Genomic DNA, 57,671 nt, shown 5'->3' with positions numbered 1-57,671 from the left:
GCCAGCACGTAATAGGGAGCGGCAAATTCCTCCACCCAGAAACCGGTTTTATGACCGGTGTTCCCCAGTTCACTGTGCGATGTCAGTACGATTAATACTTTCATAAAATGAAGTTTAGATCAGTGTTAATGTTACTTCTATATTACCCCGGGTAGCATTGGAGTAAGGACATACCTGGTGTGCTTTTTCCAGCAGTTCCTGTGCCAGTTCCCTTTCCACACCCGGAATAGAAACCTGTAACTCTACTGATAACCCATAACCGCCGTTATTGTTCTTGCCGATGCTAACTTCCGCATTTACCTGTGTAGTGCCGGTGGTCACTTTCTGGGTTCTGATCACCAGGTTGAGGGCGCCATCAAAGCAGGCAGCATAACCCGCCGCAAACAATTGTTCCGGGTTGGTGTAGGCGCCGCCGCTGCCACCGAGTTCTTTTGGCATTCTTACTTCGAGATCCAGTACGCCGTCTGACGATACAATATGTCCGTTTCTGCCGCCGGTAACGCTGGCGTGCGCTGTGTACAACTTTTCGATCTTTTCCATGAGTGTTTTTATTTATTGTGTAAAATTAGATTGTGTACAATTGAATTCCAAATTTATTTTCTGAAAGAAGGGATTTACCAGGATATTCTTTGAGGTGTTTTTTAATAATATAGTTTCCTCAATTCATGATAAGAAGTATCAAATGCTATTCATCTCCGGAAAAAAAATATCTGCATTAGAAAAATATTTCTTTACTTTGCGTCAAAATGACGTAAACAAATTATAACCCAGCACGGGTGTAATGGAACTGTTAACCCCGGCAACATTCCTGCACCAGTGAAAAACTAAAGCAACATGAACAAAAACAAAAGAATGGCTATTGCCTATGAAACACTGGACATACTGGAAGCAGGCCATTACATGAACCAACACAACAAGCAGGTAGATATCAGCAAAGATTTACAAACTGCTGTTGATAATACAATATTATACAAGCCGGATGATTTTGATACGGTATTTAAACAACGTGATCAGCTGTTGAAGTCGGTGCGGCATGCACCCGTTAGCATCAGCGTTACCGGTGAAACTACTTTCGCGGCTGCACGCAGACTGGTAGCAGCGGAGGGCATTAAAGAAGTATGCTGCCTCAACTTTGCTTCGGCAAAAAATCCGGGTGGCGGCTTTCTTGGCGGAGCACAGGCACAGGAAGAAGCGTTGGCAAGAGCCAGTGGATTGTACGCCAGCCTGAAAACAAAACAGGAAATGTATGATTTCAACCGGCATCATAGTACCCTGCTGTATACGGATCAAATGATCTATACTCCACAGGTACCCGTTTTCCGGGACGACAATGATGAACTACTGGACCAGCATTATTGTGTGGCCATATTAACCTCACCCGCAGTAAACGCAGGTGCGCTCCGGGCCAATGACCCGGAACGCCTGAAAGAGATGGAACCGGTAATGCTGTCAAGGATTGAGAAATTGTTATCCTTGGCAGTGGTGCATGGGCAAACCACCCTGGTTCTGGGCGCCTGGGGCTGCGGCGTATTCAGGAACGACCCAAACGATATTGCCCGATGGTTTGCACACCATCTGCTGCATAACGATACGTTCAAACATGCGTTCCGCCAGATCGTGTTCGCTGTGTATGATACATCGGATAAGCAGGTAAACAGGCAGGCATTCAATCATAAATTTGCTTACAATGAAGTACGATAATAACTGGCTGATCGCGAAGTATCAGGCCAAAGAAAGAATAAAATTCATCTTCTTCTGGGGCCACCGTCCCTCTGCGGATGGTAGCATTACCCAGAGCTGTTTCAGCCAGTGGTGGCCCTCGCCTTTCACTGTAAACAGTGTCATCTATAAAACAGCAGAACACTGGATGATGGCAGGGAAGGCCCGGCTGTTCAATGACAACGCCACGCTGCAGAAGATCCTGCTTGCCAACACGCCGGATGAAGCCAAGAAGCTGGGAAGACAAGTGAAAAACTTTGACGCGGCTACCTGGGATGCGCATAAATTCGACCTGGTTGTGGAGGGGAACCATCACAAATTTTCGCAGTACCCGGCATTGAAAACTTTTTTAATTAACACACACGGGCGCATACTGGTGGAAGCCAGCCCTATGGACCGCATATGGGGCATTGGCATGGCCGCTACCAGCGAAAACGTGGAAAATCCGCTGCTATGGCGCGGGCATAACCTGCTCGGTTACGCGCTCATGGTAGTCAGGGATCAACTTAAATAACATGAACAACAGATCTATCAGTAAACTACTGAGCTTTATTCTCCGGCATAGCCCGGACACTATACAACTCACGCTCGATGCCCATGGCTGGGCGAACGTGAGCACGCTCCTGCAGCAATGCAAAGCGCACGGACATCATTTTACCATGCAGGAACTGGAAAAAACGGTAGCGGAAAATGATAAACAACGCTTTTCTTTTAATGAAGATAAAACAATGATCCGCGCTAACCAGGGCCACTCCCTGGATATATCGCTGGACCTGCCCACGGCCATCCCGCCGGAATTTCTTTACCATGGCACCGTGGCAAGGTTTATGAGCCAGATACGCCAAACCGGTTTGCAGAAAATGAGCCGGCAGCATGTGCATCTTACCGCTGATCTGTTTACCGCCGAAAAAGTAGGCAGCAGGAGAGGAGCACCGCATATCCTCACCATACGGAGCGGGGATATGCATAGAGACAGGATTATATTTTATCTCTCAGACAACGGCGTATGGCTTACAGACCAGGTGCCGGTGAAGTATATTCAATAATTCTTACCTTGTGCAGCGGTAAATGTGAAGGTGGGACAGCGGGCAAAGATTACCCCGGAGCCGGAAGAAAAAATGGGGCATCCTCATGTAATTGTTAAAACAAACGGATAAAGCCTGTATTACAAACAGGCTTTATTTTTTTATCAGTATTTTTAAAGAAAAAAAGATGTCTATAACTACAGAAGCGGAACTCGACGGCATGAAAAAGGTGAGTGAGGCAGTAGCTGTTACGCTCAGGGAAATGAGAAGCTATGCCAAACCGGGTATGACAGCAAAGGAAATAGATGAGTATGGCGGGGAAATATTAAACGCACTGGGCGCTAAATCGGCCCCAAAGCTTACCTATGGCTTTCCCGGCTGGACCTGTATCAGCGTGAACAATGAAATTGCGCATGGTATTCCTTCTGCCCAAAAAATACTGCGGGAAGGCGACCTGGTAAACATCGATGTATCTGCAGAGCTGAATGGTTATTGGTCAGACAATGGGGGGTCATTTGTACTAGGTGAAGACATTCACCGGCATCAGGCGCTGGTAGATGCTTCAAAGGCAATACTCCAAAAGGCCATCCGGCATATCAAAGGAGGTACGCGTGTAGCCGATGTGGGTAAGCTGATCGAAACGGAAGCCCGGAAATCAGGCTATACCGTTATCCGTAACCTCGCAGGACATGGCGTTGGAAGAAGCCTGCACGAAGCGCCGGATGATATCCTTAACTGTTATGTACGTTTTAACCGCACCCGCTTTAAGAAGAATTCCGTAGTGGCCATAGAAACTTTTATTTCCACCGTTTCTTCTTTTGCCAATCAAAGTAATGATGGCTGGACACTGGTAGGCAACAAAGGCGGCTTTGTTGCGCAGCATGAGCATACTATTGTGGTAACAGACCGGGAGCCGGTGATCCTGACCGCTGCCAACGAAATCTGGAACTGATCTTATTTAAGCTGTAATGTTACCGCGCGGATATTTTTACGGTCGCTGGTATACGTGATATGCACCAAACCATCTGCGGTGGCGATTATGGCAGGATAGCTGTATTCGCCGCCTGCACGTTTTTCCAGTTGATATACATCCTTCCAATTAACGCCGTCGTTTGAAACGGCCAGCCGCAGTTCGTTACGGCCATCAGACCATTTGCTTCCTCCTTTTGTTGGATTATAAACCAATGCCATGGCGCCATTGGGCAATGTTACCGCATCTATGCCTGAATTGGGATTGGGTAGTTGCAGTGCGCTTACCCGCGTCCATGTAGCGCCCATATCTTCTGACCAGCTGGTGGCTACTACTTTTTGCCGGCTGCGGAACAGCAGCTGGAGGCGGCCATCCCGGTGAGTAAGTACAGTGGGTTGTATTATGCCGAAGCTGTCGCAATCAATGGCCACCTTTTGCCATTGGTGCCCGGTACTGTCGCTGATCTCCATATGCGATACCCAGTGATTTCCCTTCACACTTTCTGTGCTGGAAGGGTGCAGCAGCCGTCCGTCCGGAAGCTGTATACATTTATTTTTTATGGGACCAAGCATACCTTCCGGTAGTTTTTCGGGAGATGACCAACTGCTGCCGTCATCACTGCTGTAGCGGGCCATGCCCCACCACTCCCGGGGATTGGGGCCCACTTTATAGAACAGGCAAAGCAAACCGGCCCGGGTGCGGAACAATACCGGGTTCCAGCAGGGATAACGAAGGGTATCGTTAATAATACCATCCGCCAGTTTTACGGGCGCCTGCCATTTGCCGGCGGTAAAGCGCGACGACCAGATCTCTACATCTTTATTCCCTTCTTCCTTTCCGCCAAACCATGCGCTGAGCAGGTCGCCGGAACCTAACGCCGTAATAGTGGACGCATGACTGGAAGGCGTAACCGGCACCGGCATAATAAGCTCATTACGTACCAGTGCAGCCTTTGTTTGTGCCCCGGCCGGGAAATACAGGACTGCCGGTAGTAACAGTGAAAGATAAAAACGCATAGATGAATCAGGATGATTGAGTTGGTAAAATAAGGAATACAAGGGGATTATCATAAAGATTGGTAAATTTGCGGCCTTATGTCATTATACACAACAAAGGGAACGGTTACCATCACTTGTAACAAACGTCTCACGCCTTACCTGGAACAGGAAGTAAAGGAGCTTGGATTTACTGTAGAAGAAACATTCGTTACCGGTGTGCGGTTGAACGCCTCTCTGAATGAGTGTATCCGTCTTAACCTGAACCTGCGTTGCGGCAGCCAGGTATTATACAGCCTGAAACAATTTGAAGCCATTGATGGCGATGAAATATACGATCAGCTGAAATCCTATCCCTGGGAAACCATCCTGCCGGAGAATGGTTACTTCTCCATCACCAGCAATGTGCAGAATGAAACCATCAACAACAGTATGTTTGCCAACCTGCGGGTAAAGGATGCAGTGGTAGACCGCATGCGCGATAAAACAGGAAAGCGCCCTTCCACAGGAGCTGAACTTACCGGTGCAGTGATCCACCTCTTCTGGAAAAATGAGCATGCAGAAATATTTATAGATACTACCGGTGATTCCCTCGCAAGACATGGCTACCGCAAAATACCGGGCCGTGCGCCTATGCTGGAAGCCCTGGCTGCATCTACTATCCTGGCTACCCGCTGGGACAGGAAAGCGCCTTTCGTTAATCCCATGTGCGGTTCAGGCACCGTTGCCATTGAAGCGGCACTGATAGCCACCAACAGCCGTCCCGGTCTTTTCCGCGAAAACTACGCCTTTATGCACCTCCAGGGCTTCAATGAAAAGGTATACCAGGAAGAAAGAGGGCTGCTTGAAAAACAGATCGTGGAAGTACCAGGCCTGCGCATCATTGCTACCGACCTCAGTGAAGCCGCCATCGTAAATGCGCGTAAAAATGCAAAGGCTGCCGGTGTGGCAGACATGATTGAATTTCGCGTATGTGATTTCGCGGCTACAGAAGTGCCCGAAGGTGAAGCCGGTGTGGTGTATATGAACCCCGAATACGGATTGAGGCTCGGCGAAATCGAAGCGCTGGAAGAAACCTATGGCCGTATCGGCGATTTTATGAAGCAGCAATGCCGCGGTTATTACGGGTATGTATTCACTGGGAACCTCGAACTGGCAAAGAAGATAGGGCTCAAAGCCAAACGCAGGATTGAGTTCTACAACAGTACCATCGATTGCCGCCTGCTGGAATTTGAACTGTATGCAGGTACCCGCGATACACGCAAACTGGAAAGTCTTTCATGACGCTCAAAAAAAACGCTGCTCAAACTGAGCAGCGTCAATAAGCGGGGAGTTAACATCTTACACTACTTCACTCACATTAATAGGCCTGGAAAAACTTTCTTCCAGTGAAATAATTGTTTCGGTCCTTTCTATGCCTTTAATATGCTGCAGGTCATCCTGGAGTATTTTACGCAGTTCGCCGCTGTCTTTACAGATGATCTCCGCAAACATGCTGTAAGAACCGGTAGTATAGTTCAATCGTACGATCTGCGGGATTTTCAATAACTGCTTGGCTACGTTTTCATACAGGGAACTTTTCTCCAGGTAAATACCAATAAAAGCAAGTACATCATAACCAATGGCCCGCAGGTTTACCTGTAAGCGCGTGCCTTTGATCACGCCCATTTCATGCAGCTTTTTAATGCGCACATGGATAGTACCGCCGGATACAAAAAGTTTCTTACCCAGCTCTGCATAAGATATGCTGGCATCGGTGGACATCTCTGAAATGATCTGTAAATCTAATTTGTCAATATTTAATGGCTGACTCATTTTGGTGATGCGATTTAGAATATTTTTTAAAAATAGGTATTTTTTTGAAACAATCGCAAAAATTATCCCTTCTGCATCTCCTCCAATATCATGATGGCAGGGGAGTGGGCAGCAATGATTGACATTTTTTTATTAAATTAAAGGGGCAGTTTATAAAATAACATCCATGAAAGAGGACGTCACGAGTAGAACCGCCCAATATATGGCCTTATTCCGTGCGCTGGAAACAACCCGCCCCAGGGACCGCCGTTTGTTCACCGATAAATTTGCATCATGGTTCCTTGACAACAGGCTGAAACTGGGCGTATGGCTTTGCCGGATACCCGGATGGCGGCCATTCGCAGAATGGATCATCCGGAAAAAGATCCCGGGCGCATTGTCGTCCGGCATTGCACGCACAAAATATATCGACGACCTTTTATTGCAGGCGGTTGACCAGGGAGCCCAACAGGTGTATATTCTCGGCGCCGGTTTTGATACACGCGGCCTGCGGCTCCCGTTTCTCCGGCAGTTGAAAGTGGTGGAAATAGATCATCCTAATACGGCTGCTTACAAACTGTCTAAACTGCGCTCACATAAATTGCCTGCCAAAGTATATTATTACCAGATAGATTTTAACCGTCAAAGCCTTGACCAGCTGAGCGCGCTGAACAACTTTGATTTTACAGTGCCTACCGCCATTATCTGGGAGGGCGTTACCAACTACCTTAACAAAGAGGCCATCGACAGCACCTTTGCGTTCCTGCAACGCTTTGAGCCCGGTTCCCGGGTCATTTTTACCTATGTGCACCAGGCAGTGTTGGATAATCCTTCCGCATTTTATGGCGGTGAGAAACTGCTCCGGGATGTGGCGGACCTGGAAGAACGGTGGACGTTCGGCTTTGATCCCTCTGCATTGCCGGCATACCTTCGCCGGTATGGCTTTCAGCTGCTGGAAGACCTTGGCGCCAGCGAATACCGGAAACACTACTTACCCGGCCGGTCTGAAAAAGGGTATGAATTTTACAGGGTGGCCTGCGCGGAACGTATCGCCCGCTAACGGCTGTTACAGCTAAACATTACTGTATGTCTTGTTGTTTTATTGCTGCCGGTAGGCGCATTAAAATAACTTTTTATGAAAGCAATCATCAGATCCATGTTGGTGGGCATGTTGATATTAGCAGGTGCATGCGGTACCACCGTTCATATGACCGGGACCTGGAAAGCGCCCGACGCTCCTGCAGAAGGCTATCACAACATACTTGTTGCCTCTCTTACCTCAAATACAGGGGCACAGCAGGTGGTAGAAACCCAGATGGCCGCAGCGTTGCAGAAGCGTGGCGTTACGGCTGGGAAAGGGCTCGACCTGTTTCCTCCTAAATTTAATCCCGTCAGCGACCAGGATAAAAGCGCCGCTACACAAAAGATCCTGGACGCAGGTTATACAGCGGTGTTAACTACTTCCCTGGTAAATAAAGAATCCCAGACCAGGTATGTGCCAGGCACCGTATCTTACGCCCCATACCCGGTATATGGCTGGTATGGCCGCTTCTGGGGATATTATGGGTATATGTACGGATCGGTGTATTCGCCGGGGTATTACACCACCGACAAAAGGTATTTCCTGGAAAGCAACCTGTACGACCTGAAGCAGGATGGGAAACTGGTATGGTCCGGTCAGTCGGAGACCTACAATCCCAACAGCCTGGAATCATTTGCCAAAGCCTTTGCCACGCAGGTATCTGACGCGCTGCAAAACGGAGGATTATTGAAAAGATGATCAGTGGCTGTTATCATAGTAGGTATTATCCCGCTCAATTTTACCCTCTTCAATGGTGAACACCGTGCAGATGGGCAGACGCCATTTTTTGCCGTCGGGCCCGGTGGCAGAGGATATGAACTCCACGGTAACATGATTTCTATCCGCGTAAACGCTCACCACTTCATCCTGGATATCGGGGAATTGCTGTTGCAGCTCCTGGTATTTTTTGGCTGTCTGTTCCCGCGTACGTAATACCGGCTCAGGCCCAAAGGAGGGATCCAGGAACATGGCCGTATCTTTATAGCATGCGGCCAGCTTTTTCCAGTTATGCTGATTAAAAGCATCAAAGAGGTCTTTCACAACAAGGGTATTGGAATTTGCCAGGCTGATTTTACTACCAGGTTGCACGCATCCTGTAAAAGGAAGCGCCAGTAAGAGTATAAGGGAAATTTTCATGCATCAGGATTTGGAATATTACAAATTACAAAGAAGTGTGGAAAAATGAATTTATAATTTAGATTTGCTGATTAAATTATAAACCAGGTTTTATGGAGATGTCACAGCCCGATCCGGAATTATTACAACAACTGGTGGTGATGAAAATGCCTTTTGGAAAGTATAAAGACGTAGTGCTTTGCGACCTGCCGGTAAGCTACCTGGAATGGTTCCAGCGCAAAGGATTCCCGAAAGGGAAGCTGGGAATGCTGCTGGAAACGATGCTGGTAATAAAAATGAATGGTCTTGCCCAATTGCTCGATCCATTGAAAAAGAGGTAATAAAAAAAGCGGCTGTTCCCATGGAAACAGCCGCCTGAATAAGTTATCCTGTTGTTATCAGAACCAGGTGGTGTTCTTTTCTTCTTCTTCCACATTATTCTTTGCCGCTTCAGCCTCTACTGCAGCAGACACCCTGATCTCATCCGCCACCGGCGTATGACTCAGTTCCGCTTTTACAACCGGCTGCACGTTTTTCCGGATAGCGCCTTCCACAACCGCGCCTTCCTCAATTTCCAGCACCATTGCGTTTACATCGCCTTTTACCATCGCCTTATTGCTGATATGGGCTTTGTTGGTGATATATACATCGCCATACACTTTCCCGTGTACTACCAGGTCGGCAGCATATATATGCCCGCGGATGCTTGCTGTTTCACTAACTACCAGCTTGCCGCTGGTCTTTACATCGCCCCTTACATTTCCGTCGATCCGACCGGACACAGAGGCATCTATACTACCGTTCACGGAAACTGTTTCAGGAATACGGAAAGCTCCGGGAACAATTATATTTCGGAAAATATGTCTGACATTGATCACAAGTACAAATTATAGGGTGACGGGATTAGGTGTAGCATTGGGACTGTGTTGTGCCTGGTCTTCAAAAGTAGACACAATAGAACTGGAGTTACCCAGGTCAAGCCCTACGCTTCTTTGAGGTTTATTATCTGAAATTCTCAATGAATTATAAAGATAACCGATACTCATGAGTTTTTCAGGTTCGGGAGCAACTTCCACCGGGATAAAATCACGGAATTCTTCTACAAAGGCATCTGTCAGTTCACGGTAATGAGCGCCGCCGCCCATCAGGTATATCTTTTCGCAGGTTTCAAAGTCGAGGTCCGTAAAGTAGCTGCGCATCAGGGGCGAAACCACTTCCTTGTAGTATTGGGTAAGCACGCCCTTGCGCATATCCCGCAGATCAATACGTTTGCGGTTGGTGAAAATAGAGCCTTTCATGAAAGCATCATCCACCTGGTGCTCATTCTTCATTTCCAGGTAATGTTTCTGGTTCAGCTCACGGGTCAGGTTATTAATGGCGTAACGGATGCCGTGGGAGCTGAAGCAGGTACGGTGTACCAGTCCGTCGCCGGTGGCCATACCGCCTTCTATGGTACCAAATCCGAAACTAACAGCAATGAAATTGTCCAGCTGCGGTTCGTTGATACTTTTCTTCAGTCCTATAATTCCTCCCACAATTTCAGGGATCACTTCATATTTCTCAATATCAAACATGGCTTTCTTAAAAGAGCCTTTGGTATTGTAGGTTTGTGTATCGTAGTCGATCAGGAAATGACGTTTACTCAAAAACTGCTCTGCAGCATTTTTGTAGATATTATACGTGGAGAAGGGAAAACCAACAGTAAGGGCAATGGGTTGTTGTACTTTATCAATCGTGTTCAGCAAAGCAGCTTTAAACAGTATTTCGTAATCCTCTTCTGTGGGCGACGCATTGGTAACCCTGCCCGGATTGATGCCGCCTCTTTTGGCCAGGTTGCCTACCAGGTACCAGGCATCGTCCTTTTTAATTTTTAATCCGTTGAGAAGATCCTTACTTGAGTTTTCTGTGTTTCCGAATGCGGTTTCAAAGACGCTTGGGAAGCTGGTTGTTGATACTTTCATAGTGCTTTGTTATAATAACGAATGTAGCCGTGACTCTCCGCGTGGGAGGGTTTTCATCGGGATTGAAATAGTGGTTAAAGATATAAAATATTAGAATAAGGGGATGACAACCAGTGAATTTATACTAAATTTAATACAGCCGGGTTACATTTCAAAATGTATAACCATCGCAAGCGTACCGGTGGGCTGATAATAAACAACCCCGCTTTGCCGTTTAGAGGGTGTCCCGCCCTTTGCCTGTATTCATCCTTATTTCATTCGTATGAAGTACATTGTACTGGCGGCCGGTATTTTTTTATGGGCCTGTCATTCTTCACAGAAGGTATACCAGGCGCCCGCGGTGGGAGCAGAGGCCCAGTTTGACCGCGGCCTCCGGCCGGAGAAGCACCCCAAATATCTCTTTGATAAAAAAACAATGAAAGACATCCAAAAACAGGGTACTGTAACCACGTACTCCTCCAAACGCCATAATACCGCGCCTACTATTCCCCTGCCCGGAAAGGGAGCCAATGGAAAAGACAGTACGAATACGGCGGCCGACAGCCTGCATATCCCCGTATCTGATAGTTTGCGGGTCCCGGCAGATTCCCTTAAAGCGCCGGCAGATACCACGCATATCCCTTAACCCTTTGCTGCTGTGATGCCGTTTCCGGGTAATTCCCTACTTTTGAGCCACTGCTTTTATTCAGCTTATGAGGAAATATTTTATTTTATGCTTGCTGCTGGCAGCGCTCCGGCAAGCCAGCGCTCAAGTCTCTTTATATATGCCGCTGACCATTAAAAAGGCATATGATAATCAAACCCGCAGCTACAGCGGCGCCCCGGGCGCAAAATACTGGCAGAACAAGGCCGGGTACAACATCAGGGTAGCCTTTGATCCGTCTGTCAACCGGGTATCCGGCTCGGAACAGATCCATTATACCAATAACAGTCCCGATACCCTGAAGGCTGTTAACTTTAAACTGTTCCCCAACCTTTTCCAGAAAGGGGCCATCAGGAGTATGGCGGTTTCCCCGGAAGACCTTACCAATGGCGTGGTAATAAAGAACCTGAAAGTGAATGGCGAAGCCAGGCCTTTGCAAGGCACCATTAGGGGCACTAACATGCCGCTGTACATCCCTGACCTTTACCCGGGACAGTCCGTACAGTTTGAGCTCGACTTTTCCTACACCCTCAATGAAAATACGCATATCAGAACGGGCTCGGTGGATTCTGGTGCTTATTTCATCGCTTACTTCTTTCCCCGCATTGCCGTATACGACGATATCAACGGATGGGACCAGATCCCTTACACAGGCACCCAGGAGTTTTATAATGACTTCAGCGATTTTCGTGTAGCCATTACAGTGCCGGGCAACTACCAGGTATGGGCTACCGGCGATCTGAAAAATACAGCTGCCGTATACAACGATAAATATGTACAACGCATCGCCGCTGCTGAAAAGAGCAACGATGTAATAGCTGTAATAGACAGCAACGATATAAGGGAAGGTAACATCAACCGCAGCCGCAGTGCCAACACCTGGCAATATGAAGCAGTTAATGTCACCGATTTTGCATTTGCCATCAGTAACCACTACTGCTGGAATGCCACCAGCGTTGAGGTAGACGCCTCCACGAAAAGGCGTACCCGCGTAGACGTAGCCTTTAACCCTGCCCATGCCGATTTCTTTGACGTCATACATTATGCAAGGGCTACTGTTGATAAGATAAGCCATCACTTCCCCAAATGGCCTTTCCCATACCCGCATGAAACGGTATTCGACGGGCTCGACCAGATGGAATATCCTATGATGGTAAACGATAACCCGCTGGCAGATAAAGCGCAAACCATAGAGCTTACCGACCACGAAATATTCCATACGCTGTTTCCCTTTTACATGGGCACCAACGAAACGCAATACGCCTGGATGGATGAAGGATGGGCTACCATAGGAGAGTGGATCATATCGCCGCTTATCGATAGCTCCATCGTGGATGATTACGGGATGTCGCCTTACAACTATATTGCGGGGAAACAGGCAGATCTGCCTATCATGACGCCCTCCAATCAGATTACGGATGCCTATGTCACCAATTCTTATCCCAAGCCTGCACTGGGCTATCTTTACATAAAAGACATGCTGGGCGATAGCCTTTTCCTGAAGGCGTTGCATTATTACATGTCGCAATGGAATGGTAAACATCCGCAGCCATACGATTTCTTTTACTGCATGAACACCGGCGCCGGCAAGAATATGGACTGGTTCTGGAAAAGCTGGTTCTTCGATAACGGGTTCCCCGACCTGGGCATTACCCGTGTAACACAGAAAGATAAACAAGGCGCCGTTGAAATTACCTCCCTTGGCAATAAGCCCGTGCCTATAGATATTACCGTATCTTTTGACGACAACAGCACCATCAGATTACACCGCAGCATTGCCGTATGGGAAAAGGGCAACAAAACAGTATCACTCCGGTTTCCATCTCCCCAAAAAATAAAAAAAGTAACCCTGGGCAGTACCTGGGTGGCAGACATCAACAAACGGGACAACGTGTACGAGGTAAAATAACCACTTACAGTTTATCGTAATATAGGCAGTATATTTTCTGGAAACTGCCACCTACAATACCAAGGCCGCCCTGTGTATTGCTTTTAAGCTGTATGGCCTGGATAAGGCTGTTCAGCCCCGGATTACGCTTTACCTTTTCGTAGGTGAGCAGGAAATCATAATATTCTTTTGAGACAGATTTTACATATACCAGCACCCTTCCTACAGGAGCAATGGCTTCAGCGGGATTGGAACTGAGCGCGATGGCATTGATGTAAAAATAAGTAGTGAGCGGTTTACCGGATTGTGTGAACAGGATGCTGTTATAGTTTTCATTCAACCCGCCGATCTGGTTATTATCTGCATTTTCATCCTGCGTATAACAGGGAATGCGGAGGTAATCGTTGAGAAAACTGCTGTCTTTTTTTGGATTGCAGCCTGGCAGATGTTTCACTTTCTGGTAGAGGGAATCATTCTCGCTTTTCCTGTAACGGACACCTCTATACGAAAAAGTAGTATCGGTTATAACGCTTTGCTTCAGCGCTTCCATGACCACGTATTGCTTCATGCCTGGAATGGGGTTCACTGTAAGATGAAAGCGCAGTACTGGCCGTCCGTTAAGCAGCGTGCGCACCGTATCCAGCAGGTCCACTTTAAAGGGCGGAGGGATAGAAGCCATGGCAGTAACGGTTTTCAGGCCAGGCACCATTACCTGTACTTTATAGTTCCTGCCGGCATCCAGTTTTGTTTTTCCTCGGTACACGCTCATGGCATTGCTGGAATCCTTATCGTAGGTGAGTGTTTCCAGTAATTGCCCGCTTTTATCCATCAGCTGCACATCTGCATTCTCCACCAGCTCAAAACCGGTATTAATACCGGGGCCTACAGGTTTACTTTTGCCTACCCTTACCTCAGGAAAACTGTTAGCCACCAGTTCACTGTATACTACTTCCCTGGGAACAGCATTGTTGGGAGGGAGCGGCAATTCCTGCTCACAGCCTGACAGGAGCAGGATAGCTAAAACGGGGATGAATATAAAAAGGTGCTTCATTGATTAAAATTTAAACGTGTAGCTCAGGTATGGCAATGCCCTGAACAAACTATACTGGTATAACTGCAACGGGTATACGTCGGAATAATCAAGATACGAGAACTGGTCGAAGCTCACGATAAAAGGATTAGAGCGGTTATAGATATTATATACGCCTGCTGTGATTACATGATGAAAGCGTTTTTCATTGCCCAGGTTCAACGTTGCGCCAAGGTCCAGGTGGTGCACAGGATGCAGGCGGTAGTTGTTTAACCGGGCAATGTAAGGCAGGTAATTCACCCGGAAGGTGGAGAACGGCGAGTAGCGCTCATCCAGGTATCCTTTGATGTTGCGGCTCCAGTCGAAATCCGGGAATATTTGTACCGGCAGCGTGAAAGGCGCGCCGGAGGCAAACTTCCATGAGGCGGACAGGCTCCACCTGGGGTTAAACCGGTATTTAAGCGCCAGGGAAAGATTATGACGGCGGTCTTCTTTATATGGGAACATTTTACCGGCATTGAGGCGGTCAAACTGCCGCCATGCCCACGACAAGGTATAGGAAAAGATCCCGGTAAATTTACCCTGTGTTTTTTCCAGCAGCAGTTCGCTGCCGTAGTTATACCCATTGCCTGCGATCACTTTTTTCTCCCAGAGGTCAGAGTTATCAAAGATATTCAGCACCGTGTTGGTGGTCACTATATTCTTCAGCTGCTTGTAATAAAGGTTCACATTAAAGCGCCAGTGATTGTTCCATTGCCGCTGGTAGGCAAGACTGTAGGAATAAGCATGTTCCGGTTTTATATTTTCCGTGCTGGGCACCCACAGGTCGGTAGGAAGATTGATCACCGGCGTGGTAAGCTGGTGCACGAACTGGGTCATCTCAGCAAAGGAGGCCTGCAGGTACTGGGAATGGGGGAGTTTCCAGCGTAGCATCAACCGTGGCTGCAGGCTGGCATAAAAGGAAGTTTTTTGTGCAAGTGCCCCGAAATGCAGTCCAGGCCTTACCACTAGCCGGTCGTTCAGCAGGCTGAGCTCATCTTCTGCATAAGCGGAGATCTCGGACATATAATAGATAGGGGCTTTCCTTTGTGTGGCTTCTCCCGCGGAAATGTTGTTATGATAAGCCGTGGGAGCGAAATTATGATAGGTGTACCCGCCCCCGAAGGAGATGTGGTGCGTGTTGCTCACCGCGTATTCCGTTTCATTCCTGATGGCAATGTCCCTGATCCGGGAAACGCCTTTTCCTTTTACAAACAGGGAGTCGTAAAAGGAGAGGGGAATAATGGAGTTTTGTGTAAAGAGATTATAAAAACGGCTGTAGGTAGCGGTAGTATTGGAAAATATTTTAGGGCTCACTACCCGTGTCCACTTCACGGCAGCGGTAATATTGCTCCAGTCGAAATTGTAATCATCAAACAGCTGGATCAACTGGTTCTCGCTCCTGATAAACATTTTATCCTGTCCTTTGTAAAAGCTCACATAAATCCTGTTCTTTTTGTCGATTACCTGGTTGAGTTTAAAGTTTACATCGTAGAGATAATATTTGCCATAGTCTTTTAGCAGGGCCTTTTCATCAAGCGCATCCACCAGCGACCTTCTTACTGATAAAGACATGGAGCTGCGGTCTTTTACAATAGGGCCTTCCAGCAGGAAGCTGCCCGATACGGGGCTGAGGGTAGCGCTGCCATGCCATTCCTTCATGTTCCCGTCTTTTGTACGGATATCCACTACCGATGAAAGGCGGCCGCCATAGCGGGCAGGAAAGGCATCTTTATAAAGCGATACGTCTTTAACGGCATCCCCGTTAAAGATGGAGAAAAGGCCGAACAGGTGACCGGTATGGTAAAGCGGAACCCCATCGAGAAGATAGAGGTTCTGGTCGGCTCCGCCTCCTCTTACCAGCAGGTTGCTGCTGCTTTCCAGTGAGCTGCCTGTTCCGGGGTACAGCTGCAGTGATTTCAATACATCTTTTTCACCCAGCAGGGCAGGGAAGTTGGATACATACCCAACGGGCATATTAACATAACCCGGTTGTGTGGTAACCGTTTCTTTTTCACCGTTCACTATCACGGTTTGCAGCATGCTCCGGGGATCCATATGGATGTCCATCTGCCCGTCGTCCGGTGGGGGCAGGTGCTGGAATACAGGTTTGTAACTGATATGGGAAAACACTATGCCCTGGCAGGTATCCGGTACTTGCAGGCTATAGAAGCCATAGGCATTGGTTTCGGTTCCTTTGCGGGTCGCAGGGTCATAAACGGATGCGCCGATGATCAGCTCATTGCTGTTTGCTTCCTTTACAAACCCGCTGATGGTATAATACTGCACCTGTGAAGTTTCCCTGAGCAGGAATATTTTCCCGTTAAGGGCGGCGGCCTGGATGCCGGTTCCCTGGAGAATGGAATTCAGGACGGCGCCGGTGGTTTTTTCCGTTCCGTTAAGTTGCACTTTTTTATTCAGATGCAAAAAGCTGGAGCTATAGGAAACGCTGATACCAGTTACCTTTTGCAGGTCCTGTATGTAGTGGAGGATGGTTCCCTGCCGTGTGGCCGGCGTATAGCCGACATGCAGGAGGTCATTGCCGTTTTCCTGTGCCCACAGGAATTGGAAGGAGAACAGCAACAACAGCAGGATACTGCAAATACGGAAATAAGGTTTTATTGGTCTACTGACTGATGACGATGGTATCGCCTTCCTGTTGATAGTGGAAACCAAGCAATAGTTGTAATTCATGCAAAACATCATCGCAGGACTGATTCCGGAATGTGATCGTAGCTTTTTGCTGCGATGCGGTTTCCTTATATTTTTCATCAACCCTGATATCTTTTGCGTAAAAGTCGGCTAATTGCGGCAATATTTCAAGGAGTGTCTGGTCATTAAATTGCAAAATACCTGTTTTCCAGGCGATAAAGTTGAGGTTATGGTTGTTATTGGCCGACAGGAGGCCATTGCCCCATATGCCCCGCTGGCCGCTATTCAGGATCACGGCGGCGGTATCGCCTTCCACGCCCAGTTTTACGCTGCCGGAAGCAACAGTAACAGCGGTGCTGTCTTTTCCCGTTTGCACGGTAAAGGAAGTGCCCAGTACTTCAACTATGGATTGGTTGGGTGTTTTCACAAGGAAAGGATGCCCCGGATCACTGGCTATTTCGAAGAAGGCTTCTCCTTCCAGTTCCACTATACGCTGGTTATGATGATAGCCGTTGATATACCTGATAGTAGCGCCCTGGCGGAGGGTAACCATTGATTTATCGGGTAATTGCAGGCTTTTTATTTTGCCGTCGTTCGCGGCCAGTTCATGTTTTTTAAGGGAGGAACGTGTTTCCAGCCACCATGCGCCGGCAGTGAGCAATGCCACTATAGCGGCAGCAGCAGCGTACCTCGTGTAAAGTGTTTTTACGCGTGATGCGGGTGGTTGGATGGCCTGGCTGGCTTTTTCCCAGGCGGCTGCGGCATCGTATTGTCTTTGAGGCACAGCGGCAGCAGAGGGGCTGTCGTGCCACAACTTTGCCAGTATCTCGTATTCCGCCCTGTTTCCGGGAGAGGCTTCCAGCCATTCCTGCAAGGCGGCGGATTCCGCTTCCGTACATTGACCAGAAAGATTTTTGGCAATCAGTTCATACAGGTGAGTATCAAATTGCTCCATAATACAGTGTGCTCTACTTAAATAACGCTCATAAATATAAGAACCCTCTACAAGGGCATGAATAATTTTAGTAAAAACAGGATACTAACGGGCAGTCCGTATTGCTGTAAATACTTCCTCAATAGCTTCAGGGCCCGTCCCATATAGTTTTCCACCGTTTTGGCGGAAAGTCCCAGTTTCGCCGCTGCCTGCTGATGCGTCATACCCTGCAGCCTGCAGCAGGTAAATACTTCCTTGCACTGTGGGGGCAGGTTGGCAATGGCCTCATACACCAATTGCTCATAGTGGGGCTTTGCATTTTCAATTTCTTTTTCCCCCGGATCTTCCGAAACTTCTGCCAGCCATTCAAAGCCCTTGTTGCCTGCTTCCTCCGTGCTTTGCTTGCGTAATACGGAAATAGAGTTATTCCGGACGGCACGGAAAAGGTATGCTTTTATATTGGGTATGCCTATCAGCTGCCGGTGTTTCTCCCAAAGCTTTATAAAGGTCTCCTGCACCACATCTTCCGCTGCTGCATCATCTTTCAGGAAACTATAGGCATAGTTGCATAAGTCGTTGTACTGCGAGTGAAATAACTCTTTATATGCCTGGTAAGAAGGTGATGTAATCATTTAACCTTCAGGAAGTTTTAGTATATGAAATGATCGTCGCGAAAGTAACCATCTTTTTGAAACAAATGACGGTTTACACATTACAGATAATAATTTTATTTGCAGGGAATGAGGAACTAAAAAAAGTTTTAGAAAAGATAGAGGGGAACGGGATTTTCTGCGTTAGCAATATAATGGCCATGACCATGTTTGTTAGAAGTTAGTTTTTTTTAGTTGTGTTAAACCGGGGTTGCATAGAACCATATGCAACCCTATTTTAAACTGCTCTCCATTTTTCCTGTATTCTGTATTTTTTGTTGACCCCAAATTATCCAGAGCGGATTTTGTCTGACTCAGGATTATAATGATTTCTTTGATTTTATTTTTTTGAGTTTATAAATAATAGTTAAGGGAGATAGAGGCGGATATATCCGCTTTATCTCCCTTAACTATTTTACATAGCCTCTAAAACAAAAAACTAAAAGTAAAAATCAAAGAAATCATCATAATCCTGAGTCAGACAAAATCCGCGCTCGCCGAAGGCGATAATTGCGTATTTTTAAATAAAACCATGTAAGATGACCGGACCGCTCACTAAACTGAAGAACGCCTACCACCTGCTGAAGAGCATTGATTTTGCCATGCTGGCCAAACTCTCTGAAAAAGTAGACTTGCCCAAGGTAATGGAATCAGTAGGAAAGATGGACGACACACAACTGAACGGCCTTATGAAAATGCTCAGCAGCAGCGGCGGGAAGAAAAAAGAACTGCCTCCCATTGAAGGCGACTTCTACGACCTGGGAGCAAGGCTCAATGCAGAAGACCGGGCGTTGCAACTGAAAGTACGCGCATTCATGGAAAAGGAAATACAGCCTATCGTGAATGAATACTGGCTGAAAGCAGAATTCCCTTTTGAGATCATTCCCAAATTCAGGGAGCTGAATATCTGTGGCGTTACCTATGATGGATATGGCTGCCCTAACCGGTCGTTCCTCATGGAAGGGATCATTGCCATGGAAATGGCCCGCGTTGATGCTTCCGTAGCCACTTTCTTTGGTGTGCAAAGCGGGCTGGCCATGGGTTCTATCTATATGCTGGGCTCCGAAGCGCAGAAACAGGAGTGGCTGCCCGGTATGCAACAGCTGAATATTATCGGCGCATTCGGGCTTACAGAACCGGAAGTGGGCTCCGGTACCGCAGGCGGACTAACTACCACGGCTAAACGGGAAGGCGATACCTGGATACTGAACGGGCAGAAAAAATGGATAGGCAATGCCACTTTTGCAGATGTAATTGTTATATGGGCCAGGGATGTAGACGATAACCAGGTGAAAGGCTTCCTGCTCAGGAAAGATACGCCCGGCTTCAGCGTGGAAAAGATCCACGATAAAATGGCGCTGCGCATTGTTCAGAACGGGCTCATCACCATGAAAGGCTGCCGCATTGCGGAATCCGACCGCTTACCAAACGCTTCCTCCTTTAAAGATACTGCCCGCGTACTCCGTATGACCCGCGCCAGTGTGGCCTGGGAAGCAGTGGGCTGCGCCCGGGGCGCCTATGAGAACGCATTAGCGTATACCCGTAACCGTAAGCAGTTCGGTAAACCTATTGCCGCCTTCCAGCTGATCCAGGGACACCTGGTGGAGATGCTGTCCAACCTCACCGCAATGCAAACCATGGTGTTCCGGCTGTCTGAAATACAGGATGCCGGCGGACTGAAGGATGAACATGCATCCCTGGCTAAAGTATTTTGTACCCTGCGTACACGCGACGTGGTAAGCCGCGCCCGTGAAGTAATGGGAGGCAATGGCATCCTGCTGGAATACAATGTGGCAAGGTTTGTAGCAGATGCAGAAGCTATCTATTCCTACGAAGGCACCAAAGAAATTAATTCCCTCATTGTGGGCAGGGCCATCACCGGCTTCAGCGCATTTGTATAAAATATCAGATCTTTTTTATAGTTTAAGTGCCCGATTGTGGCTTATGCCGCAACTAATACTTAATCCGCATCCTTATGAATTCATCAAACAGACGTAATTTTCTCAGGAATGTTTCCCTGGGAACCCTTGCTGCCATTAGCATCCCGGATATTGTTTCCGCAGCTGTGGCAACAGAGAAAGCAAAAAAGATTGCACTCAAAAAAGAAAATGTAATATTGTTCCAGGGCGATTCCATTACAGATGCAGGTCGTAAACGCGATAATGATCAGCCAAATGCCGGCGGCGCACTGGGAGGCGGTTATGCACTGATGGCGGCATCTGCCATGTTGCTGAAAAATGCAGATAAAAACCTGAAAATATATAATAAAGGCATCAGCGGAAATAAAGTATTTCAGCTGGCCGACCGCTGGGATATCGACTGCCTGGTGATCAAGCCGGATGTGCTGAGCATCCTGGTGGGGGTAAATGATTACTGGCACACGCTGAGCAATAACTACAAAGGCACGGCGCAAACCTACCGGGACGACTACGACAAGCTCCTGGCCCGTACCAGGCAACAGCTGCCCGATGTTCAGCTGATCGTCGGTGAGCCCTTTGCCGTGAAAGGAGTAAAAGCCGTGGATGATAAGTGGTATCCCGCATTTGATGAATACCGTGCTGCCGCCCGTGAACTGGCAGATAAATACCAGGCCATCTTCATCCCTTATCAATCCGTTTTTGATAAAGCTCAAAAAGCAGCACCGGCTGCCTACTGGACCGGCGACGGCGTACACCCCAGCGTAGCGGGCGCCCAGCTGATGGCAGAAGCCTGGCTGCAATGCGTAAAATAAATTTTAACACATAGCAGGAATAGCTTCCCTCCGGGAGGCTGTTCCTTTTCTTCACTACATGAAATTCTGAAACCCGGTTATGAAACAAATAGTTATCTTATTAATGATGATTGGAGTAAATACAACTATTGCCGCACAACAACAACAGATCCACCTGTGGCCTGCTGCAGTACCCGGAGAAACAGCCCCCAAACAAACGGCCAAAGTAACGCCGGATGGCAGCAATAATGTAACCAGGCTTACAGATGTGACAGACCCCATCCTGGAAGTATTCCCTGCTGCCAATGGCAATGGCGCCGGTGTGATCATTTGCCCGGGAGGTGGCTATAATATCCTCGCTATTAACCTGGAAGGATATGAAATAGCCGCCTGGCTTAATAAACTTGGATACACCGCTTTTGTATTGCAGTACCGTGTTCCCAATAAGGAAGCAGGCGCCCTGCAGGATGCACAACGCGCTATACGCCTGGTACGCAGCAGGGCGGCTGAATGGAAGCTGCAGCCCGACAAGGTAGGAATGATGGGCTTTTCCGCAGGCGGGAGCCTTACTGCCAGAGCATCCACACAATATAACGTGCACACCTATACGCCAATCGACAAAGCAGACTCATTATCTGCCCGCCCGGCTTTCAGCGCACTCATTTACCCCGCTTATCTTGATAAAGGAGAAAACAGGTCGCTTACTCCTGAACTGACATTAAACAGCGAAACCCCATCCACGTTCCTTTTTGCCACTGCAGATGATTTCTATGGCAACAGCGCCCTGGTAATGGCCGGCGCCCTCCGCGACGCCAAAGTACCTGTGGAGCTGCACTTCTATGCCAAAGGAGGCCACGGCTATGGTTTGCGCACCGGTAATCCCGCCGGGGAAGCCTGGCCCGCGCTCATGGAAAAATGGCTGAAAACTGCTGTGAAGTAAGTTTGCATAAATTATGTCTTTTCACAGGTAGCTTCGAGGGAATAATTGGTTACATTTGATCCATTATAAAACCTGTTACCATGGGAATTTTTGATAAACTCAGGAATGAATTTATTGACATTATTGAATGGACCGATGTGTCCCCTGATACCATTGTGTGGAAGTTTCCCCGCTACCAGAATGAAATAAAAATGAACGCCAGGCTCACCGTGCGTGAATCGCAGGTGGCCGTTTTTATGAATGAAGGTAAAATTGCCGACGTATTCCAACCCGGCATGTACACGCTTACTACACAGAATATGCCTATCCTTAGCACCTTGCAGGGATGGAAATATGGCTTCAACAGCCCTTTTAAAGCCGATGTGTTCTTTGTGAGCATGCGGCAGTTCACTAACCAGAAATGGGGCACCAAAAACCCGGTAATGCTCCGCGATGCAGAGTTTGGACCGGTAAGGCTTCGTGCATTCGGCAGCTATGCTTTCCGTGTAAAAGATGCTGCACAGTTCCTGAAAGAAGTGGCAGCTACCAACCCGGAATTTACCGTGGAAGGTATCAATGAGCAACTGCGTAATCTCGCAGTTTCCCGTGGTATGGAAGCGGTAGCGGAAGCAAAAGTGCCTGTACTGGACCTGGCAGCCAACTACGAAGAAGTATCAACCCAGATCACCGGTAAAATAGGTGTTGAATTTAATGAGCTCGGACTGGAACTGACAAAGTTCCTTATTGAAAATATTTCCCTTCCGCCGGAAGTGGAAGCCGCGCTGGACAAACGCAGCAGCATGGGCATTGTGGGCAACCTGGGCGCGTATGCACAATTCCAGGCCGCCAATTCCATGGAGAAAGCAGCGGAAAACCCCTCCGGCGGCGGACTTGCAGCCGCAGGTTTAGGCGCCGGCATGGGCGCAGCCATGATGGGACAGGTAGGTAACATCTTCCAGAACAATAACCAGCAGGCCAACACCGGCGCCGGAGCACCACCTCCGTTACCCGGCGCCGCACCATTTTTTGTAGCAGTAGATGGTAAACAGGCAGGCCCCTTTGATGGAGACCAGCTCCGTCAGCTGGCAGCTGCCGGCAACCTGAATGCACAAACACTGGTATGGAAAACCGGCATGGCCGCATGGGCCGCCGCCGGTACAATACCGGAACTGGCACCGGTATTAGCCACCGTACCACCACCATTACCTTAAACTAAATAAACTGCCGGCGTCAGAAGATGCCGGCAGTGTTATATCTATACATTCCTATGTCTTTCGAGGAAAAAACAAGTGAAACAGTTAACTCGCTGAAATGCCAGAACTGTGGCGCAATCCTGCACTATGCACCGGGCACCAACAGCCTGAAATGCGAATACTGCGGCACAGTGAATCAAATTGAAAATGATACGGAGCCTGCTGCGGTACAGCCCATCGATTATGATACTTTCATTGCTTCCCAGCAAAATCATACAGAAGTTACACAACAGGCAGTAGTAGTAAAATGCACGAGCTGTGGTGCATCCACTACCATGCTGCCCAACGTAACCGCTGATTCATGCCCCTTTTGCGCATCGCCGCTGGTAGTGGATACTGCGCAAACAACATCTATCCTGCAGCCGCATTATGTGCTGCCTTTCGTGGTAAGTGATAAAGACGCAGTACAGCATTTTCAAAAGTGGATGAGTAAACTCTGGTTTGCCCCGTCAGACCTGGTGAAGAAAATAAAAGACAGCTCTTCGCAACAACTGAAAGGCATATACATTCCACACTGGAGCTACGATACGGATACCTATACGGAATACTCCGGCTCCCGTGGTGAATATTATTATACAACAGAAAGCTATACAGTAGAAGTAAACGGCCGTACTGAAACCCGCACACGCCAGGTAAGGCATACCGCATGGTACCCGGCTTCCGGCAGCGTGAACAACAGCTTCCGGGATGTGCTGGTATCTGCCAGTCCCTCTTTGCCTTTAAAAATGGCGCAGATCCTGGAGCCCTGGCACCTCGAACAACTGAAGAAATATGATGCCCGGTACCTTAGCGGATTCCGGGCTGAAATTTACCAGACCAACGCCGAACAGGGACTGGTGATCGCAAAAAAAAGAATGGACCCCGTGATCCGCGCGGAAATCTGTGACGACATCGGCGGAGATGAACAACGCATCGACGATTATGAAGTGGAGTATAATCAGCTTGGTTTGAAATACCTGCTGCTGCCGGTTTGGATCAGCGCCTACCGGTATAATAATAAGCTTTATCATTTTGTAGTGAATGCCTGTACCGGTGAAGTAACCGGCGACCGTCCCTACAGTTGGATGAAAATAGCAGGGCTGATCCTGGCTGTTATTGCGGCTATTGTTATTATATACCAGTTTGCCCAGTCGCAATAATGCCGCGGGGAAGCTGTCCGGAATTAATTTTGGGGAGAGAAAATGTGTATCTGATCCGGGAGCAGATATAAAATTCCAGATAAGAGAAAGGGCCGGCAAAAAACGCCGGCCCTTTCTCTTATCTGGAATTTTTTTGCCTGTACGTTTATAATGCGCCTTGCAACAACGCATTCATCGCCTGCCAATCTCCAACAGAATTATTTTGCCTGTTTATAATTCCAAAGCCATTATTTCCAAGGGAGCCTTCGTCCCAGTAAAACGGAAGCAGGCCGTTAGCTTTAGCCTGTTGTGTTGCATATTTGATCCAGTAGGCGCGTGAAGCAAGATGAAGATTCAGGTTATTGCCGGTAAGTGTAAGCCGGCGAATGGCGCCATATTCCCCTAGTACCACCGGGATTCCGGCATTGACAAATTTCGTTTTCATTTTTTGAAATTCTGCAGCCAGGTAAGCTTCCTCACCCCATGTAGCATTTCGTGAAGGATCAGTTGTGGAATGATACCCCTGGCCCCAGTAATAGAACATAGCGCCCCATGACTCATCATTTGTTAACCCGCAGAATTGCCATGGTCCATAATAATGAACCTCTACCATCATGCGGCCGGACGTAGGATCGGAGGGAAGCGTATTCATCAGTGTGGAGGTTTTGTCAATGTCGGTCGACGGGCCTTGCACCACCAATGTCCTGTAGGTGTTCCTGCCCCCAGTAGAGCGGACTGCATTGATAAAGGTTTGATGGTAAGAAAGTAAGATGCTCATTTCCGTTGAGTTGCTTACCGGCGGTTCATTGGAACCGGCAAACAGCAGATGTTCATCAAAGTCGCGCATTTTGGTGGCAATCTGTTCCCAGAATGCTTTTTGTTTTGCATTCACAGAAGCCTGTGCAGTGGAGTTGATATTATTGTCCAGCCAGCCGCCGTCCCAATGTATGTTCAGGATAACGTATAAACCATTGTTAACGCAATACTGCACCACCTGTTGTACCCTGTTGAGCCACCAATCCTGTATTTTTCCTGTATTCTGATCCGCATATTGATTCCACGAGCAGGGAATCCGGATAGCCTTGAAGCCTCTTGCCTTAATATTATCAATCAACGCCTGGGTAACCAAAGGATTTCCCCAGTAGGTTTCGCCGCCAATAGCTTCCAGCGTGTTTCCTATATTCCATCCCAGCCCCATTTGGAATGCCAGCTGAACCGCATTGTTACTCATTCCTGTTGCGTTAGCCGGTTGGGGGGATGTATTATAACTGGGATACGAAGTAACGGGCTTAGCCATGATCTGATTACCGGACGATTTTAATTCAGACAGCTGCGGGGCATCATCCTCTTTTTTTGCACAGGATGTACAAAGCAGCACTGCCAATAGAAATACCCCCAGGGGGCTTGTTTTTCTGTTTTTCATAACTTCAGTTTTCATGTGGAAATGTTTAAAATATTAACAAATGGGTAAGCCGGGTCCAATAAGAATAACTATAACAACAGGAGTTCCGTTGTTTAATCATCTTTCATAACAGGAATTACTATTCTGAAGATAGTACAACTACTATTTGCGGAAGGGAGTCGTATGTTTCAGATCAGGGGGTCAAATGTTTAAAACACTCCCGGTTTCCGGGGCGGAACACTGGCAGCCCCCGGTATTGATAAATAAGCTGCGCCGGCGTTTTGCGCGTTACGTGGAAAACAATCTACAGCCTTTCTGAATCAGCCCGCTTCCTGCATTTTTCCCGGAACCCGCTACTGCTTTGAGTTTTATCGGATATGATATGAAGGGTACCGTTTTTGTAAAGCTTACAGGTGTAAACAGGCACACCTATTACGATTTACAAACCCAAAACAATACACAATGAAGAAGCTAATAATTCTATCAGCAACATTCTTAGCCATGTGGATGACACAGTCATGTGGTAACAACGCAAAGAATCCGCAATCGGAAACCCCGGTAGACAGTGCCAAGGATGTGAATGAAACAGTTAAGCCCGTAGATGAAAAATCATCTGAGTTCGCAGTAGAAGCTGCCAATGGAGGGATGATGGAAGTGGAAATGGGTAAGCTGGCGCAGGAAAAAGCACAGAACGCAAGAGTAAAGGCTTTTGCTACCATGATGGTGAATGATCACTCCAAGGCCAATGATGAACTGAAGGCATTAGCCAGTAATAAAGGGATCACGCTGCCGGCAGAATTATCTACAGAAACAAAAAAACACATCGATGACCTGGGCAAGAAAACAGGTAAAGATTTCGATAAAGAGTATATCAGCATGATGGTGGACGACCACGACAAAGATGTCAGCAAATTCGAGAAAGCATCAGACAATGTAACGGATCAGGACCTGAAAACCTGGGCCGCGAAAACATTGCCAACGTTAAAGGCGCACCAGGATTCCGCGAAAGCGATTAAAGACGCTTTGAAAAAATAATTATCAGTGAATCCAGAGAATAGCAAACAAAAGCTTCAAGGGCCAGCTCCTTGAAGCTTTTTAATGCGGCAGTTTTGATTTTAGTGCGCCATATATCCAGGTGCCTGCAATAGCGCTCAGCAAAGTAATACCCACCACTGTAAAGCCCATGCCTACCTGGGCAAACAACGGACCCGGACAAGCACCCGTAATGGCCCATCCGGTACCAAAGATCAATCCTCCGAAGACCTGTCCTTTATTAAATGTTTTGGGTGCTACATAGATGGGCTCACCCTGTATGGTTTTGATCTTAAACCGTTTGATCAGCTGCAGGGAGATGATCCCTGTAATTACCGCGGTGCCAATTACACCGTACATGTGAAATGAAGTAAGCTGAAACATTTCCTGGATCCTGAACCAGCTGATCACCTCCGCTTTTACCAGCACTATTCCAAAGAAAATTCCCGCTACCAGGTACTTGATGTTTTTCATATCAGTTCAGCCATTTAAAAAGGTAAGGAATAAGCAGGTTGGCACTAAAGAAGCCACCCGCCATAAAACAGCAGGTAGCCACTAATGATGGCCACTGCAAATTGGATAAGCCCATAATAGAATGACCCGATGTACAACCGCCTGCATAGCGGGTACCAAAGCCTACCAGTAAGCCGCCCAGAACAAAGAACACCAGTCCCTTCCAGGTGAAGAGATTGGACCAGCTGAATATTTCCGGGGGCAGCAGCGCTGAATAATCATGTACGCCGTAACCGGCCAGCCGGGCCTGTGTAGCCGCAGCCACCTGGATATCGTTACCGTTCTGCAGGTAATTACCTGCAATAAAGCCACCCAGCGCAATACCAGCAACAAAGAAAAGGTTCCAGGACTCTTTTCTCCAGTCGTACTTAAAGAAAGAAATATCCGCCGGGAAACATGCCGCACAGATATGCCGCAGCGACGAAGAAATGCCAAAGGCCTTATTTCCCAGTATCAGCAATACCGGTACTGTAAGACCAATCAGCAGCCCCGACACCGACCAGTGCCAGGGCTGCTGAATAAATTTCAAAATTTGCATGGGAAAGGGATTTAGTATTTATAAAAGATCGTTATACTCCGGGTGTCTTTTCATATAGGCGTTAATGTAAGGACAGTAGGGCTTTACTTTCAGGTGGTTTTCCCTCGCATATTCCAGTACATATTTAGCCAGCTGGCCTGCAATACCGCGTCCCTCCAGTTCAGGAGGCACTTCCGTGTGCATAAAGGCAATGCCGCCGTGGAACAGGGTATAGGCCACCAATGCAGTATGGCCTTCCACTTCAATTTCAAATTGCTTTTTGCTGGTGTTGTTGGTAATGGTTAGTTCCATATGATGATCAGGATTTGTCTGAGAAATTGATTTTTGTGCCTTTTATTCTATGCCGCCCTGTTGCGTTGTATCTGTATTCTGTATTCATGAAAAAGCTGAGCGCCCCGGAAGGACATTGTTTAACCTGGGATATGATCTGTTCAGTAGTGGCTGCCTCCACGTTGATCCAGGGCTTCTGGCCGGGATTGAATACTGCCGGCAGCCCATGGAAACACTTCTCCGAATGGATACATACACCCGGTTTCCATACAATGGTCACCTCTCCGTTTGTATAATGTTTGATGATATCTTTCATGTTAAACGGCTTTTGTGTTCATAATAACAGGATTGCTCAGCACTTTGTGAACAGGGCAGGAGCGGGCTATCTGTTCCAGCCTGGCTATCTGTTCTTCACTGAGGTTTCCGGTAAAATGAAGATCGATATCAATAACGGTGGTCAGCGGGTCCGGTTTGGCGGCCCTATTGAACCGCAGTTCAATTTCGATATTTTCCACGGGCCACTTTTTCCTGTCGGCATACATCTTAACGGTGATCGCTGTGCAGGAGCCCAGGCTGCTGAGCAATAATTCCCCCGGTTGGGGGCCTGTGTCATTGCCACCGGCTTCTATCGGCTCATCGGCCAGCCAGCGGTGATCCCTCGTATCTATTGATACCTGGTAAGGGCGGCCGGATAAACTTACTCTAACTTCCTGGTCCATATATTTTTTTACTGAAAATTATCTTTTATCCATTCTGCTGCCAATGTAACATCTTGTTGTACCAGGTTATGACCGGCAGGAATTTCAACAGCGCTTACCTTAAATCCATTGCTGCTTAAAAGCGCTGCATATGCTGCTGTAGCTGCTGGATCAACAGTGCCGTCCTGCTTGCCGGAGCTCATAAATACGGGCGCCTGCCGCTGTGTTTCGAAGCTATCCTCAATGCCGCTTAACGGCTGCATAGGACGGAATAATACGGCGCCTGCCAGTAATTCGGGGTATAAAATAAGTACGGCGCCTGCAATATTGGCCCCGTTGGAGTACCCAACAGCCACCAGTTTATTGATATCAAAGCCCTCTGTAACAGCTAATTTCTCCAGGAAATGTACCATTTCATGCGTTCTGAAATGTACGTCTTCTTCATCGAATACGCCCATGCCTAAACGACGGAAGAAGCGGGGCATCCCATGTTCCTGTACGTTGCCCCTGAGGCTTAATACGTTAAATCCTTTTCCAAGCGACTTTGCCAATGGCAGGAGATCCCTTTCATTCCCGCCCGTGCCATGCAACAGCAGCAACGTATAGGCGGCAGGGTTACCAACCGCCTCATATACGTACTGCATAGGTTTAAAATCCATATCAGTCCAGTTTAATCAGTTTTTTCACAATCTCTTCCCGCTGTGGCTCATACTGTGGCGGTAGCATCAGGTGTGTGCCCAGTTCTGCTGCCGGCTCGTCTATAGTGAATCCGGGCACATCAGTAGCCAGTTCAAATAAAACACCACCCGGTTCCCTGAAGTAAACAGACCTGAAATATTTGCGATCCAGCTGCGGTGTAACATTCAGGCCCCGGTCTTCCAGCAGCTGCCGGTAATGCTGTTGCATGTCATCATCTTTCATACGGAACGCGATGTGATGCACACTACCGCCTGCTACATGCCCGCGGGGCTCTCCCTTGGCTTCCACCAGGTCGATGTAGTTGGCCGTATCACCAGCCGGGCTAACAAAGCGGTAACGGTTGGTATGATGCTTTGCCAGTTTATATCCAAACACAGATACCAGCAGGTCGGCAGTAGGTTGCACATCTTCCAGGGTAAGCGTAACATGATGGAATCCCCGTGTGGCATGCTCTTCTCCCACTTCGGCAGTGGTCCACGGCATACGCTGATCCGGCTTTTCCGGTACTGTCAGTTCCACTTTCAACCCGTCGGGATCTATAAATGTGAGGTAGATATCTCCGAACTTGGCAGAAGGCTTATTATAGATGATATTCTCTTTTTCAAATCTTTTTAACCAGAAGTCGATACTGCCTTCCGGGATGCTGTAGCCTACTTCGGTAGCCATATGAGTGCCCCTGCGCCCGGCCGTAATATCTTCCCATGGGAAGAAAGTGAGGATGGTGCCGGGTGTGCCGGTTTCATCTCCATAATAAAAATGATAAGTGTGGGGATCATCGAAGTTCACCGTTTTCTTTACAAAACGTAATCCCATTACACGGGTATAAAAATCAAAGTTCTTTTTCGCATTGCCCGAAATGGCCGTGATATGATGCAGGCCTGTTATTTCATTCATAATTCCGTTTTTTAGGTACGCTGTTAGTCTTTGGTTGCACAAAGACTAACAGCGCGTATGCTTACTGCTGCTTAATCAATTGCACTTCCCCGTAAATTTTCACTTCGTCGCCTACCATTACGCCACCGGCTTCGGTAGCGGCATTCCAGGTAAGGCCGAAGTCTTTACGGTTAATTTTTCCATTGATGGTAAACCCGGCCCTCGTATTGCCCCAGGGGTCTTTTACCACACCGCCGAACTCAACTGCCAGCTTAATATTTTTGGTGATGCCACGGATGGTCAGATCTCCGTACAGCTCATAGGAACCATCGTTGTCAACACTCTCATACTTCGTGGTTTCAAAAATGATCTCCTTATAAGTGTTTACATCAAAGAAGTCCGGGGAGCGGAGATGTTTATCCCTGTCGGCGCTGCCTGTTGAAATGGAATCTATATCCACCGCTACTCTCACTTTGGCCGTCATAAAATCTTCTTCCTCTGTTTCTGCGTTTACGGTAAAGTTGTTGAACTTACCATTGATATTGGTGATCATCAGGTGACGGATTTTAAATCCCAGCTCACTGTGACTGGCGTCTGCTACCCATTGTTGTTTTGCCATAAGTAAATGTAGTTTTTAATGAATCAATGAATTTGTAAATGCCGCGTAAACCGCTGCAGAACTATATTTTAACAAGACCAATAACTTATTGTTCAATCTTTTTCTATCACAAATATCGGGTGATAACGGTTGGGTTCAAATGGATCAAATACACTTAATGATGTACTTTTTGTGTATGCACTTAAAGGTAAGGAATATATCGGTAAGCCATTTATTATCAAATGATGTATAATTTTTTTCAAATACTTCAAACATTATGCATGAAAGATTGTTTTGAGGTGTCGAGGCAGAATCCGGTCCTTCCTGAAGTAAAGAAAACCGTATGAGATATTACCCGCTTCCAATTCTGTTACTGCCTGTATTGTGTGCACAGGGGCAGCAAAACGGACAACAGCTGACTTTAAAGGAATGTTACCGCCTTGCAAGGCAGGGCAACACACTGGTGCAGCAGGCCCAGCGATCCCTGAAGGCCAGGGAGTATAACCTCCAGGCCGAGAACAGGTCGTACTACCCTAAGCTGGATCTGCTGGCAGGTTATAACTATCTCGGCAAACCATTGGAAATAAACCTGCAACAGGTAAAAGACGGTGTGGTCAATGGTTCTTCCACGCAAAGCGTTAACACAGCCAATACCGTTTACCAGCAGATCACAGGGCAGCCGCTTCCGCAGAATGTGCAGGACGTGATCTATAATACCACCAAGGGGATCATCAATACCTTTTATCCTGATTACAATCCCGCCCTTGCCAGGCAATCCTATTTTACGGCAGCCTTGGCGCTGCGGCAACCTATTTACCTGGGCGGAAAAATTACGGCGGCACAACAACTGGCAAAAACACAGGTCACTGCAGGGCAGTTCAACCAGGAGGTGGTGGAAAAAGGATTGTTCTTTGCCATCAGTGCGCAGTATCTGAGGATCCTCTACCTGAATACCATTCTTGCCCATGAAGCGGTGATCGTAGCGTCTTTCAGGAAGAACCGCGACTATGCCGCTTCTTTAAAAGACAACCAGATCCTGCCGCCTTACCTGCTTAACTGGGCCAGGGTGTCTTACGTGCAGGCCACCAACCGGTACAGCAACCTGGAACTGGAAAAGGAGAATGCGCTGCTGGAGCTGAACGAACTGCTGGGGCAACCTATAGAAACACTTATTGAGATCAATGATACACTGGAATATGAATTAAAACCGGTAACTGAAACCGGGCAGTTGGAATTGCTTCGTAATAATCCCACCTACCGACTGGTGGAAAATAAAACAGACCTCGCCAATGTGGCCGTGAAGGCTTCCAGGTCGCTGGCATTGCCAAATGTATTTGCTATCGGCAATTTGAACCTGTATCAGAAAGACCTGCCGGTAACCATACCGCCGTGGCTCATCGGGGTGGAAATGCAATGGAACCTGTTTGATGGATTCCAGAAATACAAACGCACCAAAGCCAGTAAGATGCTGGTGGAAGAAGCACAGATGGCGGCGCTTAACACCAAAACCTCGCTGGAGCTGCAACTGAAGGTGGCCATGAATAAAATGAAAGCATTGCAGAACGATGTGGCCTCGCTGGACAGCGCCCGGCAACAGGCCCATCTTACCACTACACTGGTAACAGACCGTATGCAAAACCAGTTGTCGTCTGTAAAAGACGTCAACGATGCGCTGCTGCAGGAGGAGGAAATGCATAAGATTTACTATACCGCTGTAATGGGCTACTACCTTGCATTGGCGCAATACTGTAATGTAATAGGTACACCGGAACAATTTGCAGAATACGTTGACAGATAAACAGATTTTTTCATGAGAGCAGTATTAAAAAATTACTGGGCGCTGCTGATCCCATTGCTATCCTGCTGATTGCGCTGATCTTCTTTATAAAGAAGCCCGCCGCAGCAGACCGGTCAATGATAGGCATGGTAGACGCCGACTATGTAGATGTGGCGGCGGAATTCCCCGGCCGGCTGGACAGTCTCCTGGTGAAGCAGGGCGATACCATCCGCAAGGGGCAGTTACTCGGCGTGCTCCGGTCTACAGAAATCAATGCCATCCGCAACCAGGCGCAGGCAGCCATAGATGCTGCCAAAGGGCAGCTTACGCTGCTGCAGAAAGGGGCGAGGCCGGAAGCCATCAAAGCCGCCGATAATCTCTATAACATTACCCAGCAACAGTATGAGCTGATGCAGAAAACCTACCAGCGCATGCAGAACCTCTTTAACGATGATGTGATTTCAGGACAGGAAAAGGACCTGGTATACTTTAAACTGCAGGCCGCCAAAAAAGAAATGGAAACAGCCAAGCTGAATATGGATATGCTGCAACAGGGCAGCCGCCCGGAGCTCATCACCACCGCTGCAGCTATTGTACGGCAGGCCGAACAGGGATATGAGCTTACCAAAGCATTATCCGATAACACCTATATTCATGCTCCTGCAGACGGTATTATTACTTCTATGGTAATAGAAGAAGGAGAGATAGTAGCTATCGGCTATCCGCTGATGACCATCCAGAAACCCGCCACGTATCATATTACCTATAACGTGCGGCAGGATGATATGCAGCGTTTCCCGCTGGGTGCCCGGGTACAGGTGCGGGTACCGGGATGCGACCCCGAAAATTTTGAAGCCGTAGTGCACAAGGTTGCCCCCTCGCTTACCTTCGCCAACTGGGTGCCGGTAAAGGAGCAGGGCAAATTTGAACTGCGCACTTTTACAGTAGACCTGACACCTGTAAACCAGGCGGCAATCAAAGGGCTGCGCCCCGGTATGACCGCCTCCATGAATCTGCCATGATGCGCTCCATTTTCCATATCATGACCCGGGAATGGAAGCGCATACTTACCCTCCCGGAACATTACATTGTATTGCTGGTACTGCCGCCGCTGGTATGCCTGCTATATGGTTATATCTATAACAACCAGTTTGCCCGCGATTTGCCGGTGGCGATCTGGGATGAGTCGCGCTCACCGTTATCACGCCAGTTCACTTTTATGCTGGAACAAACGGAGAGCATTCATATCACGCAGCAGGTGGACAATGAAATCACTTTACAAAAGATGATGGAGCAGGGCATTGTTCAGGGCGCCATCCACTTCCCGGCAAAAATGGACGAGCATATTAAAAGCCGGCAGCCGGTGTACATCACCGTGTATACCAATACAGCGGCGGTAGTAACCGCCAAACTGATCTATAAGGATGCCGCAAAAGTACTGATCACCGTAGGTTCCGGGGTGACACTGCAGAAGTTTGTAAAAACAGGGATGCCCGCCGGTAAAGCCATGGCGCTGGTACAGCCCATCCGGCTTACTTCATATATGCTGTATAACCCGCAGTACAATTACCAGCAATACCTGGTACCGGGATTAATTGCAGTGGCTTTGCAGATGATGATCATTATGGTAACCGTGCTGGCGCTGAACCTGGAAGAGAAAAGGGGCACCTTTGCGGAACTGCATGCCATGGCAGGTGGCTCTGCCTCCAATGTATTGCTGGGAAAGGGTTTGGCGCATCTCAGCGTTGGATGGCTGCATTATATCCTGGCAACCTGCATTGTATTTCCGCTTTTTGCTCATGGCCGGATAGGCGGCTCATGGCCCTTGTTCCTTCTCTTCACCCTGCTGATCATAGGCTGTATCTGTATAGGGATGATGGTATCTGCCATAGTAAGCGATGTAATGGTGGCCTGCGACCTGGGACTGTTTTACACTTCGCCTGCGTTTGTGTTCAGCGGCTTTACCTTTCCCCGCTGGGCTATGCCGTGGTACGACCAGTACTACGCCTGGCTGATGCCCTTTACGCCCTTCCTGGATGGTTTCTTTAAGGTATACTTTATGGAACTGCCCATGCACTATGCGTATAAGGAGACAGGGCAATTGCTGATTTATATAGCTGTTACCTTTCCTGTTGCACTGTTTTTCCTCCAACGGAAAATGAATAAATACTCTTTACAGCATGCGTGATTTTTTCCGACATATGAACCGGTTGTTCCTGCGGGAAGTGAGGATGATAGCCGCCGATCACAGTTTGTTGCTTACGCTGCTGATAGCACCGCTCCTGTACGCTTTTTTTTATGGCAGTATATATAGTTATAAGGTAGAAGAAAAAGTTTTGCTGGCGGTGGCCGATGATGATAAGAGCGAATTATCCCGCACCTTCCTGCAACAGCTTACCAAAATGCAGATCGTAGAGGTAACTGGCGCTGCAGGTTTACAGGATGCACAGGATAAGATGTATTACGGCCAATGCCAGGGATACCTCTATATTCCCCACGGCGTACAGAAAAAGGTGCCGGCACTGCAGCAGGCCGATATTGTACTGGCAGTGAATGCCGCACGGTTCCTGCCTTCCAGCGAACTGGCCGGCGGTATTACTACGCTGGCGCTTACCGTAGGAGCGGGGGTAAGGCTGAAGTACAATGAAATGCAGGGACTGAATTCTCAGATGGCAATGCGGGAAACCCAGCCGGTGAACCTCGATTACCGCCCGATGTATAATTCACGGTCCAGCTATGGCGCTTTTCTTTTGCCCGGTCTGCTGGCATTGATACTACAGCAAACGCTGCTGATTGGTCTTTCTGAAAGTATGGCGCTCGACAAAGAGCGGGGGAAAGTGCCGGAGCTGCTGAAAACCGGCGGAGGCGGGTTGTCGGCCACCCTATGGGGCAAAGGCCTGTTCTATATGCTATTGTTCTGCTGCTATGCCTTTTTCTTTATGACGGTTAACTACACCACGCTGGACATTCCTTTCCGTGGACGGGTACTGGATGTGGCGGTGGTATTCTTCCTTTTCTTTCTCACCCTGATCCCGCTGGGGATGTGGCTAGGCACTATGTTCCGCAGCCAGCTGATGGCGGCGCAGATGATGGTGTTTTCCACCTATCCCGTATTCCTCATCGCCGGGTATGCGTGGCCGTATGAATCGCTGCCGGTGCCATTGCAGTGGTTATCGTCTATGGTGCCCACCATGCCCTTCCTCAAAGTGTACCAGTCTATCGTGCAAATGGGCGCCACCCTGGGCGACAATATGCCTTCTGTACTGCATTTGGTGGCCCTTTCCGGGTTTTACACGTTGCTGGCATTGCTGGGATTAAGACGTTTGAATAAGCGGCAACAATCCATATCTTTGTAAGCGGATGTATGCAATTGTAGATATTGAAACAACAGGCGGCCATGCCAGTGCCAATGGCATTACGGAGATCGCCGTATTCCTGTACGACGGGAAGGAAGTGACACAGCATTACCAGACCCTGGTAAACCCCGGAATTCCCATTCCTTATTACATTGAATCGCTGACAGGCATCAGCAACAGTATGGTGGCGGATGCGCCACCCTTTGAGGCTATTGCCCCTTTGCTGTACGATTTGCTGAAAGACCGGATCTTCGTGGCGCACAACGTAAATTTCGATTACTCCTTTATAAAGCACCAGCTGGGCAATGCCGGGTTCGACCTGCAAAGTAAGAAACTATGTACGGTACGGCTGGGGCGCAAAATATTCCCGGGCCTCAAATCCTACAGCCTGGGTAATATCTGCCGTCATTTTGGTATCCCCGTAAACGGCCGGCACCGGGCCGGCGGCGATGCAGAAGCCACCACCGTGCTTTTCGGGATGCTGCTGGCCAATGATAAGGAGAAAGTGATCGCCTCTATGCTGAAGGCAGGATCGAAAGAACAGTTCCTGCCGCCCAACCTGCCACCAGACCAGGTAAAAGGATTGCCGGCACACCCTGGGGTTTATTATTTCCACGACCACAAAGACAGAGTAGTATATGTAGGCAAAGCAAAGGACCTGAGTAAACGGGTGAACAGCCACTTTACCGGGCATAGCACCAGCCGGCAACGACAGAACTTCCTGCGCACCATTCACCGTATTTCTTACCAGGAAACAGCTACAGAACTGATGGCCTGTATCCTGGAATCTGTGGAGATAAAGCGCCTGTGGCCTGTTTTCAACTACGCCCAGAAACGGGTGGAGTTCAGGTACGGCTTCTATCTTTTCGAGGACCAGCAAGGCTACCTTCGCCTGGCCATAGAAAAGAAACGGAAATATTCGCATCCTGTGCACAGCTTTAACCTCCTGATAGACGGCCACCGCCTGCTGCGCTCCCTGATAAAGGAATTCCGGCTATGCCCTAAGCTCTGCTTCCTGCAGAAAGGAGATGGCACCTGCGCAGGCATCACGGCCGGTACCTGTAACGGCGCCTGCCGCAAGGCTGAATCTCCGGAAAGCTATAATGAGCGCATGAAAGCCGCCATCGCATTTCTGCAGGAACAGCAACCTTCCGTAATCATCGTAGACAAAGGGCGCAACAGCAGCGAGAAAAGCTGTATCCTGATGGAGAAGGGCCGCTTTTATGGTATGGGCTACATCCCCGCCAATGTTAGCACCACCGAGGTAGAACATGTCCGGGAATACCTCACCCCATACGCCGAAAACGAAGTGATCATCGGCCTGCTCCGGCCATATGCGAGCCGCGCAACAGTTGTCTGACGCGGAGGTTGTCTTGGAACACTGATTACGCTGATTTTGATGATCTCATTGAATTTTTTTATAGAATAATAAAGAGGCTGTATCATAAATAACTTTTACCCGATTTTACTCGGGTACCGGGTGGAGAAAATTTTCGTATATGCGATTCTCACACCCATTAAGTTAGTTATGATACAGCCTCTTTTATTAAAATCAAGTTCTAAAAATATCAATGAAATCATCAAAATCAGCGTAATCAGTGTTCCAAGACAAATTCCGCGAAAAAGTTTACACAATCGCAATAAGTGAACCGTTTCCTGATTACTTTTGCATCGCATCAAGCATATTTCATCTTTAATTATTAATCTTTTTTTATTCATGTTAGAGTCAAGTTTCAAATTGCCAGGTCAAACTGCCTTTTACAAAGGAAAAGTACGTGATGTTTACACCATTGAAGACAGGCTGATGGTAATGGTTGTAAGCGATCGCATCTCGGCATTTGATGTGGTGCTGCCTCGTCCCATTCCATTCAAGGGACAGGTATTGAACAAAGTGGCCGCCATTATGCTGGAAGCCACTAAAGACATCGTTCCTAACTGGGTAAAATCTTCTCCGCTCCCCAACGTGACCATAGGGCTGAAGTGCGAAACCTTCCCGGTGGAAATGGTGGTACGCGGTAACCTCACCGGGCATGCCTGGAGGACCTACAAATCCGGCCAGCGTGTACTTTGCGGTGTTACCATGCCGGAAGGGCTGAAAGAAAACGATTTCTTCCCGGCGCCTATCATCACTCCAACCACGAAGGCGCATGAAGGCCATGACGAAGACATTTCCCGTGAAGAGATCATTGCACGGGGGCTGGTGAGCAAGGAAGACTATGAGCAACTTGAAAAGTATACCCTTGCCTTATTTGAAAGAGGCAGGGAACTGGCCGCCAAACGCGGACTGATCCTGGTAGATACCAAATACGAATTCGGTAAGATCGGCGACACCATCTACGTGATCGATGAAATCCATACCCCTGATTCATCCCGTTATTTTTATGCGGAAGGATATGAAGAGAACCAGAAGAACGGCGTTCAGCAGAAACAGCTGAGCAAGGAGTTTGTACGCGAATGGCTGATGGCAAACGGCTTCCAGGGTAAAGAAGGCCAGCAGGTACCGGAAATGACAGACGAATTTGTTAACAGCGTAAGCGAGCGGTACATTGAACTATTTGAAAATATCACCGGTCAGAAATTTGTGAAAGAAGAAGTAGCGGCTGCGGATGCAGAGTCCAGAATTATAGCTGCACTGAAAAATTTATAATCACCCGGATCGCTCCGGTGCAATGCCGGAGCGGTTTTTACCCCTTATGTGCACGATGAAATTACAATTGATCTCCGCAGCAGTTTGTTTATTAGGCATCAGCGCCTGCAACAATGCCTCCAAATCCCCCAAAGAATTAAGCAGCCAGGAAGTACTGGAGCTGGCCGGAAAATCGCCGGGAATGAACGCCGGCAGAGGCACCTTCTCTGTAATCACCCCCGCCGGCTGGACCAAGACAGATACCGTGATGAGCCGGATAGAATATACTTTTATGATGGCGCCTCCCGGCGGCGACAGCAGCTTCAGGGCGAATGTGAATATTGTTACACAGGAACTGAAACAGGGGGTTACACTGGACAAGGTGATGGAAACCACCCAAAAAGAGATGGAGAATTTCTTCGTGGATTACAGGAAGATCGACAACGGGGAACGTTCCGTTGCCGGTGTGAAAGCCAAATGGATGAAATGCCAGTATGCCCACCGGGAAACCGGCACCCCGCTTAACGGGGAGGTAACCATCCTGGTAAAAAACAATATTGCCTACGCCATTACACTTACTACCCTTGCCAACGACCTGGTAAAGTATGAACCAGCGCTGGAAGAGATCCTCGGCTCTTTTACAACGAAGTAAGAAATATAAATTTCCAGGGAGAAGACCCATGCAGAGCGATTCTTTGCACGGGTCTTCCCGTTTACAGCTATATGCGCTGAATGCCTTATTTTTGCTGGCAAAACCAATGAGCGTTGAAACACCTTGCCGCACTTAATAAATACTTTCTTACCAATAAATGGCTGCTGATCCTTGGACTGTTGTTTACCGCCATCTCCATTGTATTCAGTGTGTTCCAGCCTATCATGGTACGCCAGATCTTTGACCTGCTGGCGCATAATATAGACGAATACCGGTTGTTGGACAACACCGCGTTGAAAGTGGCTTTCCGTGGCGATTTCACGCATGTACTGGCCTTTTACGGCGTAAGTATCCTGCTGTTTGCATTGCTGAGCGGGTTCTTTCTGTTCCTGCAGCGGCAAACCCTCATTGTAATGAGCCGTCATATTGAGTATGACCTGAAGAATGAGATTTACCAGCATTATCAGAAACTGGATCTTAACTTTTTTAAGATGCACCGCACCGGTGACCTCATGAGCCGGATCACGGAAGATGTATCACGGGTACGCATGTACGTAGGACCCGCTATTATGTATGCTTCCCGGACCCTGTTCCTGATCGTCATCATTGTATACCTGATGCTGCAGGTAAACCCGTTGCTAACGCTGTATACCTTGTCGCCACTGCCTTTCCTGGCCCTGACCATCTATTATGTGAACAGGATCATTCACCGTAAAAGCGAAAGGATACAGGCGCAGTTATCCAACATCACTTCTATTGCACAGGAATCTTACTCCGGTATCCGGGTAATAAAATCATACATCCAGGAAGATGCAAGTGCAAAGCATTTTGAAGAAGCCAGCGAAGCGTATAAGAACAGTTCTATCAGTCTTGCTAAAACAGATGCACTATTCCAGCCCACCATGGCGCTGATGATAGGTTTAAGCGTGATCCTCACCATTTTCATCGGCGGGATCCAGGTGATTGAAGGAAACATTACCGTGGGCAACCTGGCGGAATTTGTGATCTATGTGAACATGCTGATGTTCCCGTTCTTTTCCATAGGGATGGTAGCTTCCATGGTCCAGCGTGCGGCGGCCTCACAGCAACGGATAAACGAATTCCTGCAGATCGAGCCAACCATTAAAGATGCACCCGGCGCAAAAGCGATGAAACTGGAAGGGGAGGTGCGGCTGGAAAATGTAACGTTTACTTATCCGCATACAGGGATCACTGCCATTAGTAATTTTAACCTGCATATCCGGCCCGGGCAAAAAGTGGCTGTTATTGGCCGCACCGGCTCCGGCAAAAGTACACTGGCGCAACTGCTGATACGGATGTACGATCCCCAGGACGGGAAAGTGATGGTCGACGGCCAGGATATCCGGGGGCTGCAACTTGGCAACCTGCGGGGACAAATCAGTTATGTGCCGCAGGATGTGTTCCTGTTCTCCGACAGCATTGCCAATAATATCCGCTTTGGCAACCCCAGCGCCACTATCCAGGAAGTGCAAACTGCCGCCAGGCAGGCTTCCGTGGAAAAGGACATACTGGGCTTCAATGAAGGTTTTGAAACGGCCATCGGGGAAAGGGGCGTAACCCTCAGCGGGGGGCAGAAACAGCGTATTTCCATTGCCAGGGCGCTGATCAAGGACCCCAATATTCTCCTTTTCGACGACTGTTTATCAGCCGTGGATGCCCGTACGGAGAAAGAGATCATTGGTAACCTGTATGCCTATCTGAAAAACAAAACGGCTATTATTATCACCCACCGGATCTTTGCCTTGTTTGAGTTCGATAGCATAATTGTACTGGATGAGGGAAAAATCGTAGAGCAGGGAACACATAATGAATTATTATCATTGAATGGTTATTATGCGGAGCTGTATGCGCGTCAGCAATCAGGTGATGAGGAAACTGCAAGTGAGTAGCAGTCATTTGCTTGTATATGCCCTGCCGCAGCCTGTTACAGGCGGGTTTTATGATTTTTCAAAATCATTTAAAAATATTTTGATATTTGTAAAACAATAGTATATTTGTCTCTTATTGTAACAGGATTTGATTCGTTAACACTTAAATCTATCAACTGTGGCGTACGAAAACAACAATCAACAGGAAAGAAACAATGATAGCATCTTTTCTAAACGATTGAAAGCGGGCAAAAGAAGAACGTACTTCTTTGATGTAAAGACCACTCGGGGAAACGACTATTTTCTTACTATAACTGAAAGTAAGAAGCGTTTTAATGACAACGGTTATGACAGGCACAAAGTATTCCTGTACAAGGAAGACTTCAACAAGTTCCTGAATGCACTAACCGAAACCATCAACTATGTTAAAACTGAGTTGATGCCCGATTTCGACTTTGATGCCTACAACCACGATTATGTGCAGGAAGAACAGGACGAAACAGAAGCAGATGGATCTGAAGTTCGTACTTCAGCAATCCCTGTAGAGGTGGAAGTACCTGTTGAGGCGTCAGTAGCCGCCCCGGCTTCACATAGCTCTGATGAGGTAGACAAATGGTAAGATTTTTACTTAAAATAATTGGCAACCCCCGGATTTCTCCGGGGGTTTTTTATTGCGCGGATTTTGTCCTGGAACACTGATTACGCTGATTTTGATGATTACTTTGACTTTTATAGTTGATTTTTTGTTGTTTTAGATGTTGTTTAAAATAGTTAAGGGAGATAAAAAGCGGATTCGCTTTTATCTCCCTTATTTATTATCAAACTTCAAAAAATAAAATCAAAGTAATCATCAAAATCAGCGTAATCAGTGTTCAAGACAAAATCCGCGCCGAAGGCGATCCTACGCTAAACGCATATCCTTCCACGCGTTGATAAGCCCGTTGGTGCTGGCGTCATGGTTTAGGATGATATCGCTGTTTTCCAGTTCAGGCAGTATTTTGCTGGCCAGTTGTTTGCCAAGTTCCACACCCCATTGATCGAAGCTGAAAATATTCCAGATCACACCCTGAACAAAGATCTTGTGTTCATACAAAGCTATCAGTGAGCCCAGGGAGCGTGGAGTAATTTTCTTCACCAGGAAGGAGTTGGTAGGGCGGTTGCCAGGGAAAATTTTTGATGGGAGGATCTTGGCAATTTCTTCTGCAGGTGCACCGGATTTTTCCAGTTCAGCCTTTACTTCTGCTTCCGTTTTTCCATTCATCAGCGCCTCCGTTTGTGCGAAGAAGTTAGACAACAGTTTTACATGATGATCACCGATAGGGTTGTGGCTGATGGCCGGCGCGATAAAGTCGCACGGGATCAGGCGCGTACCCTGGTGAATGAGCTGGTAAAACGCATGCTGACCGTTGGTACCGGGTTCGCCCCAAACGATAGGACCGGTTTCATAACTAACGGGATGGCCTGTACGATCGGCTGACTTACCGTTGCTTTCCATATTACCTTGCTGGAAGTAAGCAGCAAAGCGGTGCATGTACTGGTCGTACGGCAGTATGGCTTCCGTGGCGCTGCCAAAGAAGTTACCGTACCAAAGACCGATCAGCGCCATGATCACCGGTATATTCTGTTCCAGTGGCGTGCCCGCAAAGTGCCTGTCAACCGCATGCGCGCCATCCAGTAATTCAGTGAAGTTTTCAAAACCGATAGTCAGTGCTATCGATAAGCCAATAGCGGACCAGAGGGAATAACGGCCTCCAACCCAGTCCCAGAATTCAAACATGTTCTGCGGGTCGATACCGAAAGCGGTAACTGCTTTTTCGTTGGTAGATAAAGCCGCAAAATGTTTGGCAATGAATTTCTCATCTTCCGCATGTTCCAGGAACCAGCTGCGTGCAGTATGGGCGTTGGTCATGGTTTCCTGTGTGGTAAATGTTTTGGAAGCGATGAGGAACAAGGTTTCATCCGGTGTGATCTTTTTCAGTGTTTCAGCAATGTGGGTGCCATCTACATTGGAAACAAAGTAAGTCTGGATGTTGGGTTTCCAGTATGGTTTCAGGGCTTCTGTTACCATTACCGGGCCAAGGTCGGAACCACCGATGCCGATATTCACGATATAACGTATAGGCTTGCCCGTGTAACCTTTCCATTCACCGGAATGTATCTGACGGCAGATGTGATCCATTTTATTCAGCACTGCTTTTACATCAGGCATTACATCGCGGCCATCCAGTAAAACCGGTTTGTCTGATGTATTGCGCAAAGCGGTATGCAGTACCGCGCGGTTTTCTGTAACGTTTATTTTCTCTGCGCTGAACATGGCCTTTATGGCATCCGTTACACCGCATTCTGTTGCCAGGGCTAATAACAGGCTACGGGTATCTTCCGTAATAATATTCTTGGAATAGTCGAAAAGGATGTCTTCAAATTTAAGCGAGAACTCACTGAAGCGTTCTTTGTTTTCCATAAACAAGGCACGCATATGTACCTTCTTCATTTCTTCAGCGTGTTTCTTTAAAGCGTCCCACGATTTAGTGGTTGTTGGATTGGTAGATGGAAACATAGTCGTGTATATATTAAATGCGCATCAAAAATAATCTTTTAGATTCATGATTTCTGTTTCCTGTATAATTGCCAGGAAATTGTTACGGCAATAACCCCGATAGCGATAATACAGGTATGAATAATGGCGTTTTCATCCATCATTTCTGCAGCCTTTCTTTTCAGCAGGATGCCATAGAATGCCCACACACTAACAAGCGCATAGGTAATATTGTTACGGAGCAGCACCATAGCCATACTCACCAGGGTGCCCAGGCTGATCATGGCAATGGTCCACAGGATCTGTGCATGACGGTTCCCTTCCCAGCCGGTATATACCAGCAATGCTGTAAAGTTGGCAATGGTTGCTATAGAGATCCACCCCAGGTAAATACTGAAAGGAATATGGATAAATATTTTCTCCCGCAGGCTGGCAGAAGCAGTGCTGATGCCGAAGTTAACATGGATAATGGCCAGCGAAATAAGAAGGATCACCATAATGGCCATGCTTACAGGGACAAGATGATAATGCCAGGCAAACAGCCAGCAGGCATTGGCTACACAGGAAATGAGGAACCAGTCTTTCATACGCTGCATCACATAAGCCAGTGTTGCAGGTTCCTTATTTGAAAAGGATAACCATAACTGGTATATAATAAAAGCCAGCAGGGAAATATAAATAACGCCCCATATAGAAAAGGTAATGCCCGCAGGTGCGAACAGGTTGGGGTACTCTTCAGAGATCTGCGCGGTGGTTTTGCCATTGATGGGAAGCTGCACTGCCAGTGCATTTACACCTATCATAATAATAAACCCAATAGTATTGAAAACGGACCGGTTTTTAAAGTGGAGGGTTTCATGGCTCACCATAACAGATGGGTGCTTTTTATAATATTAGTGACATGGTTACCGTGTTACAACACAAAAATTATGCTAAAGTGAACAATCAAAACAAAGTTTGAAAGGCGTTAGTATATATATCCGTTTTTTTCATACATTTGCCAGCTATGACAGCTGAGCAACTTAAAGCTATGAGGGACCGTTTATATGTCCTGGGAGGTTTTCTTTAACGTACCTGACCGATTAGCAAAAATAGAAAACGACAAACAATTAAGCCTGGCGCCCGGTTTCTGGGATGACAACGTCAGAGCTACTTCGATTCTGAAGGAAATAAAGGTAAACAAATACTGGGTAGACCTTTACGATCAGGTAAATGCTGCGATTGATGACAGCGCTGTACTGAACGATTTTTTCAAAGAAGGGGAAGCAACGGAAGAAGAGGTGGAACAGGCCTACAATGCTGCAGTAGCGGCGCTGGACGATCTGGAATTCAAATCCACTCTCAATCAGCCGGAAGATGAAATGCCCGCAGTATTAACCATTAACTCCGGTGCAGGCGGCACGGAAAGCCAGGATTGGGCGGAGATGCTGCTGCGTATGTACCGTATGTATGGCGAGAAGCAGGGTTGGAAAGTATCAGAAATTGATACACAGTATGGCGATGGCGCCGGGATCAAATCCGCTACACTGGAATTTGATGGCGACTTTGCCTATGGCCACCTGAAAGCGGAAAGCGGCGTACACCGGCTCGTCCGTATTTCACCTTTCGATTCCAATGCCCGCAGGCATACCTCTTTTGCCTCCGTATATGTATATCCGTTAGTAGACAATACTATCGAGATCGCTGTAAATCCTGCCGACCTGGAATGGGAATTTTACCGTTCGGGGGGTAAGGGCGGACAGAACGTAAACAAGGTGGAAACAGCCGTACGCCTGAAGCATATTCCTTCCGGTATTATCATCGAATGCCAGCAGGCACGCACACAGGGAGAGAACCGCGAAAAGGCGCTCACCATGCTGAAATCACGCCTGTATGAAGAGGAGATCCGCAAAAGGGAAGAGCTGAAAAATGCAGCCAACGCCAACAAACGCAAAATTGAGTGGGGATCACAGATCCGTTCATACGTATTCCATCCGTATAAGATGATCAAAGACCACCGCACCGATTTTGAAGTAGGTAACGTAGGCCCCGTAATGGACGGCGACCTGAATGGGTTTATAAAGGCATACCTGATGATGCAGAAGGAAGAGGACAATAATTAATAAGTATCGACTAATTATTAATAAGCGCGTAGGCGTTGTATCATGTAATTTTGCTGCGGAAACAATACTCGTAGTCATTTGTTTATTTGATTGTTTGTGGGCCTCCGGGCTTACAAATGATCAAATAAACAATATTAAAATTAGGATACAATGAATACAGGATACTTTGAGTACGCAGCGCCTGCTAATGAGCCTGTGTTATCTTATGCACCCGGTTCTGCTGAGAGGATTGCATTAAAGAAACAGTTAGCCGCCTTCAAAAGCGAAGTAGCAGATATCCCCATGTATATCGGTGGCAAGGAAATCCGCACCGGGAACACCGTTGATCTGCGCCCTCCCCACGAAATCAAACACAAACTTGGTCACTTCCATATGGGCGACGCCTCTCATGTGAAATCCGCCATCGCTGCGGCGCTGGAAGCACGTGAAAAATGGGCCGCTATGGATTGGGAACAACGCGCCGGCATCTTCCTCCGCGCCGCTGAGCTCCTGGCCACCAAATACCGCTATCATATCAACGCCGCTACCATGCTGGGCCAGAGCAAGAATCCCTTCCAGGCCGAAATTGACAGCGCATGCGAACTGATCGACTTCCTCCGCTATAACGTACACTTCCTCAGCGAAATTTACCGCCAGCAACCAGTGAGCGCGCCAGGTATTCACAACAGGGTAGAGTACCGCCCACTGGAAGGTTTTGTGCTCGCTGTTACTCCTTTCAACTTTACCGCTATTGCCGGTAACCTGCCTACTTCCGCTGCCATGTGCGGTAACGTTGTGGTATGGAAACCCGCCAATACACAGGTGTTTGCCGCCCAGGTGATCATGAAGGTGCTGATAGAAGCCGGCCTGCCAGGTGGTGTTATCAACCTCGTATATGCCAACGGTCCTGTTGTAGGCGATGTTTGCTTCGCAGATCCTCACTTCGCAGGTATCCACTTTACCGGCTCTACCGGCGTATTCCAGACCATGTGGAAAACCATCGGCGAAAATATCCATAAGTATAAAACATACCCACGCATTGTAGGTGAAACCGGTGGTAAAGACTTCGTCCTGATCCACAAATCAGCTGATGTCGATATTGCCGTTGCCGCACTGGCACGCGGCGCCTTCGAATACCAGGGCCAGAAATGCTCTGCCGCTTCCCGCGCATATATACCAAACAATCTTGCTGACGATATAAAATCCAAACTGGTTGCTGAACTGAAAACCATGAAAATGGGATCCACAGAAGATTTCAGCAACTTCATCAATGCAGTGATCGACGAACGTTCTTTTGATAAAATTGCGCAGTACATCGACAATGCAAAGAAAGACCCGGCTGTAAAGATCATTGCAGGCGGTAACTACAATAAAACTGAAGGTTACTTTATTGAACCCACCGTGATCGAAACCACCGATCCGAAATATATCACCATGTGCGAGGAAATTTTCGGACCCGTGTTAACGATCCACGTGTATGACGGGGAGAAATTTGAAGAGATCATGCAGGTGGTAGACAGTACTTCCGGGTACGCCTTAACCGGCGCGATAATTGCGCAGGACCGCTATGCAGTGGAATTGGCTACCCGCACACTGGTGAACAGCGCAGGTAACTTCTACATCAACGACAAACCAACCGGCGCAGTAGTAGGACAGCAGCCATTTGGCGGCGCCCGCGCTTCCGGTACCAATGATAAAGCAGGTTCTATGCTGAACCTCTACCGCTGGTTAAGCGCCAGAAGCATCAAGGAAACTTTTGTACCGGCTACGGATTACCGTTATCCGTTCCTGAAAGAGGCTTAGTAAATGTTCATGATTTATATGCAGGCGGTGGATCTATATCCATCGCCTTTTTTGTACCTTGCACCCTCATTCAGTATCCAGGAAATTATGCAGGCAGACATCCTACAAAAATACTTCTCAGAACATCATGAGCATTACCGTGTGGCAGATCTTGAACAACTGCTTATTGCCGACGGAACACCACAACCGGAAGCCAGCATAGCTGCTGCCAGGGCTTTTGATGAATATTTTAAGAAACAGCTGCGTAAGAAGGGGATCAAAGCCGCCGTTTTCTTCGGCATAGGGCTTATTGCACTGCTTCGTGTTATTACCCTCACCAACCGCGAGGAAGGCAGTTTTATGCAGGTATCCACCTCCCTGGCATTGGTAGCTTTTACAATCGTACTGGGGATCATCTGGGGCATGCAGTTGTTTGCATTGAAAGAAGAGATTTCGACGTTCAAGGATATGAGGAAGTTGTAATTGCAAACACAAAATACCCGCTGCCGATATATCTTCAACAGCGGGTAAATAAATTTATCCTGCCCTTCTTTATTGCATCCGCTGCAACGCCGCCAGCGACTCGGTCACATGTTTCTCTCCATCGCGCAGCGAATTGAATTCATGCACAATCACCCCGTTCTTATCTACTATATAAGTAACCCGGCCTGGTATCATAAAGGTTTTAGGTACGCCAAACAATTTACGCACTTCATTTTTAGGATCACTCAGCAAGGTAAACGGAAGATTGTGATGCGTGGCAAAACTACGGTGAGACGCCACGTTATCAGCACTGATACCAATCACCTTGGCGCCATACTTCTGAAAATCCTGGTAGGAGTCGCGAAAAGAGCAGGCCTCTTTGGTACATACACTGGTTTCATCTTTCGGGTAAAAATAAATGACCAGCGGTTGTTTCCCCAGCACGGTATTAATATCAAAAGTTTTCCCGGTTTGATCCTGCAGGGAAAAGGAAGGAATTTTATCTCCTGTTTTTAATTGCGCCTGGGAACCGGAGCCCCATAGCTGGAAAAAGGCGGTCATAGCGAAGATGGTCTTTAAAAGTTTCATACCTGTTATTCTTACTGCTAAAGTACGAAGAGTCTTTATAAAGCATATTAATGTGAGGAAAATTAGTCTCCGTGTATCATTAAAAACTAGTGTTATGTTAATTATTAATTGAAAGATATTGTTCCGTTGTTTGTAAGTAAAGAATACTCCCTAGAATTGATCATTCTTACCCGCATATCTCTGAATATAAATAGGAAGTTGATGGTATTTGCAATTAATTTCCTTTTCAGAAATCACTTTATCAGCGAATCGGTTAATATTTTCGGTTACATCATGTGCTGAACGAAGAAGAATTGTTCCGTCTTTTCTTTCCTTCATATAATAAATAGTCAGAAACACTTCTTCATTTTCAACATTCTTTCCTACAATTTCCTTCCAATCCACTTTTAACTCCTTCAATTTGTCTATTTTCTTGTACAAATTATCTGGCGCTGAAGCAGAAGTAGTAATGTTCCTTATTTTTGCCTGCCAATCAAAGTCCAATTTTATTCGAAAGATGAATGAATACTCATCATATTTCTCTTTCACTAATGGTGTCACCAACGAATCTACAGCCTTGTAGATTTTATTCATTCCTTTAGATTCGCCTGGTCTATTCTGAGCAATTACTTTAGATGAAAGAAGAGAAAGAAATAATATGGCTACTATATGGATATTTTTCATAAACTAGTTTATTTAAATAATAAAAATAAATATACAAAATATGCGATACAACCGAATTCCATTATGTTCCAATAGTCAATAAGGTCTTCATATTTTCTATTTACACCAGGAAGGCGTACCTTTTTTACCATCCTGATAGTCGACAATAGTCTGTAATATTCTTGAACTTATTATTATTTGAAATAGCATTTTTTAGCCTTTCTCCAGTCCATTCAATTGTTTGCTGCAAGCCTTCCCACGATAAATTATCTCTATCAGTGGATGACATATTAGGAAAAATTTCAGCCAGTGCTTCTGATAGTTTGGATCTATAGGCTGCAGCCATCTTATCATGTTGAGTAATGTATGGCGCCGAGGCATCTTGAAATTTCTCTCCTTGTTGAGCAAAATAACCGTGTAGCGATTCATGTAAAATTACCACGACAATTAACTCTTTAGGTACTTTGGGAAGAACGTCAACATTTAAATCAATATATACATCACCATATTGATTACCATCACCACCAAAGTGTGTGTCCTGCCGATTAAAATGCCCTAATTCTCCTGATTCAAAACTTGTAGCAGGCCTCTCCCGAAAAGTAATATTCAGGTTGGCATCCTTATTGAAGACCGCCTTAACAGATGCAGAGATCCAGTTCTTTAAGTCATTGGAATAAACTGAACTGTATGCCGCTGTTAAGCATGAATTCTTCAATTCACTTTTTATTGTGGAGGGAGAACTACTATTGCTATTCCGCCCGCCACCAATTGGAATCGGGTTATTGGGTGTAACCGGTCCTCCTGGAACGGGTCTTACCGGCTCTGTTGGAAACGGGATATTAGTACCTGGGGTTTTCGAGGTACTTGGAGCGGGTGCGGTAACTTCCACTGTTGGGAGGGTAATTTCGAAGCCTGAACCATCGTCATCGAGACCTCCTGGTTTTTTCCATGGATCTACCGGATCATTCGGATCACCTACCATCAATGCTTGTGATCGGTATTTTAGTTCCCCGGTCAATAGACCGTCTTTGAAACGTCTACCTCTAAGGGGGGCATTATTAAACGGATCAAAAATTATTATGTCACCAGAGAAGTCTTCATTGCTCACAAATTGCCTCATACTCTCACTTCCAGTGCGCCCCTTTGTCTTCAGATAGTTATTCTCTGGCCTTATCTCCTGTATAGTTCCCAATACCACACCATTGGAGTCCTTCTGAAAAAGAAGATCCCTGTAGCCTACTGGTAGTTTGTAGCTGGTTAATGGCACTTTTAAAACGCTGGATTTATCCGGGAACGCTATTACTATGGCATCTTCTCAATTTGGGGTTCCGGGATCGCGGTGTTGGCTAAACACAGTTTGCAATCCTGAAGGCCCTGCTGATAACCAATTTTTCTGCTTCCTCAACTGAAATTACAGTTGACTTAATGGCTGGCTGTTCCGTTGTTTGTTTTTGACACCAATAAAAAAATAATAATTGTAGCAATTGCCAACTTAAAGTGGGGTATTACAAACTTTAACATAGTTTGGGATTTAGGGTTTTGAATAAATATTAGGTTAACAATAATGACAGGCGAAGATAAAAAAAGGGTGATCTAAAGCAACAATTTTTTTTACTTAAAGCGAATACTAATAAGATTGCTCTCATTTACCGACTTCGCCCCTTTATACTTAGAATTAGTTAACAAATATTTTCATTTTGAACATTTACCTCCAGGTGAAAAAAAACAGCGGGATACTATAAAGAAGGCTATTCAAAAGTAACTGCTGAGAAAGTAGACATGGAGAAGTGGAAACACGGCCTCACTACAATGTTGGAAGGTTTCAACGTGATGGATTTGCTGTATATGCCAGGGAAAAGGTCCCTTTATATTATAATATATTTTATACTTCTCCTTTTTCAGAAATATTCCCTTGTTTATCAATCTTTTCTAATATTCAACTTTTTATCTGTAGCATTTAATCATTATTTTTGGCACCTAAAACGTTGTGTTTTGAAAACCATACTAAACGGCAGGCAAATGGCTATTACGATAGACAGGCTTTGTCATCAGTTGATAGAAAATCATTTACAGTTTGAGCAAACCGTGCTGATAGGATTACAGCCCCGTGGTATTTATTTATCCGGCAGAATTCATCAGGCCTTGCTGAAACTGGTACCAGGCGCGCACATCGATTACGGTAAACTGGATATCACTTTTTACCGCGACGATTTTAACCAGAGTAAAACCCTGCATGTGCCGAATGAAACCAGTATCGATTTTTCCATAGAAAATAAAAAGGTAGTGCTGATTGATGACGTGTTGTATACCGGCCGTACTATCCGTTCGGCGCTGGATGCAATGCTGGATTTTGGCCGGCCCGCTTCTGTAGAGCTGCTTACGTTGATAGACCGCCGCTTCAGCAGGCAGCTGCCTATCCAGCCGGATTATACCGGACGCACCATTGACGCCCTGATTTCCCAGAAAGTAAGGGTGTTGTGGAATGAAAGAGATGGTAAAGACGAAGTAATTCTGATTGACTAAAATAAAACGGGATTTCAGAATTCAGATTTCACCCTTTATATTTGCACATTAATGTCACTTTCTGTAAAACACTTACTCGGAATTCGCGATCTGCAGCGCCAGGATATAGAGCTTATTTTTCAAACAGCCGACCAGTTTAAGGAGGTTTTACAAAGGCCTATTAAAAAGGTGCCCACGCTACGTGATACAACAATTGTCAATTTATTTTTTGAGAACTCTACCCGCACACGCATCTCTTTTGAGTTAGCGGAAAAGCGCCTGGGTGCAGATACCGTTAACTTTTCTGCCTCGGGATCTTCCGTATCCAAAGGAGAAACGCTGATAGACACCGTGAACAACATCCTGTCCATGAAAGTGGATATGGTGGTGATGCGCCACTCCGCCAGCGGTGCGCCGCATTTCCTGGCCAAGCATATCAATGTGCCTATCCTCAATGCAGGCGATGGTATCAATGAGCATCCCACACAGGCATTGCTCGATGCGTTCTCTATCCGGGAAAGGCTCGGTAGTGTGGAGGGTAAAAAGATCGCCATCTGCGGCGATATCATGCACTCCAGGGTAGCCCTCTCCAATATTTACTGCCTCAAAAAACTGGGTGCAGAAGTAACGGTGGTAGGCCCGCCTACCTTGATACCGAAATACATGGCTGCAGCGCTCGGCGTAAATGTTAGCTATAATATCCGCGAAGCCCTGCAATGGTGCGATGTAGCCAATGTGCTGCGTATCCAGCTGGAAAGGCAAAACACGCCGCTGTTCTCCTCTCTCCGTGAATATTCACTCGCATACGGTGTAAACCGGGAGCTGCTGGACAGCCTGAATAAAGAAATTGTAATTATGCACCCTGGCCCCATTAACCGCGGTGTGGAAATAAATTCTGATGTGGCCGACTCTGGTCAGTCCATCATCCTGGACCAGGTAGAAAACGGTGTAGCTGTACGTATGGCTGTACTGTACCTGCTGGCAGGAAAGAAATCGGAGTAGCGTGCTGCTCCCTGTTGGCTTCTGAAAAATCAGAAGCCAACAGTCAACCCCAATGTATATGATCTGAAAAACGGATATGCATTACCGTTATAACCTCCCGCCTGTTCCGGATCATAATATTTGATCTTCATTTTGGTAGTTTCCCAAAGGTCTTGTCCTGAGAAGTAAATGCGCAGGTTGCTGATCCATATTTTCCTCAGCCAGCTGGCGGGTAAGGTATAGCCCACCTGCAGGTTCTTCAGCCTGATATAGGCGCCGTTCATCGCCCAATGGGAGGATGGAACCGTGTTCTGCTGATCATTGAGATACAGTCGTGGAAATAACGCATCGGGATTTTCCCGTGTCCAGTAATCCTGGTTAATATCCCAGGGTTGCTGCCAGGCGCTGGTAAAAGGAAGATTGTAACGCGGATCCGGCATCACTTTGCGGTCGGCCACGCCCTGGAAGAAAACGGAAACATCAAATCCTTTCCAGGCGAAGCCCGCATCTATACCATACGAAAACCGCGGATCGGTACTGCCCAGGTATACCAGGTCGGCCTTATCTATTTTGTGATCACCGTTGATGTCTTTATAGCGCAGGTCGCCGGGGCCGGTGTTCTCATGCTGGAAGGCGTGCTGGCTCACTTCATCTGCCGATTGGAAGTAGCCGTCCGATTCGTAGCCAAACAGGGAGGAGTAGGGATATCCGGCAATGCCCTGGTTCCAGCCCGGCTGCGGGGCCACATCATCATTCTTCAGCACTTTATTCCGGTTATAAAAGAGGTTGCCGTTGATATACCAGGTAAAAGGACCTTTATCGTCGCGCCAGCCTATATTTATTTCCCAGCCCCATGATTTCATTTCACCGCGGTGAAAATCAATTGGCCAGGCGCCGTCTGTAGATGCGGTGAGCACCGGGATCTGCATATCGCGGTTATGCTTGATGAAATAGTCGGCTGCCAGCGTGAGCCTGCCCCTGAATAACGTAGCATCCCAGCCATAGTTATTGGTGGAAATGTTCTCCCATCCCTGTGCCTGGATAATGGGGTTCTTGTATACAAAGGGCAGCAGGTTAGGAGGAGCATTAAAGCTGAAAGTTTGCAGGCGCTCATCATTGGGGATACTGTTCCAGCTGTTAACATTCCCCAATCTGCCCCATGACCACCTCAGTTTGAACTCATTGAAAAAAGGCAACGCGCGGTTGAACCATGTTTCATTGTTCAGTCGCCACCCGGCAGAAAAGGAAGGGAACACCTGCCACTGGTTCCTGCCGGCAAACGAGGTGCTGTACTGCGATAAGCGCGACCCGATGAGGTTTGCCTCCACCAGGTAACGGTTGTCGTAGTTATAGCTCATTTTACCAAATATGGACAGCAATGAACCGCTGGCGCCCAGCAACTGCGTATATACGGGAGCGTTATTGAAGTGACTGGTATTGATCTCCTGCCGGCTGATATTGTAGGAGGCCGCAGTATTTTGCGTGGTATTATATGCTTCCTGTGTGGCACCGCCGAGCAGGTGAATATTGTGTTTGTCTTCTTTTAGATCGTAGTCGGCCAGCAACTGCAGGTTGCCGCCTTTACTTTCCAGCCGGCTTTTCTGCAGCATGTTATTGGGTTGTAACAATGCGGCCGTATCCACGCGGTTCCAGAGAGCAATGGTATTGCGGCCCAGGTTGTCTTGCAATGTATGTTTCTGCGGACTGTAAACTAATCTCAGCGTGAGCCCTTTGGCAATACTGTCGGCCCTCAGGGTAAACACCGCATCTATGTAATTATTTTTCTCGTCGCGTTCGCCGCCATCTTCCAAAATGGCGTACCCCGGCGCGCCGCCATAGGCGTAGTTGCTGGTATTAGGCACAAATACAGGCACATTTCCAGGGCCGCGGTAAATCCCTGCCAGTAAGCCTTTGGGGCCTTCCACTGCCTGGGCTGGCGAGAAGGTATTGGTTTGTGCGTACGACAACCGGGTTTCCAGGCTGAAATGCTTATTGAAGCGGTTGTTCATGTTCACGCGTGCATTCACGCGGTGAGTACGGTCCGGCCCAACAGCAAATAGTCCTTGTCTTCCAAAATAGCCCAGGGATGCAGAGAACTGGTTGGAGCTATCGCCTCCTTTTACGGATAGGTTATAGTTTTCAATACCGGTTTTGCTTTTGGTAAGTACCGGCAGGGCGTTGTAATTATAGTAGTATTTGTAGAAATCAGGACGCTGGTAGTCGATGGCATAATGATTCCCCGATCTCATTAAATCTATTTCCAGGGGATCCCAGGGCGCAACCTTTCCTGCATTTTCCGCGGCGATGTTCTGCATGGCGGCCGATTGCCAGGAGGGGAGGCGGTTGGGCAGGCGGATGGGGGTTTCAAAACCTCCGAGAGTATTGAAATCTACTTTCAGTTTACCTGGTTTCCCGGTGCGGGTAGTCACCAATACTACGCCGCCAGCGCCACGGGCGCCGTAAATAGAGGCCGCTGCCGCGTCTTTCAGGATAGATACAGATTCAATGTCATCCGGGTTCAATACTGCAAGGGAACCGGGAACACCATCAACAATTACAGGGGTGTTGCTACCGGAGGAAGAGCCCACACCCCGCACCTGGATGTTAAATCCTTCACGGCCGGGTTGCCCGTTACTTCTTGTTACCACCAGGCCGGTGGCTGTGCCTTGTAAGGCCGCCATCACATTGGCTACGGGCCGGCTTCTCAGCCGCACGCCATCTACCTGGCTGATAGAACCGGTAATATTAGCCCGTTTCTGCAGGCCGTAACCCAGTACTATCAGTTCGTTCAGCTTGCGCAGGTCGGGTTGCAGCAGTACAGATATATTTCTCCTGTCTCTCACCGCAATCTCTTTGGTTTCAAAGCCGATCAGGGATACCTGGAGGATAGCCTGTCCGCTGGCCAGGTCTACTTTGAAGCTGCCGTTTTCCGTAGTGGCGGTACCGTTAGTAGTGCCTTTTTCCCGGATAGATACACCGCTCAGCGGCTCCATTCCATCTGAAACAGACCCGGTGAGGGTCCATTTGTTAGGGTTGGGATCTGTGTTGCGGGGAGGCGTTTCATCTGCAGCAACGGCGTTGAGGGGGATTACGATGATTTGTCCGTCTTTTATCTCCACTTTATATTTTGCAGGAGGGAAGATCTTTGGCAATACTTCCTGCAGGGAAGAATTATGTACGTGTAAGCTAACGCCCTGGCGGGTTTCCAGTTCTCCTGACGAGATAGCAAAGGTATATTTGGTTTGTTTTTCTATTTCCCGGATCACGGTTTTCAGGCTGGCGTTTGTAAACTGCAGGGAAACCTTTTTAGGAGGGGGAGGGGCATTAGTATGCTGGGCCATAGCTACAGCATTGGCCAATACCAGGATAACAATAAAAATAAAATCAGGCACGCGTCCAAACCTGGAATTGGAGATACGCGCCTGTAGCAATAATTGCTGCATAAATAAAAGGTCAGGCGCGTATTTAGTAGATGTCTACCAGGTCGTTTTTATGCGTAATGTTAATTTGAAGGGTTTTTCTCATAATGTCCAGCACTTCATCCAAAGACATATTGGGGAAGGTAGCCAGCAGTTTTTTATCAGCCAGTTGCTGATCGCTGATGGTGATCTGTACATTATAAAAATCTTCGAGGGCTTCCGCTACTTCGGTGAGCGGGGTATCGTCAAACGTTAATGTCCGGGTTTTCCACGCCAGGATGTTATTGTTCTTTTTATGGGTACGGGTGTCTATTTCGTGGCCGTTACGTTTCAGGGAGGCTTCCACGCCCGGGGTAAGGATCACTTTTTTCTCAGTGCCTTTATAAGCGGCGCTTACCTTCCCGGATTGCACGAACACTTTCACCCCGCTGTTGGCGGCTTTTACGTTAAAAGCAGTACCTAATACCTGTACTTCTACTTCGGGGGCATTTACAATGAAGGGGAGGGCGTCGTTTTTCGTAACATCAAAAAAAGCTTCTCCTTTATCTATTTTAACCAGCCTGTTATCTTTTCCAAATCCGCGTGCATAGCGTACCTGGGTATGTGCGTTGAGATACAGCATAGAGCCATCCGGCAAGCGAAGACTGTCCTGCTGCTGGTTGGTGGCGTAGGTTTTATACCCGCCCGGGCCCAGCCAGGTCCATGTGCCGGCAATCACCAGTACGGCTGCGGCGGCCCACCAGTACCTGCGGTTCATCCTGATCACGCGGGTGTTTTTCTTTTGTGCGGGAAGCGAAGCAGTTACAGGAACCTTATCCAGCATGGTATCCAGTGCCTGCCATTGTCCCTGGGTATCGAAAGCAGAGGCGGCAGGAAGCGGATCGCCATGCCACATGCCTTTCATATCCAGGAAGATATCCAGGTTACCAGCATCCTGTTGAATCCATTCGTTGAGCTGCGTTTTGTGCTGCTCATTGTCCGGATCTTCCAGGTAACGGATCACTATATCTATGTCTGTTTGATTATTCATGGCTTCTTATTAGTAATACAACCGAAGAACGTTATACCATTAAGCGATAATAAAAAAAATTCCGGAGCATCTTACGACTTATTAATAAGGTCTACCCGTAATCGTTTTAAAGCCGTGGTTAAGTGGGCGTATACTGTATTGATAGAGATATTTAATTGTTCTGCGATTTCGGCTGGCGACAAGCCTTTCAGGCGGCTCATTTCAAAA

At 47.5% G+C, this 57,671-nt stretch carries 58 protein-coding genes (2 of these 58 cut by a window edge); 30 read left to right on the top strand and 28 right to left on the bottom strand.

The window, feature by feature from the left end; all coding sequences use genetic code 11:
• Positions 1-104 carry the start of a type 1 glutamine amidotransferase domain-containing protein gene (locus FN124_RS23210; RefSeq protein WP_142687158.1) on the bottom strand. The gene continues 574 nt to the left of window position 1, outside the view, so only the first 104 of its 678 coding nucleotides appear in the window; its start codon is at positions 102-104; its stop codon lies beyond the left edge, outside the window.
• Positions 105-114: 10 nt separating this feature from the next.
• On the bottom strand, positions 115-540 hold the full coding sequence (locus tag FN124_RS23205) for an organic hydroperoxide resistance protein (protein WP_221887875.1): 426 nt from the start codon (positions 538-540) through the stop codon (positions 115-117).
• 294 nt (positions 541-834) lie between these two features.
• On the opposite strand from FN124_RS23205, the gene FN124_RS23200 reads away from it, so the two are divergent.
• The 4 genes from FN124_RS23200 to map all read left to right on the top strand — a co-directional run bounded on the left by FN124_RS23200 (position 835) and on the right by map (position 3,696).
• A complete protein-coding gene (locus FN124_RS23200; RefSeq protein WP_142687157.1) occupies positions 835-1,701 on the top strand; it encodes a TIGR02452 family protein in 867 nt (288 codons plus the stop codon).
• Positions 1,688-2,233, top strand: coding sequence for a riboflavin biosynthesis intermediates N-glycosidase (gene ybiA / locus FN124_RS23195; RefSeq protein ID WP_142687156.1), 546 nt, complete (start codon positions 1,688-1,690; stop codon positions 2,231-2,233). Before FN124_RS23200 ends, ybiA begins: the two co-directional genes overlap by 14 nt.
• Before the next feature lies 1 nt (position 2,234).
• The gene (locus FN124_RS23190; RefSeq protein WP_142687155.1) at positions 2,235-2,765 is read left to right on the top strand and encodes an RNA 2'-phosphotransferase; all 531 of its coding nucleotides are present in this window, start codon (positions 2,235-2,237) and stop codon (positions 2,763-2,765) included.
• Between the two features lie 166 nt (positions 2,766-2,931).
• Positions 2,932-3,696: a type I methionyl aminopeptidase gene (gene map / locus FN124_RS23185; RefSeq protein ID WP_142687154.1), complete on the top strand. Its 765-nt coding sequence runs from the start codon at positions 2,932-2,934 to the stop codon at positions 3,694-3,696.
• Between the two features lie 2 nt (positions 3,697-3,698).
• Here the strand turns inward: map and FN124_RS23180 are convergent, their stop codons facing one another.
• Positions 3,699-4,730, bottom strand: a complete 1,032-nt coding sequence (locus FN124_RS23180; RefSeq protein WP_142687153.1) for a sialidase family protein — start codon at positions 4,728-4,730, stop codon at positions 3,699-3,701.
• Between the two features lie 78 nt (positions 4,731-4,808).
• Between FN124_RS23180 and FN124_RS23175 the strand changes: the two genes are divergently transcribed.
• Positions 4,809-5,993, top strand: a complete 1,185-nt coding sequence (locus tag FN124_RS23175; RefSeq protein ID WP_142687152.1) for a THUMP domain-containing class I SAM-dependent RNA methyltransferase — start codon at positions 4,809-4,811, stop codon at positions 5,991-5,993.
• 57 nt (positions 5,994-6,050) lie between these two features.
• On the opposite strand, the gene FN124_RS23170 is transcribed toward FN124_RS23175, so the two are convergent.
• Entirely contained in the window at positions 6,051-6,524 is a 474-nt protein-coding gene (locus tag FN124_RS23170) for an Lrp/AsnC ligand binding domain-containing protein (RefSeq protein ID WP_142687151.1), read from the bottom strand.
• Between the two features lie 166 nt (positions 6,525-6,690).
• Between FN124_RS23170 and FN124_RS23165 the strand changes: the two genes are divergently transcribed.
• Together FN124_RS23165 and FN124_RS23160 are read left to right on the top strand one after the other, a co-directional pair.
• Positions 6,691-7,563: a class I SAM-dependent methyltransferase gene (locus tag FN124_RS23165; protein WP_142687150.1), complete on the top strand. Its 873-nt coding sequence runs from the start codon at positions 6,691-6,693 to the stop codon at positions 7,561-7,563.
• Positions 7,564-7,638: 75 nt separating this feature from the next.
• Positions 7,639-8,283, top strand: coding sequence for a DUF4136 domain-containing protein (locus FN124_RS23160; RefSeq protein ID WP_142687149.1), 645 nt, complete (start codon positions 7,639-7,641; stop codon positions 8,281-8,283).
• Here the strand turns inward: FN124_RS23160 and FN124_RS23155 are convergent, their stop codons facing one another.
• Positions 8,284-8,721, bottom strand: a complete 438-nt coding sequence (locus FN124_RS23155) for a nuclear transport factor 2 family protein (RefSeq protein WP_142687148.1) — start codon at positions 8,719-8,721, stop codon at positions 8,284-8,286.
• Positions 8,722-8,813: 92 nt separating this feature from the next.
• On the opposite strand from FN124_RS23155, the gene FN124_RS23150 reads away from it, so the two are divergent.
• Entirely contained in the window at positions 8,814-9,041 is a 228-nt protein-coding gene (locus FN124_RS23150) for a DUF3820 family protein (RefSeq protein ID WP_142687147.1), read from the top strand.
• A 57-nt stretch (positions 9,042-9,098) separates the two neighbouring features.
• Here FN124_RS23150 and FN124_RS23145 read toward each other — a convergent pair whose 3' ends face one another.
• Both FN124_RS23145 and FN124_RS23140 read right to left on the bottom strand, forming a co-directional pair.
• Positions 9,099-9,578 carry a bactofilin family protein gene (locus FN124_RS23145; RefSeq protein WP_142687146.1) on the bottom strand — a complete coding sequence of 160 codons (480 nt, stop codon included), beginning with the start codon at positions 9,576-9,578 and terminating at the stop codon, positions 9,099-9,101.
• A 9-nt stretch (positions 9,579-9,587) separates the two neighbouring features.
• The gene (locus FN124_RS23140) at positions 9,588-10,661 is read right to left on the bottom strand and encodes a ParM/StbA family protein (RefSeq protein WP_142687145.1); all 1,074 of its coding nucleotides are present in this window, start codon (positions 10,659-10,661) and stop codon (positions 9,588-9,590) included.
• Between the two features lie 262 nt (positions 10,662-10,923).
• On the opposite strand from FN124_RS23140, the gene FN124_RS23135 reads away from it, so the two are divergent.
• Together FN124_RS23135 and FN124_RS23130 are read left to right on the top strand one after the other, a co-directional pair.
• On the top strand, positions 10,924-11,286 hold the full coding sequence (locus FN124_RS23135) for a hypothetical protein (RefSeq protein WP_142687144.1): 363 nt from the start codon (positions 10,924-10,926) through the stop codon (positions 11,284-11,286).
• Positions 11,287-11,353: 67 nt separating this feature from the next.
• Positions 11,354-13,213, top strand: a complete 1,860-nt coding sequence (locus FN124_RS23130) for a M1 family metallopeptidase (RefSeq protein ID WP_142687143.1) — start codon at positions 11,354-11,356, stop codon at positions 13,211-13,213.
• A gap of 4 nt (positions 13,214-13,217) precedes the next feature.
• On the opposite strand, the gene FN124_RS23125 is transcribed toward FN124_RS23130, so the two are convergent.
• Genes FN124_RS23125 through FN124_RS23110 form a run of 4 tightly spaced genes read right to left on the bottom strand, consistent with a single transcriptional unit; the run spans position 13,218 to position 18,479 of the window.
• Positions 13,218-14,243, bottom strand: a complete 1,026-nt coding sequence (locus FN124_RS23125; protein ID WP_142687142.1) for a DUF4249 family protein — start codon at positions 14,241-14,243, stop codon at positions 13,218-13,220.
• 3 nt (positions 14,244-14,246) lie between these two features.
• Positions 14,247-16,955: a TonB-dependent receptor gene (locus tag FN124_RS23120; protein WP_185937334.1), complete on the bottom strand. Its 2,709-nt coding sequence runs from the start codon at positions 16,953-16,955 to the stop codon at positions 14,247-14,249.
• Entirely contained in the window at positions 16,888-17,868 is a 981-nt protein-coding gene (locus FN124_RS23115) for a FecR family protein (RefSeq protein WP_142687140.1), read from the bottom strand. The genes FN124_RS23120 and FN124_RS23115 overlap by 68 nt, the downstream gene beginning before the upstream one ends.
• A 47-nt stretch (positions 17,869-17,915) precedes the next feature.
• Positions 17,916-18,479, bottom strand: coding sequence for an RNA polymerase sigma-70 factor (locus tag FN124_RS23110; RefSeq protein WP_142687139.1), 564 nt, complete (start codon positions 18,477-18,479; stop codon positions 17,916-17,918).
• Between the two features lie 557 nt (positions 18,480-19,036).
• Between FN124_RS23110 and FN124_RS23105 the strand changes: the two genes are divergently transcribed.
• From FN124_RS23105 to FN124_RS23085, 5 genes are all read left to right on the top strand, one after another.
• Positions 19,037-20,398 carry an acyl-CoA dehydrogenase family protein gene (locus tag FN124_RS23105; RefSeq protein ID WP_142687138.1) on the top strand — a complete coding sequence of 454 codons (1,362 nt, stop codon included), beginning with the start codon at positions 19,037-19,039 and terminating at the stop codon, positions 20,396-20,398.
• A 74-nt stretch (positions 20,399-20,472) separates the two neighbouring features.
• Positions 20,473-21,228: an SGNH/GDSL hydrolase family protein gene (locus FN124_RS23100; RefSeq protein WP_142687137.1), complete on the top strand. Its 756-nt coding sequence runs from the start codon at positions 20,473-20,475 to the stop codon at positions 21,226-21,228.
• 79 nt (positions 21,229-21,307) lie between these two features.
• Entirely contained in the window at positions 21,308-22,147 is an 840-nt protein-coding gene (locus FN124_RS23095) for an alpha/beta hydrolase (RefSeq protein WP_142687136.1), read from the top strand.
• Between the two features lie 80 nt (positions 22,148-22,227).
• Positions 22,228-23,337 (top strand): SPFH domain-containing protein, encoded by a 1,110-nt coding sequence (locus FN124_RS23090; RefSeq protein WP_142687135.1) that lies wholly within the window; start codon positions 22,228-22,230, stop codon positions 23,335-23,337.
• Positions 23,338-23,393: 56 nt separating this feature from the next.
• Complete coding sequence (locus FN124_RS23085) at positions 23,394-24,518, top strand: zinc finger domain-containing protein (RefSeq protein ID WP_185937333.1); 1,125 nt, start codon at positions 23,394-23,396, stop codon at positions 24,516-24,518.
• A gap of 145 nt (positions 24,519-24,663) precedes the next feature.
• Here FN124_RS23085 and FN124_RS23080 read toward each other — a convergent pair whose 3' ends face one another.
• Positions 24,664-25,920, bottom strand: coding sequence for a glycoside hydrolase family 5 protein (locus FN124_RS23080; protein ID WP_221887873.1), 1,257 nt, complete (start codon positions 25,918-25,920; stop codon positions 24,664-24,666).
• Between the two features lie 441 nt (positions 25,921-26,361).
• Between FN124_RS23080 and FN124_RS23075 the strand changes: the two genes are divergently transcribed.
• Positions 26,362-26,934 (top strand): DUF4142 domain-containing protein, encoded by a 573-nt coding sequence (locus FN124_RS23075; RefSeq protein WP_142687133.1) that lies wholly within the window; start codon positions 26,362-26,364, stop codon positions 26,932-26,934.
• A gap of 60 nt (positions 26,935-26,994) precedes the next feature.
• On the opposite strand, the gene FN124_RS23070 is transcribed toward FN124_RS23075, so the two are convergent.
• From FN124_RS23070 to FN124_RS23035, 8 genes are all read right to left on the bottom strand, one after another.
• Positions 26,995-27,405, bottom strand: coding sequence for a DUF6691 family protein (locus FN124_RS23070; RefSeq protein ID WP_142687132.1), 411 nt, complete (start codon positions 27,403-27,405; stop codon positions 26,995-26,997).
• 1 nt (position 27,406) lies between these two features.
• A complete protein-coding gene (locus FN124_RS23065) occupies positions 27,407-27,982 on the bottom strand; it encodes a YeeE/YedE family protein (protein WP_185937332.1) in 576 nt (191 codons plus the stop codon).
• A gap of 18 nt (positions 27,983-28,000) precedes the next feature.
• The gene (locus tag FN124_RS23060) at positions 28,001-28,273 is read right to left on the bottom strand and encodes a GNAT family N-acetyltransferase (protein WP_142687131.1); all 273 of its coding nucleotides are present in this window, start codon (positions 28,271-28,273) and stop codon (positions 28,001-28,003) included.
• A gap of 7 nt (positions 28,274-28,280) precedes the next feature.
• A complete protein-coding gene (locus FN124_RS23055; RefSeq protein ID WP_142687130.1) occupies positions 28,281-28,568 on the bottom strand; it encodes a (4Fe-4S)-binding protein in 288 nt (95 codons plus the stop codon).
• A 1-nt stretch (position 28,569) separates the two neighbouring features.
• A complete protein-coding gene (locus tag FN124_RS23050) occupies positions 28,570-28,971 on the bottom strand; it encodes an OsmC family protein (RefSeq protein WP_142687129.1) in 402 nt (133 codons plus the stop codon).
• Between the two features lie 8 nt (positions 28,972-28,979).
• On the bottom strand, positions 28,980-29,609 hold the full coding sequence (locus FN124_RS23045) for an alpha/beta hydrolase (RefSeq protein ID WP_221887872.1): 630 nt from the start codon (positions 29,607-29,609) through the stop codon (positions 28,980-28,982).
• 1 nt (position 29,610) lies between these two features.
• Entirely contained in the window at positions 29,611-30,543 is a 933-nt protein-coding gene (locus FN124_RS23040; RefSeq protein WP_260607566.1) for a ring-cleaving dioxygenase, read from the bottom strand.
• Positions 30,544-30,604: 61 nt separating this feature from the next.
• Positions 30,605-31,141: a YceI family protein gene (locus tag FN124_RS23035; RefSeq protein WP_142687128.1), complete on the bottom strand. Its 537-nt coding sequence runs from the start codon at positions 31,139-31,141 to the stop codon at positions 30,605-30,607.
• A 322-nt stretch (positions 31,142-31,463) separates the two neighbouring features.
• Here FN124_RS23035 and FN124_RS23030 point away from each other — a divergent pair, with 322 nt between their 5' ends.
• The 9 genes from FN124_RS23030 (at position 31,464) to FN124_RS22990 (ending at position 42,039) form a co-directional block, all read left to right on the top strand.
• On the top strand, positions 31,464-32,918 hold the full coding sequence (locus tag FN124_RS23030) for a TolC family protein (protein ID WP_142687127.1): 1,455 nt from the start codon (positions 31,464-31,466) through the stop codon (positions 32,916-32,918).
• Between the two features lie 125 nt (positions 32,919-33,043).
• A complete protein-coding gene (locus FN124_RS23025; protein WP_221887871.1) occupies positions 33,044-33,919 on the top strand; it encodes an HlyD family secretion protein in 876 nt (291 codons plus the stop codon).
• Positions 33,919-35,085, top strand: a complete 1,167-nt coding sequence (locus FN124_RS23020) for an ABC transporter permease (RefSeq protein ID WP_185937331.1) — start codon at positions 33,919-33,921, stop codon at positions 35,083-35,085. Before FN124_RS23025 ends, FN124_RS23020 begins: the two co-directional genes overlap by 1 nt.
• Positions 35,078-36,253, top strand: coding sequence for an ABC transporter permease (locus tag FN124_RS23015; RefSeq protein ID WP_142687125.1), 1,176 nt, complete (start codon positions 35,078-35,080; stop codon positions 36,251-36,253). The genes FN124_RS23020 and FN124_RS23015 overlap by 8 nt, the downstream gene beginning before the upstream one ends.
• 4 nt (positions 36,254-36,257) lie before the next feature.
• Complete coding sequence (locus FN124_RS23010) at positions 36,258-37,613, top strand: exonuclease domain-containing protein (protein WP_142687124.1); 1,356 nt, start codon at positions 36,258-36,260, stop codon at positions 37,611-37,613.
• Between the two features lie 357 nt (positions 37,614-37,970).
• Positions 37,971-38,900: a phosphoribosylaminoimidazolesuccinocarboxamide synthase gene (locus tag FN124_RS23005; RefSeq protein WP_142687123.1), complete on the top strand. Its 930-nt coding sequence runs from the start codon at positions 37,971-37,973 to the stop codon at positions 38,898-38,900.
• A 55-nt stretch (positions 38,901-38,955) separates the two neighbouring features.
• Positions 38,956-39,531 (top strand): LpqN/LpqT family lipoprotein, encoded by a 576-nt coding sequence (locus FN124_RS23000; RefSeq protein WP_185937330.1) that lies wholly within the window; start codon positions 38,956-38,958, stop codon positions 39,529-39,531.
• Between the two features lie 113 nt (positions 39,532-39,644).
• Entirely contained in the window at positions 39,645-41,441 is a 1,797-nt protein-coding gene (locus tag FN124_RS22995; protein ID WP_142687121.1) for an ABC transporter ATP-binding protein, read from the top strand.
• A gap of 157 nt (positions 41,442-41,598) precedes the next feature.
• A complete protein-coding gene (locus tag FN124_RS22990; protein WP_142687120.1) occupies positions 41,599-42,039 on the top strand; it encodes a DUF3276 family protein in 441 nt (146 codons plus the stop codon).
• A gap of 282 nt (positions 42,040-42,321) precedes the next feature.
• On the opposite strand, the gene pgi is transcribed toward FN124_RS22990, so the two are convergent.
• On the bottom strand, positions 42,322-43,977 hold the full coding sequence (gene pgi / locus FN124_RS22985) for a glucose-6-phosphate isomerase (RefSeq protein WP_142687119.1): 1,656 nt from the start codon (positions 43,975-43,977) through the stop codon (positions 42,322-42,324).
• Between the two features lie 44 nt (positions 43,978-44,021).
• Complete coding sequence (locus FN124_RS22980) at positions 44,022-44,825, bottom strand: TspO/MBR family protein (RefSeq protein WP_142687118.1); 804 nt, start codon at positions 44,823-44,825, stop codon at positions 44,022-44,024.
• A gap of 137 nt (positions 44,826-44,962) precedes the next feature.
• Between FN124_RS22980 and prfB the strand changes: the two genes are divergently transcribed.
• From prfB to FN124_RS22965, 3 genes are all read left to right on the top strand, one after another.
• Positions 44,963-46,058, top strand: a protein-coding gene (gene prfB / locus FN124_RS22975; RefSeq protein ID WP_142687117.1) for a peptide chain release factor 2 whose coding sequence is annotated in 2 segments (ribosomal slippage) — positions 44,963-45,022 and positions 45,024-46,058 — 1,095 coding nt in all. Because the reading frame shifts where the segments join, the coding sequence is not laid out codon by codon here.
• Between the two features lie 150 nt (positions 46,059-46,208).
• The gene (pruA, locus tag FN124_RS22970; RefSeq protein ID WP_142687116.1) at positions 46,209-47,840 is read left to right on the top strand and encodes an L-glutamate gamma-semialdehyde dehydrogenase; all 1,632 of its coding nucleotides are present in this window, start codon (positions 46,209-46,211) and stop codon (positions 47,838-47,840) included.
• A 3-nt stretch (positions 47,841-47,843) separates the two neighbouring features.
• Positions 47,844-48,302, top strand: coding sequence for a hypothetical protein (locus tag FN124_RS22965; protein ID WP_142687115.1), 459 nt, complete (start codon positions 47,844-47,846; stop codon positions 48,300-48,302).
• A 69-nt stretch (positions 48,303-48,371) separates the two neighbouring features.
• Here the strand turns inward: FN124_RS22965 and FN124_RS22960 are convergent, their stop codons facing one another.
• The 3 genes from FN124_RS22960 to FN124_RS22950 all read right to left on the bottom strand — a co-directional run bounded on the left by FN124_RS22960 (position 48,372) and on the right by FN124_RS22950 (position 50,799).
• The gene (locus tag FN124_RS22960; RefSeq protein WP_260607565.1) at positions 48,372-48,890 is read right to left on the bottom strand and encodes a peroxiredoxin; all 519 of its coding nucleotides are present in this window, start codon (positions 48,888-48,890) and stop codon (positions 48,372-48,374) included.
• A gap of 150 nt (positions 48,891-49,040) precedes the next feature.
• Entirely contained in the window at positions 49,041-49,553 is a 513-nt protein-coding gene (locus FN124_RS22955) for a hypothetical protein (protein WP_142687114.1), read from the bottom strand.
• 124 nt (positions 49,554-49,677) lie between these two features.
• Entirely contained in the window at positions 49,678-50,799 is a 1,122-nt protein-coding gene (locus FN124_RS22950) for a hypothetical protein (protein WP_142687113.1), read from the bottom strand.
• A gap of 725 nt (positions 50,800-51,524) precedes the next feature.
• Between FN124_RS22950 and pyrR the strand changes: the two genes are divergently transcribed.
• Positions 51,525-52,055 (top strand): bifunctional pyr operon transcriptional regulator/uracil phosphoribosyltransferase PyrR, encoded by a 531-nt coding sequence (gene pyrR / locus FN124_RS22945; RefSeq protein ID WP_142687112.1) that lies wholly within the window; start codon positions 51,525-51,527, stop codon positions 52,053-52,055.
• A 51-nt stretch (positions 52,056-52,106) separates the two neighbouring features.
• On the top strand, positions 52,107-53,036 hold the full coding sequence (locus FN124_RS22940; RefSeq protein WP_142687111.1) for an aspartate carbamoyltransferase catalytic subunit: 930 nt from the start codon (positions 52,107-52,109) through the stop codon (positions 53,034-53,036).
• A 29-nt stretch (positions 53,037-53,065) separates the two neighbouring features.
• Here FN124_RS22940 and FN124_RS22935 read toward each other — a convergent pair whose 3' ends face one another.
• The 3 genes from FN124_RS22935 to FN124_RS22925 form a co-directional block, all read right to left on the bottom strand.
• The gene (locus tag FN124_RS22935) at positions 53,066-56,458 is read right to left on the bottom strand and encodes a SusC/RagA family TonB-linked outer membrane protein (RefSeq protein WP_142687110.1); all 3,393 of its coding nucleotides are present in this window, start codon (positions 56,456-56,458) and stop codon (positions 53,066-53,068) included.
• Positions 56,459-56,480: 22 nt separating this feature from the next.
• On the bottom strand, positions 56,481-57,464 hold the full coding sequence (locus FN124_RS22930; protein ID WP_142687109.1) for a FecR family protein: 984 nt from the start codon (positions 57,462-57,464) through the stop codon (positions 56,481-56,483).
• A gap of 71 nt (positions 57,465-57,535) precedes the next feature.
• Positions 57,536-57,671 carry the final stretch of an RNA polymerase sigma-70 factor gene (locus FN124_RS22925; protein WP_142687108.1) on the bottom strand. It continues 407 nt past the right edge of the window, so the window shows 136 of its 543 coding nt (coding positions 408-543); its start codon lies off the right edge, out of view; its stop codon occupies positions 57,536-57,538.

The organism is Chitinophaga polysaccharea, assembly GCF_902150045.1.
GTDB classification, from domain to species: Bacteria; Bacteroidota; Bacteroidia; order Chitinophagales; family Chitinophagaceae; genus Chitinophaga; species Chitinophaga polysaccharea_A.
This window is presented reverse-complemented; position numbering and strand designations above follow the sequence as displayed.

Bases quoted from the DNA above. Each gene is read 5' to 3' on its own strand.
- FN124_RS23155 (WP_142687148.1), bottom strand. From the start codon at position 8,721: ATGAAAATTTCCCTTATACTCTTACTGGCGCTTCCTTTTACAGGATGC.
- FN124_RS23205 (WP_221887875.1), bottom strand. From the start codon at position 540: ATGGAAAAGATCGAAAAGTTGTACACAGCGCACGCCAGCGTTACCGGC.
- FN124_RS23125 (WP_142687142.1), bottom strand. From the start codon at position 14,243: ATGAAGCACCTTTTTATATTCATCCCCGTTTTAGCTATCCTGCTCCTG.
- FN124_RS23015 (WP_142687125.1), top strand. From the start codon at position 35,078: ATGCGTGATTTTTTCCGACATATGAACCGGTTGTTCCTGCGGGAAGTG.
- FN124_RS23200 (WP_142687157.1), top strand. From the start codon at position 835: ATGAACAAAAACAAAAGAATGGCTATTGCCTATGAAACACTGGACATA.
- FN124_RS22980 (WP_142687118.1), bottom strand. From the start codon at position 44,825: ATGGTGAGCCATGAAACCCTCCACTTTAAAAACCGGTCCGTTTTCAAT.
- FN124_RS23105 (WP_142687138.1), top strand. From the start codon at position 19,037: ATGACCGGACCGCTCACTAAACTGAAGAACGCCTACCACCTGCTGAAG.
- FN124_RS23135 (WP_142687144.1), top strand. From the start codon at position 10,924: ATGAAGTACATTGTACTGGCGGCCGGTATTTTTTTATGGGCCTGTCAT.
- FN124_RS23030 (WP_142687127.1), top strand. From the start codon at position 31,464: ATGAGATATTACCCGCTTCCAATTCTGTTACTGCCTGTATTGTGTGCA.
- FN124_RS23040 (WP_260607566.1), bottom strand. From the start codon at position 30,543: ATGAATGAAATAACAGGCCTGCATCATATCACGGCCATTTCGGGCAAT.
- FN124_RS23095 (WP_142687136.1), top strand. From the start codon at position 21,308: ATGAAACAAATAGTTATCTTATTAATGATGATTGGAGTAAATACAACT.
- FN124_RS22930 (WP_142687109.1), bottom strand. From the start codon at position 57,464: ATGAATAATCAAACAGACATAGATATAGTGATCCGTTACCTGGAAGAT.
- FN124_RS23055 (WP_142687130.1), bottom strand. From the start codon at position 28,568: ATGAAAGATATCATCAAACATTATACAAACGGAGAGGTGACCATTGTA.
- FN124_RS23140 (WP_142687145.1), bottom strand. From the start codon at position 10,661: ATGAAAGTATCAACAACCAGCTTCCCAAGCGTCTTTGAAACCGCATTC.
- FN124_RS23080 (WP_221887873.1), bottom strand. From the start codon at position 25,920: ATGAAAAACAGAAAAACAAGCCCCCTGGGGGTATTTCTATTGGCAGTG.
- FN124_RS22965 (WP_142687115.1), top strand. From the start codon at position 47,844: ATGTTCATGATTTATATGCAGGCGGTGGATCTATATCCATCGCCTTTT.
- FN124_RS23050 (WP_142687129.1), bottom strand. From the start codon at position 28,971: ATGGACCAGGAAGTTAGAGTAAGTTTATCCGGCCGCCCTTACCAGGTA.
- pruA (WP_142687116.1), top strand. From the start codon at position 46,209: ATGAATACAGGATACTTTGAGTACGCAGCGCCTGCTAATGAGCCTGTG.
- FN124_RS23045 (WP_221887872.1), bottom strand. From the start codon at position 29,609: ATGGATTTTAAACCTATGCAGTACGTATATGAGGCGGTTGGTAACCCT.
- pgi (WP_142687119.1), bottom strand. From the start codon at position 43,977: ATGTTTCCATCTACCAATCCAACAACCACTAAATCGTGGGACGCTTTA.
- ybiA (WP_142687156.1), top strand. From the start codon at position 1,688: ATGAAGTACGATAATAACTGGCTGATCGCGAAGTATCAGGCCAAAGAA.
- FN124_RS22935 (WP_142687110.1), bottom strand. From the start codon at position 56,458: ATGCAGCAATTATTGCTACAGGCGCGTATCTCCAATTCCAGGTTTGGA.
- FN124_RS23170 (WP_142687151.1), bottom strand. From the start codon at position 6,524: ATGAGTCAGCCATTAAATATTGACAAATTAGATTTACAGATCATTTCA.
- FN124_RS23180 (WP_142687153.1), bottom strand. From the start codon at position 4,730: ATGCGTTTTTATCTTTCACTGTTACTACCGGCAGTCCTGTATTTCCCG.
- FN124_RS23000 (WP_185937330.1), top strand. From the start codon at position 38,956: ATGAAATTACAATTGATCTCCGCAGCAGTTTGTTTATTAGGCATCAGC.
- FN124_RS23150 (WP_142687147.1), top strand. From the start codon at position 8,814: ATGGAGATGTCACAGCCCGATCCGGAATTATTACAACAACTGGTGGTG.
- FN124_RS23100 (WP_142687137.1), top strand. From the start codon at position 20,473: ATGAATTCATCAAACAGACGTAATTTTCTCAGGAATGTTTCCCTGGGA.
- FN124_RS23035 (WP_142687128.1), bottom strand. From the start codon at position 31,141: ATGGCAAAACAACAATGGGTAGCAGACGCCAGTCACAGTGAGCTGGGA.
- FN124_RS22960 (WP_260607565.1), bottom strand. From the start codon at position 48,890: ATGAAACTTTTAAAGACCATCTTCGCTATGACCGCCTTTTTCCAGCTA.
- FN124_RS23085 (WP_185937333.1), top strand. From the start codon at position 23,394: ATGTCTTTCGAGGAAAAAACAAGTGAAACAGTTAACTCGCTGAAATGC.
- FN124_RS23175 (WP_142687152.1), top strand. From the start codon at position 4,809: ATGTCATTATACACAACAAAGGGAACGGTTACCATCACTTGTAACAAA.
- map (WP_142687154.1), top strand. From the start codon at position 2,932: ATGTCTATAACTACAGAAGCGGAACTCGACGGCATGAAAAAGGTGAGT.
- FN124_RS23060 (WP_142687131.1), bottom strand. From the start codon at position 28,273: ATGGAACTAACCATTACCAACAACACCAGCAAAAAGCAATTTGAAATT.
- FN124_RS23075 (WP_142687133.1), top strand. From the start codon at position 26,362: ATGAAGAAGCTAATAATTCTATCAGCAACATTCTTAGCCATGTGGATG.
- FN124_RS23130 (WP_142687143.1), top strand. From the start codon at position 11,354: ATGAGGAAATATTTTATTTTATGCTTGCTGCTGGCAGCGCTCCGGCAA.
- FN124_RS23115 (WP_142687140.1), bottom strand. From the start codon at position 17,868: ATGGAGCAATTTGATACTCACCTGTATGAACTGATTGCCAAAAATCTT.
- FN124_RS23110 (WP_142687139.1), bottom strand. From the start codon at position 18,479: ATGATTACATCACCTTCTTACCAGGCATATAAAGAGTTATTTCACTCG.
- FN124_RS23010 (WP_142687124.1), top strand. From the start codon at position 36,258: ATGTATGCAATTGTAGATATTGAAACAACAGGCGGCCATGCCAGTGCC.
- FN124_RS23160 (WP_142687149.1), top strand. From the start codon at position 7,639: ATGAAAGCAATCATCAGATCCATGTTGGTGGGCATGTTGATATTAGCA.
- FN124_RS23025 (WP_221887871.1), top strand. From the start codon at position 33,044: ATGGTAGACGCCGACTATGTAGATGTGGCGGCGGAATTCCCCGGCCGG.
- FN124_RS23090 (WP_142687135.1), top strand. From the start codon at position 22,228: ATGGGAATTTTTGATAAACTCAGGAATGAATTTATTGACATTATTGAA.
- FN124_RS23065 (WP_185937332.1), bottom strand. From the start codon at position 27,982: ATGCAAATTTTGAAATTTATTCAGCAGCCCTGGCACTGGTCGGTGTCG.
- FN124_RS23020 (WP_185937331.1), top strand. From the start codon at position 33,919: ATGCGCTCCATTTTCCATATCATGACCCGGGAATGGAAGCGCATACTT.
- FN124_RS22940 (WP_142687111.1), top strand. From the start codon at position 52,107: ATGTCACTTTCTGTAAAACACTTACTCGGAATTCGCGATCTGCAGCGC.
- FN124_RS22955 (WP_142687114.1), bottom strand. From the start codon at position 49,553: ATGAAAAATATCCATATAGTAGCCATATTATTTCTTTCTCTTCTTTCA.
- FN124_RS23005 (WP_142687123.1), top strand. From the start codon at position 37,971: ATGTTAGAGTCAAGTTTCAAATTGCCAGGTCAAACTGCCTTTTACAAA.
- FN124_RS23190 (WP_142687155.1), top strand. From the start codon at position 2,235: ATGAACAACAGATCTATCAGTAAACTACTGAGCTTTATTCTCCGGCAT.
- FN124_RS23070 (WP_142687132.1), bottom strand. From the start codon at position 27,405: ATGAAAAACATCAAGTACCTGGTAGCGGGAATTTTCTTTGGAATAGTG.
- FN124_RS23165 (WP_142687150.1), top strand. From the start codon at position 6,691: ATGAAAGAGGACGTCACGAGTAGAACCGCCCAATATATGGCCTTATTC.
- FN124_RS23120 (WP_185937334.1), bottom strand. From the start codon at position 16,955: ATGAATTACAACTATTGCTTGGTTTCCACTATCAACAGGAAGGCGATA.